The sequence below is a fragment of the Rathayibacter sp. SD072 genome, assembly GCF_017355185.1.
Classification (GTDB): Bacteria; Actinomycetota; Actinomycetes; order Actinomycetales; family Microbacteriaceae; genus Rathayibacter.
Map to the genome: position 1 here is coordinate 1 of NZ_JADILJ010000014.1, position 54,622 is coordinate 54,622.

Consider the following 54,622-nt stretch of genomic DNA (forward strand, 5'->3'; position numbering starts at 1 on the left):
CTCGTCCTCGACGGTGCCGTTGACGATCCAGGCCGCGAACTTCTCCTTCACCAGCGTGTTGATGTCGGTGAGCGCGTAGGAGACGCGGTCGAGCTCGTCGTTCGAGAGCAGCACCGGCGGGTAGGCGTCGTTCGCCTTGAACGGGAGGTAGTACTCGTTCACGAGGTCCTGGCGCTCCTTCGCGCGCGGCTCGGGAGCCACGACCGTCGCGAAGTCCTCCTCGGTGGTGATCTTCGGGCCGCCGGGGGCGACCTTCTGGCGGCGCTCGCCCTCGGCCTCTCCGGGCGCGGCGGGGATCTGCACGAGCATCCCGGAGGCGTCCTTCTCGAGCGTCGTGCCGATCGGGCCCCAGCTGGTCTGGGCGCTCATCTCGGGGTCGAAGAGGCGATCGGCCCAGCGCATGGTGGCGGCGGGGTACTCGTTGGAGCGGGTGATGGCCATCGCCCCGCGGTTGATCTCCTGGTTGCTGGTGACGCTGGCGCGCTTCTCGCCGTCGACGCCCTCGAGCACTCCGAGCACGGCGTAGTCGCCGAGGCGGTCCTCGCCGATCATCTCCTTCGCCTCCCACCAGAAGAACGAGCCGAGGATCTCGGTGTCGGCCTTGCCCTTCGAGAGGTACGCGACGTCGTCCTGCGAGAACGACTCCGGGTCGATCAGGCCGTCGGCGTACCAGTCGGCGAGGGCCTCGACGCCCTGCTTGTAGCCGTCGGTGTCGGCGGTGAACCGCACCTCGCCGTCGACGACGATGCGGTGGTCGTTGTTCTCGGGTTGTCCGCCGAGCGCCGCGATCAGGTCGTGGGGGTTGGCGCAGAAGGAGTCGGTGCGGAACGACAGCGGCAGCTCGTCGGCCTTTCCGTTCCCGTTCGGGTCCTGCGTCTTGAACGACTCGAGGGCCGCGCGGTACTCCTCGATCGTGGTCGGCATCGGGATGCCGAGCTTCTCGAGCCAGGCCGTGTTGATGAAGAGGAAGTTCGGGTACTGCAGGATCCCGAGCTCCTCGACCGAGGGCAGCGTGTAGATGTGCCCGTCCGAGGCGGTCAGTGCCGCGCGGATGTCGGGCCGCTCGTCGAGGATCCCCGAGAGCGTCGGCGCGTGCTCCTCGATCAGGTCCTCGAGCGGCAGGAGGGTGCCGTTCTCGCCGTACTGCACGATCTCGGCGTCGGTGAGACCGGAGTTGAAGAGCACGTTCGGCACGTCGTCGCTGGCGAGGAGGAGGTTCTTCTTCTCGGCGTAGACCTGCTCGGGCAGGTTCTTCCACTCGATCGCGATGTTGGTGTCCGCCTCCCACTGCTGCACGAGCTGCATGGTCGAGTACTCGGGGGCGAGCGCCGACTTCGTGCCGCCGAAGGTCAGCGACAGCTTCTCGTCGACGATCGGCAGGCCGGTCTCGTGGAAGCCGGCCTCGGCGGAGCGGTCCTCGACCGGGTCGGAGCCGCCGCCGCCCGTGCAGCCGGCGAGCAGGAGGCTCCCGGACAGGCCGAGGGCGGTGAGGGTGAGGAAACTGCGGTGTCTCATCGGTGTGATCTCTCTCGTGTGAGGGTGCGACGGGGTCGCGGGAGGGTGCTGCGGGGCAGCAGGAGGGAACGGCGGAGCCGCGGGTGGTGCAGGAGGGAGGGGTCAGCTCTTCACGGCGCCGAGGAGGGCGCCCTTGGTGAAGTGCTTCTGCATGAAGGGCAGCACGATCAGGAGGGGGATCGTCGAGACGACGATCATTCCGTACTTGATCAGCTCGCCCAGGCGCTGCGCCGCGGCGTAGGAGTCCATCGCTCCGGAGCCGCCGGCGGACGTGACCTCGGACTGGATGAGCACGTTGCGCAGCACCAGCTGGAGCGGGTACTTGCTCTCGTCGTCGAGGTAGATGAGGGCGTCGAAGAAGGCGTTCCAGTTGGCCACGAGGTGGATCATGATCATCAGGAAGATCAGCGGCTTCGACAGCGGCAGGACGATGCTGAAGAAGAAGCGGAAGTCGCTGGCGCCGTCCATCTGCGCCGCGTCCCGGAGCTCCCCGGGCACGTTGTTCTCGAAGAACGAGCGGGCGATGATCAGGTTCCAGACGCCGACCGCTCCGGGCAGCACCACCGCCCAGATGCTGTCGAGCAGTCCCAGATCGCGCACCACGAGGTAGCGGGCGATGAGGCCCCCGTCGATGAACATCGTCACGATGAACAGCAGGAGGAAGAAGGTCCTCCCGTAGAGGTCCTTCCGCGACAGCGCGTACGCGGCGCAGAGGATCGTCGCGACGCTGATGGCGGTGCCGACGACCGTGTAGAGGACCGAGTTGCCGAAGCCCTGCCAGATCGCCCCGTCCGAGAAGATCCGCGCGTAGCCCTCGAGCGTGAAGCCCTCCGGCCAGAGCCAGACGTTGCCGTTGAGGATCTGCGACGGCTCGCTGAACGAGGCGATGACGATGAAGTACATCGGGTAGACGATCGCGACGATCGCCAGCAGCAGCACCGTGATGGCGACGGTGGTGAAGACGGGGTCCGCGATACGTCCGCGGGTCGGAGGGGCGGGCTGCCTGCGCGAGGACGGTGCAGTCCGTGGGCGGACGGCGGGCTCGGGGCGGAGGGTCTGGGTCATGTCGTCGTCACCACAGGCTCGATTGGCCCGCCCGGCGGGCGACCTGGTTGAAGGTCGCCAGGAGGACGAGGTTGATCAGGGAGTTGAACAGGCCGATCGCGGCCGAGTAGCTGAACTGCGCTTGCTGCAGGCCCGCCTTGTAGACGTAGGTCTGGATGACCTCGGAGGTCGGCAGGTTGAGGTCGGTCTGCATGAGCAGCACCTTCTCGAAGCCGAGGTTGAAGAGGTTGCCGATGGCGAGGATGAACAGGATCGTGATCACCGGCAGGATCCCGGGGATGTCGATGTGCCGGATCCGCTGCCACTTGCTCGCTCCGTCGACGCGGGCGGCCTCGTGGAGCGCCGGATCGATCGCGGTGAGCGCGGCGAGGTAGACGATCATCGAGAAGCCGGCGTTCTGCCAGATGTCGGAGCCGATGTAGAGCGGACGGAACCACTCCGGTGACCCCATGAAGAACACCGGCTCGCCACCGAGCGCCACGATCGCGCTGTTCACGATGCCGGAGCGCGGCGAGAACAGCAGGTGGATCATCCCGACCACGACCACGACCGAGATGAACGACGGCGAGTAGAGCACGGTCTGCGTGAACTTCTTGAACCGCTCGCTCTGCAGCTGGTTCACGATCAGCGCCAGCACGATCGGCACCGGGAACGCGATCAGCAGGCCGAGCGCGTTCACCGTGAGGGTGTTCTCGATGAGCCGCCCGAACTGGAACGACGTCACGAAGCGCGTGAAGTTGTCCAGGCCCACCCACGGGCTGCCCGAGAAGCCCAGCGACGGGTTGTAGTCGCGGAAGGCGATCTGCGCGCCGTACATCGGCCAGTACTTGAAGAGCAGCACGAAGACGACGGCGGGAGCCAGTAGTACGTATAACTGCCAGGACCGCAGGGCTCGTCGGAGATGCGAGCCGAGGCGCTGCCTCGGACTCAGGAGGCGCCGGGGTCGGGCGACCCGGGCGGGGGACTGCGTTGCCGTCATGCGCGCACCTTTGCACTCGCCACCGATCCGCGGAGGACCGGTGAGCATTCGAGGGGATGGGGTCGGGGCTCTTCGCGGTTCTCCGCGAGGAGGAGGGAGACGGCCTCCCGGGCCATGCGCTCGTAGGGCAGCGCCATGGTCGTCAGGCCGGGGTCGAGGTAGGGGGCGACCGTGTCCTGGTCGTCGAAGCCGACGATCGAGACGTCGTGGGGCACCCGCAGTCCGCGGGCCTCGAGGGTGCGGTAGGCGCCCCAGGCCGTCCGGTCGTTGCCGCAGAAGATCGCGGTGGGGGCGTCGTGCTCGTCGAGCAGCTCGGCGGTGAGCGCGAGCCCGTCCTCGACGACGCCCGTTCCGTACCGGACGAGCCGGGGGTCGGCGGGGAGTCCGGCGTCCTCGAGCGCGCGACGGTAGCCCTCGCGTCGGCCGATTCCGGCGGGGAGCGTGCTCTCGGGCGGCTGGATGTCGATGTAGCCGATCCGCTCGTGACCCGCCTCGATCAGCTGCCGGGTGGCGACGTAGCCGCCGTCCACCTCGTCCGGGAACACGCTCGAGAAGCGACCGCCCAGCGACTGCGCGTTGGCGACGACCGTCGGGACGCCGGCGAGGGCCTCGGGGACCTCCAGGACCTGGTGGTACATCGAGGCGTAGATGACGCCGAGGACCCGGTACGACAGCATCATGTCGATCGCGGACGCCTCGAGCGCCTGCTCCCCGAAGGTGTCGACGCTGAGGATGATGTGCCCGCTCTCCCAGGCCTGCATCTGCGCGCCCTTGAGCAGGCGCCCGGCGAACGGCGAGCTGGCGACCTCGTCCGAGACGAAGCCGACGATGCCGGACTGCCCGCTGCGCAGGGACTTCGCGAAGGCGTTCGTACGGTAGTCGAGGGCGGCGACCGCCTCCATCACCCGGGTGCGGGTGGCCTCGGTCACACGGTTGCCGGGAGCGTTGTTGAGCACGAGGGACACGGTCGCCTGCGACACGCCGGCCCGTTCCGCCACCTGCCGCATCGTCGCCGTGCGTCGAGCCATGTCCACCTCCTCGTGGTCCCCGTTATTCGTATAACTGGACGGTACACACGACTCCGGCAGTCGTCAAGAACGGAGTTGCGGCGAGATTCTCCGAGACCGCGGCTACCCTTCAGGCACGGTGCCGACCGCCGTGCGCGTCCCGCCGACATCGTCCGCACGAGCCGTCCGGTCCGGGAGGAGCGACCCATGGGCGAGCGAGCGAGCGGGATCCTGCTGCGCGGCGGCGTCCTGCTCTCCGTCGCCGTCGTGGTGCTCGGGATCCTCGTCTTCGCCGCTCGCTTCGAACCCTGGTCGATCCTCACGACGAACGGGGCGCTCGGTGGGGTCACGCTCGTGCTGGGCAGCTGGGTGCCGACCTGGCTGCAGATCGAGCTGGCCCTCACGGGAGCCGCGGTCCTCGCCACCCTCGTCGGCTTCTTCCTGCTGCCCGAGGAGGCTCCGCCGCCCGAGCAGGAGCCGAGGTCGTTCCTCGCCGGGGCGGTGGGGTTCGTCCTCCGCGTCCTCGGGTTCCTCGCGCTGGTGATCGCGGTGCCGCTGACGCTCCTCGTGACCCTGCTCCAGTCCGACTCGTACCGGGTGCTGCCCGGCTCCGACTCGGCGGGCTGCCGGTACGTCGAGCGCGACTTCGCGGGATACGGCACGGACGTGGGCGCGGTGCCGCCGGGGTCGCTGGTCGTGGAGTGGCCGCCGTACACCTCCGGGTGCACGGGCGTCCCGGACGACGGAGTCGCCGGGGTCCGGGGCTCTGCGCCCGGCTGAGGGGCCGGTCCGCGTCCACTCGTGGAATCTGTGCCAGGTGAGTGGACGCCATCCGGGGTCCAGGTGGTGCCGAGGGCCTGTTCCCCGTCGTCTCGTGAAGCCGGGTGCCGTGAGTCGACGCGGCCCCGGGGCCTGCGAGGAGCCGGGACCCCGTTCCGCGTCCACTCGCCCGTCCGCTCCCGACCCCGCCGGAGCAGCGCGCCCGCCCTTGTCGTCGCCTCAGCGGGCGCGCCGCAGCAGGCCGACGCCCGTCACGACCTGCCACGCCGTGATCGCGTAGACGGCGATCCGCTCCCAGACCCCGTCGGGCAGGAGGTCGATGCTCGCCGAGCCGGAGTCGACCCGGAGCAGGACGAGCCCCGCGAGCCCGAGGACGCCGAGCGCGATGCTCGTGACGGCGTACCGCGGCGCGCTCCGTCGGGCCGTGACGCCCGCGAGGATCGACGCGGCGTTGCCACCGATGATCGCGAGCGCGGCGCCGAGGACGTGCAGCCCGCCGATCCCGCTCGCGGCGCTCGCCGCGCTCCCGTGCACCACGCCGATCAGAGCGCTGCCCACGGCGAAGGCGACCGCCGCACCGAGGAATGCGGGGCGGGCACGGCCGGGGAGCGCGGCGAGCATCGCGGCGGCGAGGTAGAGCAGGCCCTGCAGCACGAAGGCCGCGTTCATCACGACGCTCAGCGGCGAGTCGATCGTGCGGCCCTGGTAGACCTCCACGTCCGGTACCCCGAGGTCGCTGATGTAGTTCGCCGCATAGCTGTAGCCGGGGAACGCGGCCGCGGCGATCGCCTCGCCGCCGACGTAGACGGTCGCGCCGAGGAGGAACAGGACGCCGGCCGCGCGCCGAGGAGTCACAGCAGGTCCCGCAGCGCCTCGAAGGTGCGGTCGGGGTCCTCGAGGTGCAGGTCGTGGTGCAGTCCGGGGAGGCGACGGACGCTCCAGCCGAGCCGCTCCAGCGCGGCGACGAGGGCGTCCGAGATCACCGAGGGCGACTCGTCCGACAGCACGAGAGTGGACGGCACCGCCGGCGCTGCGGCGGCCAGCGGATGGAAGGCGACGTCTCGGAACACCCCGACCGCCATCCTCCGATCGAACTGCGCCCCGGCCTGCTCGACGAGGGCCCGGGCGTCCGTGCCGAGGGGAGTCGGCGCCCCGCTGCGGCGCGCTCGGAGCACCTGCGCCACTCCGAGGCTCAGCAGCGGCACGAGCCAGAACAGTCGCCCGGCGAGGCCGGTGGTCGGCAGCGCGAGCTGGAATCCGGGGTCGAGGTAGACGGCGCGGGCCGGAGCCAGGCGCTCGACGGCGCGGACGAGGACCGGCCCGCCGAGCGAGTGCCCGACGATGCAGTGGAGCCCGGCGGGGAGGCTCTCGACCAGATCGTCGGCCATCGACTCGAGCCCGTACGACGCGGCGCGGTCGCTAGCGCCGTGCCCGCGAAGGTCGACCGTGGTGACCGTGCACCGGCCGTCCGCGAGCATCCGGTCGATCAGCGGCTGCCACGTCGCTCCGCTCGCGCCGAGCCCGTGCACGAGCCCCACCGTGATCGGCCCGGAGCCGGACGTCCTCGTCGTCAACCGCATGGGCTCATCCTCCTCCGTCCCCGCGGGAGTGGAGCGCGAGGGGACCAGCCTCAGTGCGACCCGGCGGTGAGGTCGTGCACCTCCTCGCCCGGCACCTGCGGGGCCGAGAGGCGGCGGAGAGCCGGCCTCCGCCGCCTCGTGCGACCGTCCCGCGCGCTGGATCCCGACGGCGCCGCGCGCGAGCAGGGCGCCGCGGCTCAGGCGGCCCGTCGAGCCGCGAGAGTGCGGCCGTGGTGCCCCGCACGCTCCTCGGCGACGGCTCGGAGCTCCTCCGCGATGTCCGTGAACCGGTCCAGGCTCGGATTCACTCCGACGAGGGTGAACTCGCGGGTGACGACCTCGAGGTCGAGCTCCCAGACGTCCTCGAGGATCCGGCGCATCCATCCGGTCGCGTGATCCCATCCCTCGCGGGGAGTCCCGGCGGCGTAGTTGCCGCCCTGCACGGTGACGAGCACGGCCGGCCTGCCGGCGATCGAGGGGGTCTGCCCGGGAGCCATGCGCGGGTCGGTGAGCACGAGGTCGACGTACGTCTTGAAGTGCTGCGAGACGCCGAAGTTGTACAGCGGCACCGCGAAGAGGAGCGCCTCGGCTCCCTCCAGCTCATCGGTCAGTGCGGCAGCCAGCGCTGCAGCCTCGTTCTGCGCGGAGCTCCGGGACTCGGGAGGCGTCATCGATCCCGCCACCGCGTCGGCCCACGAGGTCGACGGGAGGGGGTCGGAGCCGAGGTGGCGACGGACGATCGCGGCATCGGGGTGCGCGGCTCGCCATTCGCTCTCGACGATGTCTCCGAGAGCGCGGCTCGTCGATCCCTCGATGCGGATGCTGGCGTCCAGACGGAACAGGGACATTCTTCTCCTTCGCAGAACTCCGCTCGTGCGATCCGAGCGTGTCCGGGCTGTCTCCCTGCCGGTGGCAGGGCGGTGAACCGCTGTGGTTACCGTCAGTAACTGTGTACGCTCTGATCCCGTTACCGCAATCGAGCCCCTGTTACCCCGCGGTGACCGAAGGAGGAGCGATGTCCCACGGTGATCGAGACCGGGCCCTCCAGGAACGCCTCAGCGAGTCCATGCCCTCCATGCACCAGCTCTGCTCGGGGGAGTCGCCGGAGCTGTTCCGCTCGCTGATGTCGCGCATCGGCGACAAGTGGACCCTCCTGGTCATCGGCGTCCTCGGGAGCGATCGCCTGCGCTTCACCGAGATCGCCGACACGATCCCGGGGATCTCCCGCCGGATGCTCACGGTCACTCTGCGCGCCCTCGAGCGCGACGGACTCGTCTCGCGCACCGTGTACGCGCAGGTTCCGCCCCGTGTCGAGTACGAGGTCACCGATCTCGGACGCTCCTTGCAGACCGTCGCGTTCGCCGTCGGCGACTGGGTCGGGGAGCATCAGCAGACGATCGTCGAGAACAGGCGCGGCTTCGATGCCGCCGCCGACCCCGCGGGGCGGCAGGCGGACGAGCCGGTCTCGGCGGCGCAGGGGCACTGAGCGACGGAGGAGGCGCGTCCCGCTGGATCCGTCGACGTCACGCGGGCGGTGTGCTCCCGTCCGCCCAGCCCTCCAGCTCGACGACCAGCGCCATGCAGCGCAGGCGGGCGGGGGAGAAGTCGTAGGGCATCCTCCCGACGGCCTCGACCGCGCTCATCGAGCCCGCGCTCATCGAGTCCGCGCCCTCGGCTCCGTCGGGATGCGCCGCGTCCCACTCGTCGAAGAGCGCCTCGTCGTCCCGGTCCTGGCCGGAGGCCTCGATCACGGCCCGCAGCACCTGCTCGAAGGCGTGCCGCTCGGCGGCGACCTGCGCCACGCGGGGGTCGTCGACGGCGACCGTGTCATCGAGTGCCTCCTCGGCGGCGTCGACGCGGTCCGACTCCTCCCGGAGACCCGGATGGGTGGCGAGGGCGAGGAAGCGCCCGGCCTGGACGGCGGCCCCGAGCGGGCCGAAGATCCGCTCGGTGACCAGCAGGGTGTCGAGGTCCGCCTGCCGGATCGAGCCCTCGGGCACGCTCTCGAGGCGGCGGATCACGAGGTCCGAGAGCAGTCCCGCCCGGCTGCCGCTGCCCCGCATGCTCTGCACGGCGGCCCTCTGCCGCTGCAGCTCCGCCTCCTGCGCGGCGAGACTGCGCTCGAGCCGCTCCAGCACCGCTCGACCCCCCTCGGCCGGCGCCGCGTCGGCGAAGGCGTCGCGGATGTCGTCCAGGGCGATCCCCGCCTCGGCCATCCGCCGGATCCACAGCAGCCGGATCATCTGCTCGTAGCCGTACCGGCGACGGCCGTCCGCGCCCCGCTCGGGCTCCGGGAGCAGCCCCAGCTCGTGGTAGTGCCGGATGGCCCGTGGAGTGGTGCCGACGAACGCGGCGGCGTCGCCGATCATGACCTGACGCGGCGGGATGAGGGACGGATGCATGGGGGCCTTCCTCGGGCGGATGTGAGTCCAGCGCACCACATGACGCTGCGGAAGGAGCAAGCCCGCCTCGCCGCGGCCTGCGATCGGCCGGTCGCGTTCACAACGAAGGAAGGATGCCCGACGCCGCCCGTGGACACGCGTCCCCGACGCTCGCCCGCGGCATCCTTCCTTCGTTGTGAACAGCGTCAGACGGCCGTCATCCGCGACCCGTCCGCAGCGCTCTGCTCCACCGCGTCGAGCACCCGCTGCACCTGCAGGGCGTCGGCGAACGACGGAGTCGGCGCGCGACCCTCCGCGATCGCCGTCACCAGGTCGACGACCTGGTGGGTGAAGACGTGCTCGTAGCCCAGGCCGTGGCCGGTCGGCCACCAGTGGCCGACGTAGGGGTGCGACGGATCCGTCACCTGGATGCGGCGGAAGCCCTGCGCGTCGTCGGGGTCGGTGCCGTCGAAGAACTCGAGCTCGTTCATCCGCTCGAAGTCGAAGGCGATCGAGCCGCGCTCGCCGTTGATCTCGATGCGGTTGGCGTTGCGGCGGCCCAGCGCCAGGCGCGTCGCCTCGAAGACGCCGAGCGCGCCGCCGCTGAGGTTCGCCGTGAACGCCACCGCGTCGTCGACGGTGACCGGGCCGCGCTCCGCGTCGGCGTCCGCGCGACCGCCCAGCCCCGACTGCGTCGCCAGCACCGGCCGCTCCGTCACGAAGGTGCGCAGCACGGCCGAGACGGAGTCGATGCTCTGCCTGGTCAGCCACTGCGCCGTGTCGATGCTGTGCGCCGCGATGTCGCCGAGCGTGCCCGAGCCCGCCTTCGAGCGGTCGAGCCGCCAGGTCAGCGGCGCCTCGGAGTCGCTCAGCCAGTCCTGCAGGTACTGCGCCCGCACGTGGCGGATCTCGCCGAGGCGCCCGTCCTCGACGAAGCGCTTCGCCAGCGCGAGCGCCGGGGTGCGCCGGTAGCTGAAGCCGCAGGTCGCGGTGCCGCTCGCAACGGCCGCGGCCGCGGTCATCCGCTCGGCCTCCTCGACGGAGCGCGCGAGCGGCTTCTCGCAGAGCACGTGCTTGCCGGCCTCGAGAGCGGCGATCGCGATCTCGGCGTGCTGGTCGCCCGGGGTGACGATGTCGACCAGGTCGATGTCGTCGCGCGCGATGACCGCGCGCCAGTCGGTCGACCACTCGTCGGCGCCGAACTCGGCGGCCGCCGCGCGCGCCCGGCCCTCGTCGCGCCCCGCGACCACGACGAGGCGCGGCTCGAGGGCGAGCGGGAAGAAGCGGTGCGCCGTGCGCCACGCGTGGGCGTGCGCGCGCCCCATGAAGGCGTGGCCGATCAGGGCGACGCGCAGCTCCTTCGTCACGACCGCACCCCCTCGAGCAGGTCGCCCGCGGGCGTCTGCAGCGGCACCGGCTCCGGCCGCTCGACCGGACTCGCGATCGGCACGACGACCCCCTCCGCGCTCGAGCGCAGGATCGCGTCCATCACCTCGAGCACGTGCAGGGCGAGGCGTCCGGAGGCGCGCTCGGGGCGGCCGTGCCGCAGAGCGTCGGCGAGATCGGCCAGCCCCACGCCGCGGCCCGTGCCGATGACTCCGGCCGAGTCCTCCAGCGCCGTCCACTCGGGCTCGTCACGCAGCGACACCTCGACCGGGTCCGAGAAGTGGTTCGGATCGGGCACCGCGAGAGTGCCGGTGGTGCCGTAGACCTCGAAGAGCGGACTGCGGGTGCGCCAGACCTCGAAGCTCACGGTGAGCGTGGTGGTCGCTCCGCTCGCGTGCTCGAGCAGGGCGCTGATGTGGGTGTCGACCGCGACCGGCAGCGGCGTGCCGGCGAGCGGGCCCGACTCGACCGAGCGGGCGCGGTCCGAGCGCGTCGCGACTCCCGAGACCCGGGTGACCGCGCCGAAGAAGTGCACCAGCGAGCTCAGGTAGTACGGGCCCATGTCGAGCAGCGGTCCGCCGCCCGGCTGGTAGTAGAAGGCGGGGGCCGGGTGCCAGCGCTCGTGCCCCGGTGCCGACCAGTGCACCTGAGCGGCGATCGGCGTGCCGATGAGACCGGAGTCGAGAGCCCGGCGCGCGGTCTGGATCCCGGTGCCGAGCACCGTGTCCGGCGCGCTGGCGACCCGCAGGCCGAGGCGCTCCGCGAGATCGAGCAGCGGAGCCGCCTCCACCGCGTCCAGGCCCAGCGGCTTCTCGGCGAACACGTGCTTGCCGGCCTCGAGCGCCCGGGTGCCGATCTCGACGTGCGCCGCCGGGATCGTGAGGTTGAGCACGCAGTCGACCTCGGGGTCGGCGAGCAGCTCGTCGACGCTCAGGGCGCGGACGCCGTGCTCGGCCGCGACGGCGCGCGCCCGGTCGAGGTCGAGATCGGCCACCGCGACCAGGCGCAGCTGCGGGAAGGTCGGCAGGTTCGCGAGGTACTGCTCGCTGATCTTGCCGACGCCGATGATGCCGACCGTCAGCGCGACGCCCACAGCAGGCCCCTCTCGATGATCGTGCGGACGTTCGGGTCCTCGAGCACCTCGACGCGGTGCCCCGGCGTCGAGACGAAGATCCGCCCGGCGCCCCACTGGCGGGTCCAGATCGCGGGCGAGGTGATCGGACGGGTCCACGGGTCCCACTCCCGCACCTCCTGGGTCGTCGTGGCGAGCACGTCGAGGTAGTCGTCGTGCAGCACCCAGTACTGCTCGGTGACCAGGTCGAAGTCCGAGAGCCCCTGCGTGATCGGGTGCTCGGCCGCCGCCTCGGTCAGCGTGATGCGGTGCGGGCGGTAGTTGTCGGCCTGCTCGCCGGTCAGCTCGCTCGGGTGCTTGCCCGGGTGCGCGGCGAACTGCCCGCCGATCAGCTGCAGGTAGTCGGCGCTGCTCCGGAACGAGTCGGCGATGCCGCCGTGCCAGCCGGCGAGGCCCGTGCCCGCCTCGACCGCGGCGCGCAGCCCTGCGACCTCGGCGGCCTCGATCGTGCTCATGGTCATCGACTGCACGATCAGGTCGACGGTGGGCAGGTAGTCGGCGTCGGCGTAGACGGCGGTCGACTCCTCGATCCGCACGTCGAAGCCGTGGGCCTCGAGGTGCGGGACGAAGAGCTCGGTCGCCTCGACGGGCTGGTGCCCGTCCCATCCGCCGCGCACGATCAGCGCGCTCCTGCGGGATCGATCGGAGGTCATGGGTGTCCTTTCGTGGAGGGTCATCGACCGGCCAGGCTTCCGCCGATGCCGCCGACGCTGAAGTGCTTGTTGAGGAAGACGAACAGGATGATCGGCGGGAGCATCATGACGACGGCCACCGCCATCACCGGGCCCCAGTCCGTCGCATTCTGCTGGAAGAAGCTCTGCAGACCCACCGGCAGCGTGTAGTTGCTGTCGGCGCGGAGGAACACGACCGCGATCAGGTAGTCGTTCCAGGCGAGCAGGAACGAGAAGATCGCCGTCGAGAGCAGCCCCGGGAGGGAGTTGCGCAGCACGATCCGGGTGAACGAGCCGAACAGGCTCGCTCCGTCGATCCAGGCGGCCTCCTCGAGTGCGATGGGGATGGAGTCGTAGTAGGCCGCCATCATCCAGATCGCCACCGACATCGTGCCGCCGACGTAGACGACGGTGACGCCCGCGAGCGTGTCGACGAGGCCGAGGTTCGCGAAGAGGATGAACAGCGGGATGATCGCGGTCACGACCGGCAGCGACTGCACGACGAAGAGCAGCAGCGAGTAGCCCGAGACGAGGCGGTTGCGCGCTCGGCTGAGCACGTAGCCGGCCGGAGCCGCCACGGCGACCGAGACGACCACCGTCACGAGGGTGATCACCAGGCTGTTGGCCAGCCAGGTCGCGACGCTGGAGCGGCTGAACACGAGCTCGAAGTTCTCGAGCGTGAACGAGGCGGTGGACGTCGAGCCGAGCGACGGCTGCGTCGACAGCACGAACACGGCGGCGATCGGAGCGAGGACCAGCAGCGTGAGCACGAGCATCACGGTGAAGCGGAGCCAGCGGCCCCGGTCCTCGCGGTCGCGGTGCGGGCGGCGGCCCCGGTCCGGGCGGCTCTGCGGCGAGCGGCCCTGCGCGGGCGAGGGGCGGGCGGCCAGGGCGGTCATTCGACGTCCACCTTCCGGATCTGGCGGTACAGGACGACCGAGACGACGACGAGCACGGCCGTCATCAAGAACGCGATGGCGACGCCCGGTCCGGTCTGGAAGTTCTGGAAGACCATCTGGTAGGCGAGCACCACGAGCGAGGTCGTCGCGTTCACCGGTCCGCCCCCGGTCAGGAGGAAGATCGTCGGGAAGTCGTTGACGCAGAAGATCGTCATCAGGATCCACGAGATGTACGTGGTGCGGGCTATCAGCGGCATCGTGATCAGCCGGAACGACTGCCAGGGCGTCGCTCCGTCGACCTTCGCCGCCTCGTAGACGTTGGTGTCGACCGCGGCGAGGGCGGACGAGATCATCATCATCATGAACGGGAAGCTCACCCACACCTTGAACACGCAGACCGTGATCTGGGCCAGGGTCGGGTCGGCGAGGAAGAGCACGTCGCCGAAGCCGAGGGCCTTCGCGAGCACGGGCAGCGGGCTCTGTGGAGTGGCGACGAGCCAGTTCCAGGACGTCGCCGACACCACGACCGGCACGATCCACGGCATCAGCAGCAGCACCTTGAACAGCCCGCCGGCCGGGATCCGCGTGCGCAGCAGCAGGGCGAGCCCGAGCCCGACCAGCCAACTGCCGAAGACGCCCACCAGCGTGAAGGTCACCGTGAAGCCGACGGCCTGGGCGAACGCGGGCGACGTGAGCACGTCGATGTAGTTCTTCCCGCCGACGAACGGTCCCGCGTCGATCAGGCTGCCGTCGCGCAGCGACTGCACGAACGCGTAGACCACCGGGTAGACGTTGATCAGCACCAGGAGGAAGACCGAGGGCAGCGCGAACGCGAGCAGCGTCAGCGTGCGGGCGGTGAGCACGGGTCGGCGCCGGGAGCCGGCGGGCGCGGGGGTGCGGCGGGGTCCGCCTCCCGACACGCCCACTCCGCGCCGCGCGTTCGCCAGGCCGCCGGCCCGCGCCGCCTCGGCGGACGGGCCGCCGACGAGGACGGGGGTCGACTCGCTCACGACGTCAGCGTCTTCTGCAGCGCGGTCAGCGCCTCCGTGGGGGAGGAGGAGCCGGACAGCAGCGCCTGCGCGAAGTCGGTCATGGGCTTGGTGCTGTCGACCAGCGTGACGTCGGCGAAGAGCGCGTCGTTGCCGGGCGCGGCCCACGTCCGGCTGATCGGCTGCCAGACGTCGATGGCCTTGGAGGCGTTGGCGTCGGCGCGGAACTCGGGGGTCTCGGCGATCGACTTCAGCACCGGCAGTCCGATGCCCGTCCCCTCGGTCCAGAGCGGGGCCATGTTCTGGTAGTAGTACGTCAGGAACGCCTCCGAGCCCTCCTGGCTGGGGGTGTTCGTGTACATCATGATGTTGTTCGGGAAGTAGAGCGCCCCCTTCGTGCCGGCGGCGCTCACGAGCGGATCGCCGACCACGACGTCCTCGAGCAGGTCTCCGCCCAGCTGGTAGGCGAGGCCCGATCCCTCGAAGCCCATGGCGTTCTTGCGCGCCTTCCACTGCGAGTACATGTTGGTCGTCGAGTAGCCCGCGGCGCCCGGATCGATGTAGCCCTTGGCGAGCATCTCGGCCACGAACTCCATCGCCTCGATGTTGGCGGGGGTGGCCGCGTTGGGCTTGCGCTCCTCGTCGAAGAGGCCGCCGCCGTTGTTGATCATGAGGCCGACGAGCATCTGCGCGCCGTTGCTCTGCGGGCCGGCCGAGATCGCGAATCCGTAGACGTCGTTCTTCTTCAGCGCCTCGCACGCGTCGAGGTAGGACTGCCAGTCGGTCGGCGGCTCGACACCGGCCTCCTCGAGCAGGGACTTGGAGTGCCAGAGCACGCGCATGTCGAGGTTGTAGGGGACGGCCGCGTAGCCGTCGGGCGTCTTCATCGTGTCGAGCACGCCCGGGAGGAAGTCGTCGTAGAGGCCGTTGCCCTTCCAGCTCTCGAGCAGGTCGTCGGCGTAGGCGATGGCGCCCTGCTCGGCGAACTGGAACGCCTGGGTGCCGCTGCCGCTGCTGACGGCGGGACCGGTCTTCGAGGCGATCGCCGAGGCGAAGGTGGCGGTGAAGTTCGACCACTGCACGGCCTGGTAGCGGACCGCGGGCAGGCCGTCGGCGGGCGTGTACGACGTGGCGATCTTCGTGTCGAGCGGCGTGTACTCGGAGCCTCCCCACGGCATGTTCCAGAAGTCGAGGGTGGAGCCGCCGCCGCTTCCTTCGGGGGAGCTGCAGGCGGCGAGGCCCGCGACCGCGGCGGCGGCGCCGAGGCCGCCGAGCAGGGTTCTGCGGGAGAGGAAGGAGGAGGGGGTGTTCGGGGTCACGGGCTGACCTCTCTGCGATGGCGTCGCGTTCGACAGTGAACAAGTTGCGCAATCCCTGGAGCGTCTCCGTTGATCGCATGCCCATAGTGCGGGGCCAATTTTGCTTCCGCAAGAACATATTAGCCGGAAGTTGCGCAAGTGCACGCTGCTACGGTGTGGGCATGACGAGCAGCGGAGCCGTGGCGCGGAAGCCGACGATGGCCCAGATCGCCGAGGCGGCCGGCACCAGCGTCCCCACGGTCTCGAAGGTGCTCAACGGCGGAACGGACGTCTCGGACGCGACCCGCAGCCGCGTGATGGAGGCCGCGCACCGCCTCGGCTACCGGCGCGTCTCCAAGCTGCGTGCCGGGGGCGAGACCCGGCACGCCCCGCGCATCATCGACGTCGTCGTCGGGCACCTCGACGGCACCTGGATCAGCCGAGTGCTGGCCGGCATCGAGGAGACGGCGGCCGCCTCCGGAGTCGATCTCGTGCTCACCGTGGCCCGCCGCGACAGCGACTGGATCAGCAGGCTCCTGCGCCGCCCGTCCCTCGGCGCGATCGTGGTGCTCGTCGACACCACCTCGGCGCAGCTGAACCTGCTGACCACCGCCGACATCCCGGTCGTCGTGGTCGACCCGATCAGCCGCCCGCCGCTGGAGGTCGCGAGCATCGGAGCGACCAACTGGAACGGCGGCAGGATGGCCGCCGAGCACCTCCTCGCCCTCGGCCACCGCCGCTTCGCGATCATCGGCGGCACCCGCACCCACCTCTACAGCAGCGCCCGCATCGACGGCTTCACCAGCGCCCTGCGCGAGGCGGGCCTCGACGTGCCGCGCGACCGGATCCTGCACTGCGACTGGGACCGCCGCCGGGCCAGCGCCGCCGCGGCGACCCTCCTGGCCGCGTCCTCGCGCCCCTCCGCGGTGTTCGCCTGCTCCGACATCATGGGCCTCGGCGTGTACGACGCGGCCCAGGAGCTCGGCCTGGGGATCCCCGAGGACCTCAGCGTGGTCGGCTTCGACGACGTGCGCGAGTCGGCCTGGGCCGCTCCACCGATGACCACCGTGCACCAGCCGATCGCCGACATGGGCGCCGCGGCGTTCCGGATGCTCCTGCAGGCGCACCAGTCGGCCGTGCCTCTGTCGCCGAGCACCCGCGCGACGCGCATCGAGCTCGAGACGCGTCTGATCGAGCGGGCGTCGACCCGGCGGGTGTGACGGGGCGCGACCGGACGTGATCCGGGGTCTGCGCGGGCTCCGTGGCCCGTTCCGCGCCGACTCGCGGGCGCCGGGCTCGTCCAGTGGTCGCGATCCGGGCTCTGCGGAAGCTCCGTGGCCCGTTCCGCGTCCAGTCGCGATCGACGGGTTCGTCCACTGGACGCGACCCGGGCTGTGGGCGGGCTCGGGGGCCGGTTCCGCGTCCAGTCGCGATCGGCGGGTTCGTCCAGTGGACGCGACCCGGGCTCTGCGCGGCCTCGGGGTCCGTTTCGCGTCGACTGGCGGTCGGCGGGCGTGACGAGTGGTCGCGTTCCGGAGTGTGCGCGCCTCCGAAGCCCGTCCTGCTCCGCTCCGGAGGAATCAGCTCGTGGCGCGGGCGGGCCTCGCGTGCTCCCCGTGGGCGTGGTCCGCCGAGGCGAGGCGGTGGTGGCGGGGCGAGGAGTCGACCGAGTGCTCGGCCTGGGAGATCGCGTCGGTCACCAGCTGCCGGGCGTGCTCGTCGACGAGCCGGTAGAAGACGCGGGTGCCGTCGTGGCGGGTGGTGACCATGCGGGCCAGGCGGAGCTTCGCGAGGTGCTGCGACACGGCGGTCGGCGACTTGTCGACCAGCGCCGCGAGCTCGGTGACCGAGCGCTCGCCGTCGCGCAGCGCGAGGATGATGCGCACGCGGGTGGCGTCGGCGAGCATCGCGAACACCTCGACGGCGAGTTCGACGTACTGGCTGTCGTGGTCGGCCGGGGTGCGGTCTTCGTCCATGCGCCGATCCTTTCACGGGCGTCGCGTCGGAGCGGGTCGGGGCACTCAAAACCTGCACGCCTGCGCAGGTATAGGGTGAAGGCGTCCGATGTCAGGAGTCCTCCGTGCTGTCCGTCCTGCGCTCCCGCGCCTACCGCTCGCTGTTCGCCGCGCAGGCGATCGCGCTGATCGGCACCGGCCTGCTGACCGTCGCGCTGGGCCTCCTCGCCTACGACCTGGCCGGCGCGCAGGCGGGAGCGGTCCTCGGCACGGCGCTGACGATCAAGATGGTCGCCTACGTCGGGGTCGCTCCCGTGATCGCGGCGCTCGTGCACCGGCTGCCGAAGAAGGTCGTCCTCGTCGGCGCCGACCTGATCCGCGCCGCCGTCGCCCTGTCGCTGCCGTTCCTGACGGACGTGTGGCAGATCTACATCCTCGTGTTCGTCCTCCAGGCCGCGTCCGCGACGTTCACGCCCGCGTTCCAGTCGCTCATCCCGGTGGTGCTCCGGGATGAGCGCGAGTACACGAAGGCGCTCTCCCTCTCGCGTCTCGCCTACGACCTCGAGGCGCTGGTCAGCCCGATCCTCGCGGCGGTCCTGCTGACGGTGATCAGCTCCAGCAGCCTCTTCCTGGGCACCGTCATCGGATTCCTCTGCTCCGCGATCCTCGTCCTGACCACACCGCTCCCCAGCCGCCCCGAGGTCGCCGCCCCCGGGAACCTGTGGCAGCGCACCACCGCGGGGGTGCGCGTGTTCGCCCGCACCCCGTCGCTGCGCTTCCTGATGGGACTGAACCTGACCGTCGGCGCCGCGACCGCCCTCGTGCTGGTCGACACCGTCGTCTACGCCCGCGACGTGTTCGCGCTCGACGACTCCAGCCTCGCGCTCGCGCTCGCCTGCTACGGCGGCGGCTCCCTCCTCGTCGCTCTCAACGTCCCGCGGCTGATCGAGCGGTACGGCGATCGGAGGGTCATGCTCGGCGGCAGCGACTTCGCGCTCACCGGCCTCACCCTTGCCGTCGCGATGACCCTCCTGTCCGCGATGTGGGCGGGCGCCTGGTGGCTGCTGCTGGCGACCTGGGCGGTCCTCGGCGCGGGGAACTCGCTGATCGGCACTCCGTCGTCGCGGCTGCTGATGCGGGCGGCGACGGAGCAGAACCGCAGCGCGGTCTACACCGCGCAGTTCTCCCTCTCCCACGCCTGCTTCCTGATCACCTACCCGCTCGCCGGATGGATCGGCGCCGTCAGCCTGACCGCCGCCGCGGTCGCGCTCCTGGCTCTCGCCCTGGTCGGCGCCGTCCTCGCCCGCCGCTCCTGGCCCGCCCGGCTGCCGACGGAGCAGGCCGCCGCGCTGCAGCCGACCCCTGCGCGGAGCAGGCCGTGACCGCCGTCGCGCAGACCAGCGCGGCGCGCAGGCTGCGAGCAGCACTGGTCCTGGGAGTCGCGATCCTCGTCGGCATCCTGATCGGACTCCTGATCACGGGCGGACCGTGGTCGCCCCGCCCCGTCGGCGGATCCAGCGCCGAGGCCGGCTTCGCCCGCGACATGCAGACCCACCACCTGCAGGGCGCCGAGATGGCGTTGCTGATCCGCGACCGGACCCAGGATGAGGAGGTGCGGTACCTGGCGACCGATCTGCTCCTCACCCAGCAGCAGCAGTCCGGGCAGCTGTTCGGCTGGCTCACCGGCTGGGGCCTCCCGCAGGCCTCCACCGGAGAGGCCGTGGAATGGATGACCGCACCCCTGGAGGGCGGCGGTCACGACCAGATGCCCGACCACGGCACGAGCGCGGGCGGATCGGTGCTCATGCCGGGGCTGGTGACGCCCGCGCAGATCGCCGAGCTCACCGCCGCGACCGGAGCCGACGCCGACGCGCTGTTCTTGGAGCTGATGATCACCCACCACGAGGGCGCCCTGACGATGTCGGAGGCCGTACTCGAGCGCGGGGAGGACCCGATGGTCCTCACCTTCGCCGACGTGATCTCCACCTCGCAGCGGCGTGAGATCGCGCAGATGCGCGACATGCTCGCCGCCCGCCGCTCCTGACTTGTCCTGCTGTCGGTCCTGCGAGGAGCGGGTGCGGCGTCACCGCCAGGCGCTGCGGCGCAGCAGTCGGAGCCCGTTCAGCGCGACGATCACCGTGGAGCCCTCGTGGCCGGCGACCGCCAGCGGCAGGGGGAGCGTCGCGATCAGATCCCAGGTCACCAGGACGGTGATGAAGGTGCCCGCGATGATCAGATTCGCGACCACGTAGCGGTGCGCGCGGCGCGAGAGGGCGATCACCTTCGGGATCACGGTCAGATCGTCCCGGATGATCACCGCGTCGGCGGTGTCCAAGGCGAGGTCGGATCCGTGGCGGCCCATCGCGACGCCCGTGCTCGCCGAGGCGAGGGCGGGCGCGTCGTTGACGCCGTCGCCGACGAGCAGGACCGGGATGCCGCGCTCCTCGAGCTCGCGCACCGTCGCGGCCTTGTCGGCGGGCAGCAGCCGTGCGCGCACCTCGGCGATGCCGGTGCGGCCGGCGATGTCCGCGGCCGTGCGCTCGTTGTCCCCGGTCAGCAGATGCACGGGCTCGCTCGTCAGTGCGGCGGTCTGCGCGACGGCGCTCGCCGCGTCCGGGCGCAGGGCGTCCTCGAGCGTCACCGTGCCCACCGTCGCCCCGTCGACGACGACGTCCACGACCGTCCCCAGGATCTCCGGGTGCTCCGCCGACTGCACGACGCGCACCGGAACTCCGTCGACGACGCCCTCGACGCCCCGGCCGGGCAGCGCCCGGAAGTCCGCGGCGGGGGGGACGCCCGGTCCGGCCGCGCGGACGAGCGCCCGCCCGAGAGGATGCTCGCTGTGCTGCTCGACGGCGGCGGCCCACCGCAGCACCTCCGCCTCCGAGACGCCGGGGGTGGGCGAGACGCGGCGCACGACGGGCGCGCCCTCGGTGAGGGTGCCCGTCTTGTCGAACGCGACGAGCCGGGTGCGGCCGAGGCGCTCCATGACGGTCGCCGACTTCACGAGCACGCCGTGACGGCCCGCGTTCGCGATCGCGGCGAGCAGCGGAGGCATCGTCGACAGCACCACCGCGCAGGGGGAGGCGACGATCATGAAGGTGATCGCCCGCAGCAGCGCGTCGCGGAAGTCGTCGCCCAGCGCCAGCGGCAGTGCGAAGACGAGCAGCGTCGCCGCGACCACGCCGAGGGAGTAGCGCTGCTCCACCTTCTCGATGAACATCTGCCGCGACGACTTCGTCTCGGACGCCTCCGCCACCAGCGTCACCACGCGGGCGATCACGGAGTCGCCCGCCGCGCGCTCGATCCGGACCGAGAGGGCGCCCGTGCCGTTCACGGTTCCCGACAGCACCGGATCACCGGGACGCCGGCGCACCGGTACCGATTCTCCGGTCATGGCGGCCTGGTCGACCTCGCTGACCCCGTCGACCACGACACCGTCGCCGCCGATTCGCTCGCCCGGGCGCACGAGGATCAGGTCGCCGACGACGAGCTGAGCGGTGGGGACGGTCTCGACGTCGTCGCCGTCGTCCGTCCGGAGCAGCCGGGTCGCCCGCTCCGGCGCGAGCGTGAGCAGGCTCGACACCGAGTCGGCCGTGCGCTGGGTCACGAGGGCCTCGAGCGCGCCGCTGGTCGCGAAGATCACGATGAGCAGCGCCCCGTCGAACACCTGGCCGATGGAGGCGGCGGCGAGCGCGGCGACGATCATCAGCAGATCGACGTCGAGCACCTTCTCGCGGAGCGCGGTGAGGCCGGCCCACGCCGGCTCCCATCCGCCCGCGATGTAGCAGGCGAGGTACAGCGTCCACCACACCGGCGCCGGGAGCCCTGCCAGCTGCAGCGGCCAGGCGACGAGGAACAGCAGCAGCGCGAGGGCCGCCCAGCGCACCTCCGGGAGTCGCGCGCCGGTGACGAGGATCGACGGCGGCTTCGCGAGCACGCGACCGCCCTCGCGCACCCGGGCCTCAGTGACCGCGCTCATGCGGGGACCTCCGCGCGGCGGTGGTGGTGCGTGCCGGCCGGAGCGTGCTCGACCTGGAGGACGGCGCCGCGCACGGGCCGCACCCGGGTCGGGTAGGGGAGCAGTGCGGACACCGCGCCGGCCGGCCCCGCGTGGACGCTCCGAGACGAGCAGGCCCCTGTCCGCGTATCTACATACATGCGCAGATTCTCGCACGGAGTCACGGCGACGGGCAGTGTCGCCGGGGGCACGGCAAGGGCCCCGCGAGTGGGGGGACTCGAGCGGGGCCCAGGGCCCGCGAGGGGAACGCGATGCCGTCCATGAGTGTATGCGCAGGAAGCGGGGCTCGGCGAGGAGGACGGCCGTCACGCCCCCTCTGCGAGTCGTCGCGTTCCGGGCTTCAGGCGCGAGTCGGAGCCCGATCCGCGTCCTCTCGCGGGCGGCGGCGACGAGGGAGGGACGCGTTCCGGGGTCTGCAGGGGAGTCGGACCCCGTTCCGCATCGGATCGCAGAGGGCCACCCGTGCGCGGCGGTGTCACCCGTCCGCGCTCCGCGCCCTCAGACGAGGATCGCCAGTGCCGTCGAGGCGATCCCGAGCACGACACCCGCAGCGACGAGGATCAGCCCGGTGAACCGCAGGGCCCGCACCGCGTCGCTCCAGCGGTGCACGCGGATCCGCTCCGGATCCTCCTCGCGGTAGTACACCTCGCGCTGATCGGACTCGAGCGGAGCGAGAGGATCGTCGGCGACGAGGGGTCGCGACCGCACCTCGCCGGCGCGCGACACCCAATGCAGGGCGCGGGGCGGTCCCTCCTCGAGGTACGCGGTCGTCGGCCACCAGCGGCCGTCGACCAGCAGCGCGACGAAGGCCGCGAGCAGGAACAGCACGCCGAGGGGGAGCGCGACGAGGGAGAGCGCCTCGAGGATCGTCTCCAGCATGCGCCGCCTCTCCGTCCCGGTCCGATCTCGAGGGTACCGAGGGCGCGGGGGTCCTGGCCGGGAAGTCGTCGGCCCGGCCGTCAGTGCTGGTGCTCGTCCTCCCAGCGGGGGAACGGGTCGTCGAGGGAGTCCCAGAGCGCGGGCCCGGCGAGGAGCTCGTCCGAGGTGAGCAGGCAGCCGTGCAGCACGCGGTCCAGCTCGCCGACGTCGAGGTCGCAGCCGAAGAACACGAGCTCCTGCCCGAGGGGCGCGTCGGCGTCCCAGCTGCGGATCGACGTCGGATCGAGGGCCAGGACGTCGCCGGCGATCGACCAGGACGCCACGCGGTCGGCGCGGCTCGCCAAGCGCGCGAGACCGCGCGAGCGGAGGATCCGCCCGACCCGCGAGGCGACGAAGTCGGAGGAGACGGCGGCGTTCAGCCGCTCGGGGTGGAAGGGCAGGGGCTCGCGGAAGACGTGGGTGGTCACCGATCCCGTCTCCGTCGCAGCGACGCCGCGGAGCGCGCGCTGCCAGCCGAGGTCCGACGCCAGGCGGTGCGCACGCTGCGGCGTGAGGTTCGCGCGCCGCCGGCGGTACTGGTCGAGCTCGTCGACCCGGAGGACGTCGGCCCCCGGCGACAGCGCCGCGAGGAGGTCGCGGGCCTGCGCGGCTGCGTCTCCGTTCGTTCCGCGGTCGTCGGTGAGGACCACGAGGGTCGCGAACTCGAGCCTGCCCGCGAGCGTCTCGGCCGCGTCCCACTCGTGCGGGCTCTGCGGAGCGCGCTCGCCGGAGGGGGTGCCGAGCAGCACTCGGGACACCTCCGCGACCGAGGTGACCGCGACCACGTCGAGGACGCCGATCCGGGTGTCGCCCGGGTGCCTCCTCCGCAGGAGGTGCTCGAGGACGAGGGCGACCTCCATCGGGTCGGCCGCCGGGTCGAGTGCGACGACCGTCACTCCGCTCTCGCCGTCATCGGCCTGTCGAGCGAGCTCGGCGGCGAGCCCGACGGCGAACTCGCCGCTGTCGGACTCCGGGACATCGAGCACGAAGCTCTCGACGGCCGCCGCGCCGGACAGCCGTTTCGCGATCCTCGCGCTGTCGCGGGTGTCGGAGGCGCTGACCAGCGTCACGGCGAGAGCGGGCGGGCGGTGCGTCGGGAACGAGGACTCCATGGTCCGCTACTCTAACGAGAATCGTTATCAATAGGACAGGAGTACTCGTGAAGGTCCGCAACTCACTGAAGTCGATGAAGGGCATGCCGGGATCGCAGATCGTGCGCCGCCGCGGTCGGGTCTTCGTCATCAACAAGCTGAACCCGCGATTCAAGGCCCGCCAGGGCTGAGGCCGGGAACGACGAAGGGCGCCGTCCCGGTCGGACGGCGCCCTTCGTGCAGGACGGCTCAGTGCTCGTCGTAGTGCCCGGCGTGAGCGGCGTGCTTGTGACCGTCGTGCACGAAGTCGACGTGGTCGTCGTGCGGGACGCTCTCGTGACCGCAGGAGTCGCCGTGCTCGTGGTCCGCGGCGGAGTGCTCGGCCTCGGCCTCGTGCTCGTCGTAGTGGTCGCCGTGCAGGGCGTGGTGGTGGGTGCCGTGCGCGTAGTCGACGTGATCGTCGTGCTGAACGGCCTGGTGGCCGCAGGAGTCGCCGTGCCGGTGCTCGGTGACGGCGTGCTCGGCGTGGATCTCGGTGGTGCTCATGGTGCGGCCTCTCGTGCTGTCGATGACGGGGGCGACGCCGGGTCGGGGCACGGCGTCTCCGATCACCTCACCAGATGCATAAACGAATTGCAATACATCTGCACAGTTGAGACCGATGATCATGATCGTCTCGGTGGGCGGGTCTCGATGCGCCGCTGCGCGGCTACTCGACCAGCAGGGGTCCCGCTGTGCGGCTACTCGACCAGTAGGGGTCCCCCTGTGCGTGCTACTCGACGAGCAGGGGTCGCCCCTGCGGGGCTGCTCGACCCGCGAGGGGGCACACCTTGCTGATCGAGTAGCCCGCGCAGCGGGCGTATCGAGATCCCTCCCGAACCGAGGGTCCTCAACCCTCCAGGGCGTGCCGGACGGCGTCGTCGACGATGTGCGTGACGTGCGTGTCGGCGACGGAGTAGTGCGCCTCCCGACCGATCCGCTCGACCGCGACGAGCCCCGCCGACCGCAGGGTGCGCAGGTGCTGCGACACCAGTGGCTGCGAGAGCCCGGTCCGCTCGGCGAGGCCCCCCACCGTCGACCGCTCCCTCTCCAGCTCGCGCAGCAGGCGCAGACGGGAGGCCGAGGACAGCACCTTGAACAGCTCGGCGGCCGGCTCCAGATCCTCTGCCATGTGCTCATACAAGCAGACGTGCAGGGGTCGCGCGGATCCTCACTCAGTGGGCTCGAGCACCCCGTCCACCAGCCGCACCACGCGGTCTGCGAGGGCGATCACGGCCGGATCGTGCGAGACGCACGCCACCGCGACTCCGCGCTCGGCCTCCGCGCGCAGGATCGCGCGGATCCGCTCGGCGCTCGCCGCGTCCAGCCCGGTCGTCGGCTCGTCGAGCAGGAGCAGGTCGGCGCCCCGGGCCAGGCCCTGCGCGAGCAGCGTCCGCTGCCGCTGGCCACCGGAGAGCACGGCGAACGGCTCGGCGGCGAGCGGAGTGATCCCGAGCCGCTCCATCGCGGCGACGACCGCGGCGCGCGACTCCGCTCCGATCGGCCGCCATCGGCCGGCACGGCCCCAGACGCCGATGGTCACGACGTCGCGTACGGTGACGGGCAGGCGGTCCGGGACGGCGGTGCGCTGGGGGACGAAGGCGATCGCGGAGGGGGCGCTGCGGGTGCCCCTGGAAGGTGCTCGGGTGCCGGCGACGACCTCCAGCAGCGTCGTCTTCCCCGCTCCGTTCGGCCCGGCGATCACGGTGAGGGAGCCGACCGGCAGATCGAGATCGAGGCTCGCCAGCGCCGTGCGCTCGCCGAAGTCGACGCCGATCCCTCGGAGGCTCACGAGGGCGACGGGGTGCAGAACGCTGGGGGACACCTGCTCGACGGTAGCAGGTTGATAACCGTTCTCATTATCAGCTACGGTCGGGCACCATGCCTTCCTTCCTCCTCGGGATCCTCGAGCCGTTCGCGCTCGACTTCCTCCAGCGCGCCCTCCTCGGAGGAGCGCTGGTCGCCGTCCTGTGCGGCGTCGTGGGGACCTGGGTGGTCCTCCGCGGGATGGCGTTCCTGGGCGAGGCGCTCGCCCACGGCATGCTCCCCGGCGTGGCCCTGGCGACCGTGCTCGGAGCGCCCGTACTGGTCGGCGGGGCGGCGAGTGCGGTGGCGATGAGCCTCGGCATCGCGGCCCTGCAGCGGCGGGGCCGGCTGTCGTACGACACGAGCATCGGCATGCTCTTCGTCTCGATGCTCGCGCTGGGCGTCATCATCATCAGCCACTCGGGCAGCTTCGCCACCGACGCCACGTCGATCCTGTTCGGCGACATCCTCGCCATCGCGCCCCTCGACATCACGCTCCTCGCCGTGGCGACCGGAGCGGGTCTCCTCGTCGCCGCGGTCTTCCACCGCTCGCTGGTGGCGCTCGCGCTGGATCACCGGATCGCGTCCGTCCTCGGACTCGGGCCGCGCTCGGCCCAGGCCGCGCTCGTCGGGCTCGTGACGCTGGCGGTGGTCGCGTCGTACCAGGCCGTCGGCTCACTCCTGGTCGTGGGCCTGCTCCTGGCGCCCGCGGTCGCCGCGGGGCACTGGACCACCCGCATCCCGACCCGGATGGTGCTCGCCGCCGTACTCGGCGTGCTCTCCGTCCTCGTCGGCCTCCTCGTCTCGTGGTACGCGGCGACGGCCGCGGGAGCGTCGGTCGCCGCGACGGCGATCGCGGTCTCGGGGCTGTCCTGGGCGCTCCGCGCGGCCACCGTGCCGCTGCGCTCCCGCCCCCTCGCGATCCACGCCTGACCGACCGCCCTCATCGTCTCCTCTCGAAAGGACCCCGTGCGCTCCCGCTCCACCCTCCTCCTCGGCGCCCTCGCCCTGGGCCTCGCGGCCTGCTCGACCGACGCCGCCGCTCCGCCCGCCGACGCCTCCGGTGACGGGCACGGCGCGGTCTCCGGAGCCGCCGAGCTCTCGGAGCCGCGCCTCGGCCTCACCTGGATCGACCCGGCAGGAGCCGTCTCGCACCTCGATCTGCTCGACGAGACCGTCGCCGAGCTCGGCGCCATCGGCGAGCCCACGGCGATGACGACCGACGGGCGCTACCTCTTCGCGCAGACCGCGGACCGCGTCGAGATCGTCGACAGCGGCGTCTGGACCTGGGATCACGTCGACCACTTCCACTACTACCGCGCCGACCCGCGGATCCTCGGCACGGTCGAGGGGGAGGGGGAGGCGGTCGTCGCCACGACGAACCTCTCGACCTCCGGCGGCACCGGTCTCTTCTTCCCCGACTCGGGCGAGGCCGTGCTGCTCGACACCGAGGCGCTGTCGACGGGGGAGATCAGGGAGTCGTTCCGCCTCGACGCCGAGCAGGGCGCCGGGATGGTCGTGCCGGTCGGATCCTTCGCTCTGGTCACCGAGGGCGGCGGGACCGTCGCCGGGTACACCGCCGACGGCGAGCCCACCGGTCTCGTCGAGGACTGCCCGCAGCCGGCGGGGACGATCACCACCCGCGTCGGCGCCGTCGTCGGCTGCGCGGACGGCGCTCTGCTCGCCACCGTCGAGGGCGAGGAGCTGAACATCGAGCGGATCCCGTATCCCGCCGGAGCCACCGCGCCCGCCGCCACGAGCTTCGCGAACCGCGAGGGCCGGCCCACCGTCGCCGGACTCGCCGGCACCGAGGGGATCTGGCTGCTCGACACCCGGGCGCGCTCGTGGACCCTGCTCCCGGCTCCGTCGCCCCTCGTGCAGGCGACCGCGGTCGACGACGAGGACGACCACGTGCTCGCGCTCGCCGAGGACGGCCGCCTGCTCGTGCTCGACGGGGCGGACGGAGCGGTGCTGTCGCAGACGGAGCCGCTCGTCGCGGAGTCGCTCGCCGCGGGTCTCGCACCGGCCCTCGTCGCCGACCAGCAGCGCGCCTACCTCAGCGCACCCGCCGAGAAGGCGCTGCACGAGATCGACTACGCGGACGGCGCCCGCCTCGCGCGCTCGTTCGGCACGGCGACCGAGCCTGCCTTCACCGCCGAGACGGGACGATGACCGTGCGACGACTCCGCCTCTCCGTCGCCGCCGCGGTCCTGCTCGCCCTGTCGGGCTGCTCCGCCGCGGCCGACGACCGCCCCCTGGTGATCGTCTCGACCAACATCCTCGGCGACGTCGTCGAGCGGCTCGTCGGCGACGAGGCCGAGGTCGTGACGCTGATGAAGCCGGACGCCGACCCGCACTCCTTCGAGATCTCGGCGCAGGAGGCCGCGCGGCTGCGCTCGGCCGACCTCGTCGTCTCGAACGGCCTGGGCCTGGAGGAGGGACTGCAGCAGCACCTCGACGCCGCGGCCGACGAGGACGTCGCGGCCTTCGTCGCCGGCGACGCGATCGAGGTGCTCGACTACCGCTCCGGCGACGCCGAGGGCAGCCCCGACTCGCACTTCTGGACCGATCCCGCGCGCATGATCGACGTCGTCGACGCGCTCGAGCCCGTGCTGGCAGCTCTCGACGGAGCGGACCCCGCGGCGATCGAGCGGAGCACCGCCGGGTACCGCACCGAGCTCGAGGCGCTCGATGCCGAGATGACGGCGGCGTTCGCGGCGATCCCCGACACGCGCCGTGCGCTCGTCACCAACCACCACGTCTTCGGCTACCTCGCCGACCGCTTCGACTTCGCCGTCGTCGGCGCGGTAATCCCCGGAGGCACGACCCTCGCCGCCCCGTCCGCCTCCGACCTCGCCGATCTGGTCGAGGCCGTCGAGGACACCGGCGTCCCCACGATCTTCGCGGAGTCCTCGTCTCCCGACCGCCTCGTCCAGGCGCTCGCGAGCGAAGCCGATATCCGCGTCGAGGTGGTCGAGCTGTTCACGGAGTCCCTCACCGGTCCCGAGGGCGGCGCCCCCGACTACCTCGCCATGATGCGCGTCAACACGCAGCGCATCGCCGCCGGACTCTCGCCCTGAGCGTCCACGACCACCACCAGGAGAACGACATCACCATGCGCACCTTCCGACGCGCCGGCCTCGGCCTGCTCGCCCTCGGCACGATCGCGACCCTCGCGGCCTGCTCCTCGAGCGGAGCCCCCGCGGCCGACCCGACCGCCGACTCCACTCCGACCGCCTCGGCCACCCGCGTCGCCGTCGCCTACGAGGGCGGCATCCTCGTCCTCGACGGAGAGACGCTCGAGACCGTGGCCGACCTGGACTCCGAGGAGTTCACCCGGCTCAACCCGGCCGGCGACGGCCGGCACGTCATGGTCACCATGAGCGAGGGCTTCCAACTCCTCGACACCGCCGCGGGCGCCGACGGCGAGCCCGAGCTCACCGACGTCGTCTTCCCGGCCGACACCCCCGGCCACGTCGTCCGCCACGGCGGCAAGACGATCCTCTACGCCGACGGCACGAGCGACACCACGATCATCGAGACCGCCGACCTGGCCTCCTCCGAGGGCGTGCCCGAGGTCGAGACCATCGCGGGCGTCGAGGCGCACCACGGTGTGTCGATCGTCCTCGAGGACGGCACCTTCCTCACCACGGTCGGCACCGCCGACGGACGCACCGGCATCGAGGTGCGCGACGCCTCCGGCGCCGTGGTGGCCACGAACGACCAGTGCCCCGGCGTGCACGGCGAGGGCACGGCCGAGGGCGAGGCCGTCGTCTTCGGCTGCGAGAACGGCGCCCTCGTCTACGACGACGGCGCGATCACCAAGCTCGAGGCGCCCGACCAGCCCTACGGCCGCATGGGCAACGCGTGGGTCAGCGAGACCAGCCCGATCGTCGTCGGCGACTATAAGGACGACCAGGACGCCGAGGGCTACCTCCTGCACCGCCTCGCCCTGATCGACACCGAGGCGAAGTCCCTCGAGGTCGTCGACCTCCCCGAGGGTGTCGAGTACACCTTCCGCGGCGTCGCCCGTGGACCGGAGGACCTCGCCTACCTGATCGGCTCCGACGGAGCGGTCCACGTCGTCGACCCCGGGACCGGTGGGATCACCGACTCGTACCCGGTGGTCGACGCGTGGGAGAGCCCGGTCGAGTGGCAGGACCCGCACCCCGCCATCACGGTCGCGGGCGACGTCGCGTACGTCACCGATCCGGCGGCGGACTCCATCCACGCGGTCGACCTGACCACCGGGGAGATCGTCTCCAGCGCCGAGCTGGGCGTCACTCCGAACGAGATCGCCGTCGCCGCGAGCTGACGCACGGTCGAGGCGGAGGGCGCGGGGCATCGGGCTCCGCGCCCTCCGTCGTCCCCGGGCGGAGTCGCCGCCGGCCGTGAGCGGACGCGATCCGGGGTCTGCTCGGGCGGCGGGCCCCGGGTCGGGTCCACTCGCGGTCGGCGGATCGCGAGTGGGCGCGTTCTGGGCTCTGCGCGTGCGCGGAAGCCCGTTTCGCGTCCATTCGTGGGTAGTGGATCTCGCGAGTGGGCGCGTTCCGGGCTCTGCTTGCACGCTGGACCCCGTACCGCGTCGACTCGCGGGTGCGCGTGCAGGCCGGAGTGCCGACCGGCTGCGGCGGAGGCACCGGCGGGCGCCCCCGCCCCGTGACAGCGCTCTCCGGAACCCCCTGGCGCCGCCGCCCGCGATGTGAGGGGATGGACGCCGGTGCACGTCGACGTCCCCCGCCTCCCGTGGCCGGACCGCGCACCTCCCTCAACGAAAGGTCGGGTCAGCCGTGCCGCTCAGCGTTCTGTTCATCGGAGGAACGGGCATCATCAGCTCGGAGGGCGTCCGCCGCGCTCTCGAGACGGGGCTTGAGGTGACCGTGCTCAACCGCGGGCGCACCGCGCTCCGTCCGCTCCCGGAGGGGGTCCGCACCCTCACCGCCGACATCCGCGATCCCGGCAGCGTGCGCGAGGCGCTCGGCGACGAGCACTTCGACGCCGTGGTCGAGTTCGCGGCCTTCACCCCCGAGCACGTGCAGCAGGACATCGACCTGTTCACCGGCCGCACCGCCCAGTACGTGTTCATCAGCTCGGCCTCGGCGTACCAGAAGCCCCCGGCGCGGCTGCCGGTGACGGAGTCGACTCCGCTGCGGAACCCCTACTGGTCGTACTCGCAGGACAAGATCGCCTGCGAGGACCTGCTCGTCACCGAGTACCGGCGCACCGGCTTCCCCGTGACGATCGTGCGGCCCTCGCACACCTACGACCGCACGGCGCTGCCGGTCGACGGAGGCTGGACCGTGATCGACCGGATGCGGCGCGGCCTCGAGGTGGTCGTCCCGGGCGACGGCACCTCGCTCTGGACCCTGACCCACAGCCGCGACGTCGCGGTCGGACTCGTCGGCCTGCTCGGTGCGACGGCGGCGATCGGCGAGGCGTTCCACATCACGGGCGACGAGACGCCCACGTGGGACCGCATCCACCGGGACCTCGCGGCGGCGGCCGGGACCGAGGCGCGGATCGTGCACGTCCCGTCCGACGCGATCGCTGCGGCCGATCCCGAGCTCGGCGCCGGGATCATCGGCGACAAGGCGCACTCCATGGTCTTCGACAACGCGAAGATCCGCGCTCTCGTGCCCGCGTACTCGCCCTCCGTCCGCTTCAGCGACGGCGCCCGCGAGATCGTCGAGTGGTACGACGCCGACGCGTCCCGCCGGGTCGTCGACGAGCGGATGAACACCCTGTTCGACACGCTGATCGAGCGGCACCGGCCCCGCCCGCTCTAGGGCGGTTCCCTGACGGGGGCGCTGCGGCGCGTGCGGCGCCCCCGTCAGGGGGGCCTGAGCCTCCTCCCGCCGAAGCGCGGACACGATGTCTGCCAGAGTCGGAGGGCATTCCCCGGCGGGCAGCGGCCGGGGTCCCAGCGGAGAGGCGCCGACACGTGACGCAGAGTGCCCCGATCGATCGAGCCGCGGTGCGGGAGCGCATCCGGCTCGCGGCCCTCGACGATCTCAGGATCGTCGGCACCGGGCCCGAGGAGCGGTTCGATCGCGTGACGCGGATGGCGAAGGAGCTGTTCGGAGTGCCGATCGCCGAGATCAACTTCATCGATCAGGACCATCAGTTCACGAAGTCGCCGCAGCGTCCGGGCGGCTCGCGCCTCACTCCGCGGGCGGACTCGTTCTGCGACGTGGTCGTCCAGCAGCCGGACATCGTCGTGGTCCAGGACGCGCTCGAGGACCCGGTCTTCGCCCGCCGCGGGTCGGTCACCGGCCCGCCGCACGTGCGCTTCTACGCCGGCCGCCCGCTGAGCGTCGCCGAGGGCGCCCGCGTGGGCACCATCTGCCTCGTCGACACGGAGCCGCGCGATCTCAGCGTCGAGGACCAGGACCTGCTGGACGAGCTCGGCCTGTGGGTCGAGCGCGAGCTGATCCACTTCCGCGCCGTCGACCGCGCCGCCTGGACGCAGCAGCAGATGCTGCCCGCTCCGCTCGAGCACGGCGACGGGTTCTCCTTCTCCGGATTCACGCGGCCGCACTCCGACGTCGCCGGCGACTACTTCGCCGTCTCGGCGACCGAGGGGCGCGTCGACGCGACCCTCGCGGACGTCATGGGGAAGGGCTACTCCGCCGCTCTCGTCGCAGCGGCCGTCCGGTCCGCCTTCCAGGCGCGACCCGGCTGGGAGCCGGAGGCGGCCGTGGCGGCGGTCAACGAGCAGCTGCTCGCCGATCTCTCGGCCACGGGCACCTTCGCCACTCTGTTCCACGCGAGCGTCGACACGGCGACCGGCGAGATCCGCTACGCCGACGCCGGTCACGGCCTCACCGCGGTCCTGCGCGCCGACGGCTCCGTCGAGCGGCTGACCTCCTCCGACTTCCCGATCGGCATCGGCGAGGGCATCTGCTGGGAGGCCCGCACGACGACGCTGCTGCCCGGCGAGGTCCTCGTCTCGTGCTCCGACGGGGCACTCGACCTCTACGACGGCACGCTGTCGGCGCTGGACGACCTGGCGGACCTCGTCCGCCGCTGCGCCGACGACGGCGCCCTCTTCACCGAGCTCTCGGACCTCATCGCCGAGATCTCCCCCGACGACGACGTCACGGTGCTGGTCGTCCGCCGCGACCAGGAGAACGGAGCAGGACGCTGATGCTGTCCCTCACCTACGTGAGCACCGCGACCGCGGAGCTCGACGAGTCGGCCCTCGCCGCGCTGCTGCGGCAGAGCCGCGAGAACAACGAGCGCTGCGGGCTCACCGGCATGCTCCTCTTCAAGTCCGGCCGCTTCATGCAGGTCCTCGAGGGCGACGAGGAGCAGGTGCGCGAGCGGTACCGGGTCATCGAGGCCGACGAGCGGCACACCGATGTGCAGCGGCTCCTGAGCGAGACGATCGAGGCCCGGCGGTTCCCGCAGTGGTCGATGGGCTTCCCGACGCCCGAGGACGCCGAACTGCGCGCCGCTCCCGGGTACGACGACTTCTTCGCGACGCCGCTGCGGCGCCGCACCCGGTGGGAGGAGCCGTCGCGCGCGCAGCTGCTCCTGGACTGGTTCCGCCACCGGGCGTGACTCGCGGCGCTTCCGGGTGCCCCTGTTCCTCCCGTCGATCCGTCGTGAACGGCCGGCCGCAGCGGAGTCGCACCGCGATACGCGACGGATGAGCGCGGCCTCTCGACCGTTCGTGACCGATCGGCGCGGCCTCGCGACGGTTCGTGCCGGATCGGCGCGGCCGCACCGCCGTTCGTGGCGGATCGGCACGGATCGGCGCGGATCAGGACTCGATCGGCTCCGCGTTGCGCTCGTCGGCGAGGTTCAGCCCGCCCGCGCTGTTCGCCGCGAGGACCAGGTGCTCGATCCAGTCCCGGTTGATGCTCGGGGAGCGGCTGCTCGCGTACTCGAAGTGGATCGGCACGCCGTTGTCCATCCACAGCGCGTGCCGGCCCTCGATCGACTCGAGCTCCGGTCGCCACGAGACGAAGAACGCCTCGCTGCGCCGCAGCTTGACGCCGATCACGACCTGCAGGTGGAAGAGGGCGCGGTCCTCGAGGGTGAACGACTCGGTGCCGTAGTGCAGGTGGCCCATGATCTCTCCTGTGCGGCCGTGATGCGGCGGCCTCGGCACACCCTAGGGGCGCGACGGCCTGCGCCGCACGCGCGCCGGAAACACGGCGAGAGAGCGCGACCACGCACGCCGGAGCGGCTCAGTCCGCGTCGTCGTCGGATCGGGACCCGGTGCTCCCCGCGCGCTTCGACCACTCCGTCCCCAGGGCGACGAACGTGAGGGCGATGACCGCGAACGGCAGCGCGGTCAGCCAGTTGTCCAGCGTGATGCCGAGGGCGACCGCGAGCCCGAGGAAGGCGACCGCGACGCCGAGGTAGGTCTGCTTCTCCCCGGTCGATGAGCTCATCCTCCGACGGTAGCCCGGGGTCGGGGGCGGCACCTCCGTCGGGCGGCGGATCCCGCGCAGAGTCCTCGGCCGAACGGCGGAGGGGTGCCGATCGAGCGCGGATCGGACCGCCGACCCGGCCCCGGACCGCGCCTCGGGATCGGACCCCCGACCAGCCTCGGTCAGCCCCGGATCAGGACCAGGACCAGGAGGCGAGCACCGACTCGGCGAGGTCCTCGCGGTCGTCGTCCTCGACCGTGGGGCTGAAGGAGAAGGTCACGACGTAGGTCTGCTCGTTCTGCGTCAGGTAGTACTGCTCGATGCTGTAGGACGCACCCTGCGCGGTCAGGGCGGCGCTGAGGTGCGCCGACTCCGCCCCGGCGACCTGGACGCGGTCGCGGACCTCGACGTCGGTCGCTCCGGCGCCCTCGAGCTCGTCGGCTCCGGCTCCCTCGACCTGCTCCGGAGTGACGGCGCCGGCCGGGCTGAGGACGACGTTGACGTTGTCCGAGAAGCCGTCGGTGTCGGTGAGGTCGGCGGCGAGTGTGTCGGCGCCGATCGTCGACGGATCGGTGTCGGGCACGTCCCAGCCCTCGGGCACCGAGTAGAGGTAGCCGTCGCCCGCGATCTCGACACCGGCGGCCGGGGCGGCGTCGAGCTCGTCGACGTCGGAGCCGGAGTCCGACCCTCCCGTCGAGGTGCAGCCGGTCAGGAGGAGGGCGAGGGCGACGGTCGCGCCGAGGCGCTGGGAGCGGGACATTCCTCCACCGTAGGGCGGCGGATGCGGGCCGCGAGGCCGGACCGGTCCTGCCTGCGAGACCCCGTGCGGGGGGTGAGCCGCACTCGCGCGACCACCGGTCGGACCCGCCGCCGGCTCGGGCTCAGTTCAGCCGCTCCGACAGGTGGACGACCACCTCGTCGCCCAGCTCCTTGCCGAGCTTCTTCCGCAGGCCCGCGCTGATCGACAGCATGTGGCCCCCGGATCCGGTGGGCAGCAGTCCCGCGGTGAGCGGCAGGGCGTCGACCGTGGCCACGACGCGCACGGCCTTGCCCGTGCCGAGCAGGGCGACCGAGTCGGGGATCTCGACGCACGACCACAGGTCGCCCTTCACCGTCACTCCGATCGGGGCCGTGAAGGTGAGGTCGAGGGGGCCGGGGCCGGTGCTCACGGGACTCCTGCTTCGTCGGGGCGGATTCTGATCGGGAGCCTACCGAGCGGCTCCCGATCGCGCTCAGCCTCGAGCCCGTGTCGCCGCCGCCACCGGGAAGGTCACGCCGGTGAGCTCCTCCGAGACCGTCCACAGGCGCTGCTGCACAGCCAGGTCGTGGGAGTCGGGGCTGGAGGAGACGGGGACGGGGAAGCCGCGGACCTCGCCGCGGCCGCCCGGTCCGAAGTACTGGCCGCCGAGGACGCCCGGGTCGGTGGCGGCGCGCAGCGTCGGCAGGGCGCCCCGCGCCGCGGGCTGGGTGAGCACCGGAGCGAGCGCGCTGATCGGGAGGCGCAGCGCGGCAGGCGTGTGCCGGGCGAGCTCGGTGTTCGACACTCCGGGGTGCGCTGCCGCCGCGATCGTGCCGCCGAGCGGGGCGAGCCGACGCTGCAGCTCGTAGGTGAACATCAGGTTGGCGAGCTTGGCCTGGCCGTACGCGGCGACGCCGCTGTACGAGCGCTCCCACTGCAGGTCGTCGAAGTGGATCGCGGCGCGGATGCGGTGTCCCACGCTGCTGACGGTGACGACGCGGGAGCCGTGGACGGGCAGCAGGTTCTCGAGCAGGAGCCCGGTGAGCGCGAAGTGACCGAGGTGATTGGTGCCGAACTGCAGCTCGAAGCCGTCGCTCGTCGTCCGCTTCGGCGTGTACATGACTCCGGCGTTGTTGAGGAGGAGGTCGATGCGCGGGTGAGCCGCGCGCAGGTCGTCCGCCGCCGCCCGGATCGAGGCGAGGGACGTCAGGTCGAGCGCCTGCACCCGCACGTCTCCGGTGATGCGGGAGGCCGCCGCCGCGCCCTTCTCGACGTCGCGGACGGCCAGGATCACCGTCGCTCCGCGCTCGGCGAGCATCCGGGCGGTCTCGAAGCCCAGTCCGGTGTTGGCGCCGGTGACGACCGCCACCCGCCCGCTCTGGTCGGGGATCTGCTGCTCGGTCCAGTCGTGACTCATGTCGCTCCTCCAGTACTGCCGGTCTCTTGTTCTTCCGACCGTAAGAGACCGCCGGTCCGCTGTCAAGGGACCGGTGGTCTGCAATTAGACTCGCGGGGTGACTTTCCAGCGTGCGCGGAGCGAGGAGCAGCGGCGGATCCGCCGCGAGGCGATCCTCGAGACCGCGGCCGCGATGCTCGACGAGATGCCCGTGGCCGCGGTGAGCCTCAACGAGCTCAGCCGCCGGGTGGGCCTCGCGAAGTCGAACGTGCTCCGCTACTTCGAGTCGCGCGAGGCCGTGCTGCTCGAACTGCTCGACGGCTTCCTCGGGCAGTGGCTCGTCGCGCTCGAGCAGGAGCTGGCCACGGGCATCGCCGCCGACGACGCACCCGAGTCCCGCGCTCGCGCCCTGGCCGCGATCCTCAGCGGCTCGCTCGCCGACCGGGTGGTGCTCTGCGACCTCTTCGGCGCGCAGGGCGGTGTGCTCGAGCACAACGTGTCGATCGAGGCGGTGAAGCGGCACAAGCGCTCCTCCCGGGAGAGGCTCGCGACCCTGACCGGGCTCGTCCTCCGCCACGTGCCCGAGCTCGGCGACGGCGCGGAGGCGTTCTGCCTGCTGGCCCTGGTCACGGCCGGCGCCCTGTCGTCCTACGTCCCACCGGCGCCGGTCCTGGTCGCCGCGTACGCCGACGAGCCCGAGCTCGGCGTGCTGCACCTCGATCTGCGCACCGCGCTCGAGACGGCGTTCACCGCCTCCCTGGTCGGGGTGCTTCCGCGCGCGTGAGCGCCGGGTCCGATCTCCCGGAGGGCGGGGCGTCCGGGTCTTGCCCCTCCGGGCGGGTCGGACGAGGATCGAGCACGCCACGAGGAAGGGGTGCGCCGTGTCGGAGTCGGTACCGCACGAGGCGCTGCACAAGGACGGCAGCATCCGGGGCCGCGGCTGGATGCTCGACGACGAGCTGCACGGGCACTGGGAGTGGTTCCGCCTCGACGGCACGCTGATGCGCAGCGGCGCCTTCGACCGGGGCCGGCAGGTCGGCGTCTGGACGACGTACGACCGCTCCGGGGCCCCGCACAAGGAGACGCGCTTCGGCGAGTGAGGGCCCTCGTGGCCCGGTGCGCGAGGATCGGGGGATGGTTGCGCAGCGAGGACTCCCCGACGGACGTGCCGACGGAGTGTGGTGCCGATTGGGGGAGCCGCGCACGACGGCGCGGATCGCGCTCGCTGGAGCCGACTGGCTCTGCCTCGATGGGCACCACGGCGCGTTCGACGACGCGGCCGTCGTCGCGACGATGCAGGCGCTCGCCGCGCTTCCCGACCGCCCGCCGGTCGCCGTCCGCGTCGCGGGGCTCTCGGACACCCTGATCGGCCGGGCGCTCGACTCCGGCGCCGACGTCGTGATCGTGCCGATGGTCGAGACGGCGGACGACGCCCGCGCGGCCGCCGCCGCCGCGCACTACCCGCCGGCCGGGCGCCGCAGCTGGGGGCCGATGGCCGAGCTCTGGGGCGGGGAGGTCCCCTCGACGGCCGACGCGCGAGCGGAGCTGTGGGTCATGATCGAGACCCGCGCGGGCCTGGGGGAGGTCGAGCGGATCCTCGCGGTGCCGGGGGTCGCGGGCGTCTTCGTGGGGCCGTTCGACCTCGCGATCGGGCTCGGAGTGGAGCTCGACGGCCTCCTCGCCGCCGACGCCCCCGGGGATCCGCTGCCGACGATCGTCGCCGCCGCCCGCCGCGCGGGGAGGAGCACCGGTGCGTTCGCGGGGGATCCGGTGCGTGCGGAGCGGCTCCGCTCGCTCGGATTCGACCGGGTCGCGGTCGCCACGGACCTCTCACTCATCGCCCGGGGCGCCGCCGCGGTGCTCGGAACCGGGGCCTCGGACCCCTCCGCCTACTGAGGCCACCGCTGGAGCGACCACCGCAGACCGGTGAAGGCCGCGCCCGCCACCACGACGTGGACCAGCACGAGGGCGATCGCGTCGGGCTCGACGAACTCGACCGTCCACCCCGACGGTGCCCACGGCATGCCGCCGAGCAGGGTGCGCGTGACGGTGAGCTGCGTCGCGTGGAACGCGATCGCGACGAGCAGCGGCCCCTCGACCGGCAGCCGCCGGGCCGCGACGAGCGCCAGCCCGAACAGCACCAGCTGCAGCACGTAGGCGATCGGATCGCTCCCCGACGGGATCGGTGACGGCGCAGCGGCCGTCCCTCCCACCAGTGTCGTCACGGCCCACTCCACCGGGCCGATCACGAGCACGAGCAGCGGGAAGAGGGCGGTCGTGGCCGCGGTCGCCACGACGAGCCCCCACCCGTCGCGGAGGTCCGTCCACATCGAGCCGCGCAGCGCGAGCTCTTCGGGCAGGGCCTCGTACAGCGTGATCACCAGGCCGTTCAGCAGCAGGAATCCGGCGAAGGCGAGCGGATCGACGGCCTCGACGCGGATCCAGCCGGCCACTGCCGCGGGCAGCCAGACCGCGAGACCCGATGCGACGCCCACTGCGGCACCGAGCGCGAGCGGGCGGAGCGCGTGCCGGGACAGCCCGAGTCCCATGAGGCTCCGACGGTCGCTCCGACGGTCGCTCCGGCGCCGCAGCAGCACGATCGCGGGCACCACGAGGGCCGACGTCAGCACCGCCTGGATCGACACCACGGCGAGGCGCGGGAGGCCGAGGGCCTGGTGGAGCGCGGTGGCGGTGCCGATCGCGGCGCCGAGTCCGGCTCCGAGAATCAGCCAGGCGAGGAGCGCCCGGAGGAGCGACCGCGTCCGCGACGTGGATCGGCGGTGGGGGGCGGTGCGGATGGTGTCCGTGCGGGCCGTGCTCGTCCGGCCGGTGCTCGCGCGGGCGGTTCTCATGCGGCGGCCCGCTCGTGACGGGTCCCGCTGGGCGCCCGTCTCGGCCAGACCGTGTAGCCGACCGCCGTGATCAGCTCGATCGCCACCACGAGCAGCAGGATCGGGAACACGCCGTCGAGCGCCTCCGTCCGAGCCGGGTCGTCCGCGATCCAGCGCAGGAGCAGCACGGCGCCGGCGGCGATCGCGGCGGCGAGCGTGGTGCGGAGGAGGTCCTTCCAGCACGACACGGCGTACTCGGCGCCGACGAGCTTCCGGGGTGCGGGGCCTCCGGCGAAGCGATGGGCGAAGCGGACGTCGGCGGCGCGGACGAGCGCGTGGCCGTAGGCGATCGAGAAGCCGAGGTAGAGGGCCGCGAGCGAGTGCGCGAAGGAGGCCGTCGCTCCGCTCCGCAGGTCGATCGCCGTCGCGGTCAGCAGCACCAGGTCGACGACCGGTGTCAGGGCGAGCAGTGCGGCGCCGGTGCGGCGCCACCGCAGGACGTAGCGCGCGAGGAGCCCGAGAGCGATGACCACCCAGAAGCCGATCTCGCAGGCGATGACGACGGCCAGGATCATGATTCCCCCTCTTCGAATAGCACAGGTGTGCTACTCCGGAGAAGCTAGCACACCCGTGCTAATCTCGGGTCATGGCCCTCGATCGCGACGCCCGGAAGGCTCGGCTGGCCGAGGCCGTCTGGCGCGTGGTGCGCGAGCGCGGCATCGGCGCGCTGTCGGTCCGCACTGTCGCGGAGGAGGCGGGCGTGGTCGTCGGCTCGCTCCGGCACGTGTTCCCGACCCGCACGGAGCTGGTCGCGTTCTCGGCCGAGCTGATGGTGAGCCGCGCCACCGAGCGGATCCTCGCCACGCCCCGCACGGGCGACGCGCTCGCCGACGCGGTCGCCCTGCTGCGCCACCTCCTGCCGCTCGAGCCGGACAGCCGCGCGGAGCTCGAAGTGAACATCGCGCTGATCGCCGAGACGCCGGCGCTGCCCGAGCTGCGCGGCATCCGCGATCGCGCCCACCGCGAGCTCGCCGAGATGTGCGTGCTGCTCTGCGAATCGGTCGCGGGGCGCCCGCGCGACGCCGACCTGCTCGACGCGGCCCGCCGCCTGCACGCGCTGGTCGACGGGCTCGCGGTGCACCTCCTGCTGCGCGAGGGCGAGGGCGAGTGGGCGGTCGGGGTGCTGCGCGGGGAGCTGGAGCGGCTGCGCTGAGCGGCGCCGCCGCTCGTCCGCTCGCCGCGATTCCTCAGTAGTTGCGGTAAGCGCGCGCGTTCACCGCAACTTCCGGAGGAGCGCGTCGAGGGCCCCGCCCCGCTTCCTCAGTAGTTGCGGTGACCGCGTGCGTTTCCCCGCGACTTCTGGAGAGTCGCGGGAACGCCTCTTTCGTCGGGGTGCCCACCAGCGGTCCGGGAGGGGCGCGACGACGGCCGCCTGCGGCCTACGCTGACCGGATGGACGGACCACTCCCGGGCGGCAACATGAACGACGTCGAGCGCCGCGGCGACACCGTCCTGCGCAACGCCGGACCCTGGACGCCGACCGTGCACCGCTACCTCCGCTACCTCGCCGCCGCCGGGATCGACTGGGCGCCGCAGCCGCTCGGGATCGAGGGCGGGCGTGAGCGGCTCTCGTTCGTCGAGGGGGACGTGCCGCTCTACCCGCTGCCAGCGTGGGTCTGGAGCGACTCCGTCCTGGAGGAGGGGGCGCGGCGACTGCGCGAGCTGCACGACGCGAGCACCGGCTTCGGCCTGGACGGCACCGTCTGGCAGGCACCGGCGAAGGTGCCGGCGGAGGTGATCTGCCACAACGACTTCGCGCCGCACAACCTCGCCTTCCACGACGGTGCCCTGGTCGGCGCCATCGACTTCGACATGTGCTCGCCGGGTCCGCGGCTCTGGGACCTCGCCTACTTCGCGACCCGCGCTGTGCCGCTGACGGCGGTCACTCCGAAGGGGGCGCCCGGGATGGACGACGCCCGGCGCCGCGTCGAGCTCCTCCTGGTCCGCTACGGCTCGGACGCGACGTTGGCGGACGTCCTGCGCGTCGCGGTCATCCGCCTCCACGACCTGGCCGAGCTGTCGATCGGCAAGGCCGAGGAGCTCGGGAAGCCGCACCTCCTCGAGGAGGCGGCGGAGTACTCCGCCGACGCGCGGTTCCTCCGCGGCCTGCTGGACGCCGAGGCGCGCTCCACCTCGGCGTGAGCGGCTACCGGCCCGCCACGCTTCCTCAGTAGTTGCGGTGACCGCTCGCGCTTCCCGCAACTTGCGGAGGAGTGCGCCGGGAGGTCAGTCACGCTCCCGCACTAGTTGCGGTGACCGCTCGCGCTTCCCGCAACTTCTGCAGAAGCGAGGAGGCCGCCCCGCGCCCCGCCTCAGCCCACGTGCACCGCGGGTCGCCGCACCGGGTCCGGCTCGGCGCGCCGCAGCACCTCCCGCGTCACCGGCGCCACCTCGCCCGCCCCCGTGATCAGGAAGCGGAACATGTTCGACAGCGGGCTGCCCTCGGTCCACTCGAAGTAGATCTCGGGGATGACGCCCGTCTCGGACCGGATCTCGAGCAGCACCGCGGCCAGCGTGTTCGGCACGTTGCCGCTGCTTACCTGCAGCACGCGGAAGCCGTGCCGCACGACTCCGCGCACCTCGAGGTCCTCCTCGAAGTTGGACGAGTCGGCCCGGTGCACCTCGAGGAACAGCACGGGCGAGCGGGCCGGGATGTTGCTGTCGCGGCGCTCCTCGCTGAGCTTCGTGCGGTACTCCTGCTCCGAATCCTCGTCGGGCTCGTGCGAGACGATGCGGATCACTCCGTAGTCGTCGGCGTCGGAGCGGACGAAGGCCAGCGCCTGGTCGTCGAGCACGACCGAGGTCGCGCGCAGCTGGAACGACCGCTGCACCCGCGAGATCAACGAGACGACGACGATGCCGACGATGAAGACCGCCGCGATCCGGACTCCGTCGGGCCGCTCGATCACGTTGACGACCGTCGTGTAGACGAAGACGAGCGCGATCAGCGCGAAGCCGATCGTGCGCTTGCGCTGCTTCTGCCGCCGGGCGGAGAGGAACACGGCGACCGACGCCGACGTGATCAGCACGAGCACTCCGGTCGCGTAGGCGCCGCCCTGCGCGTTCACGTCGGCCTCGAACAGGATCGTGACGAGGAACGCGATCGCGGTGAACACCAGCACCAGAGGGCGCACGGCCGCGGCCCACTGCGGAGCCATGCCGTAGCGCGGGAGGTAGCGCGGCACGATGTTGAGCAGCCCGGCCATCGCCGACGCGCCCGCGAACCACAGGATGCAGATGGTGCTGACGTCGTAGACCGTGCCGAAGCCGTCGCCGAGGTACTCGTGGGCGAGGTAGGCGAGTGCGCGCCCGTTGGCCTCGCCGCCGGCCTGGAACTGCGCCTGCGGGATCAGCAGCGTCGTCACGATGCTCGACGTGATGAGGAAGCTCGACATGATGATCGCCGCGGTCATCAGGAGGCGCTTGGCCCCGCGGATCCGCCCGGCCGGATTCGCGGGGGTGTCGCCGGGTGCGCCCGTGATCTGCGGCATCACCGCGACTCCGGTCTCGAAGCCCGAGAGCCCCAGTGCGAGCTTGGGGAACACGATCAGCGCGATCCCCACCATGACCAGCGGATTCCCGTGCTGCGTCGTCAGCGCGCTCCACCAGTCCGAGATCACGACCGGGTTCTCGGCCACGTGCCCGAAGGACACCGCGATCACCACGAGGTTCAGGAGGAGGAACACGGCCACCAGGACGACCGCGATGCCGATCGCCTCCTTGAAGCCCTTGAGGAACACGACGCCCAGCAGGGCGACGAGTCCGAGGGTCAGCGGCACCTCGGCCCCCTCGAACCAGGCCGGCGCGAACGGGTTCTCGACGGCGTGCGCGGTCGCATCCGCCGCCGAGAGGGTGATCGTGATCATGAAGTCGGTGGCCGCGAATCCGAGCAGCACCAGCACGAAGAGCTTGCCGCCCCACCAGGGCAGCAGCCGCTCCAGCATCGCGATCGAGCCCTCGCCGCGGAAGCTCTCGCGCGCGACGCGGCGGTAGACCGGCAGCGCGCCGAACAGCGTCAGCAGCACGAGCACGATCGTGGCGAGCGGCGAGAGCAGCCCCGCGGCGACGGCCGCGATCGCCGGCTGGTAGCCGAGGGTCGAGAAGTAGTCGACGCCCGTGAGGCACATCACCCGCCACCACGAGTGGGTCTTCTCGACGGTGGTCGCGTGCGGGCCCTGGTGCGCTCCGGAGTCCTCGGACAGGCCAGTCAGCATCCAGGCGCGGACGGCGCCGCGCTTCGCGGGCGGAGGAGGAGTGGCGGCGGCACGCGCCGGGGAGGAGGCCACCTCCCGTTTCTACGCCCCGCGAAGGTGCCGCCCGGACCGTTCCGGGAAATCACCCGTGAGGATTCCGTATGGATTTCCCTGTGAGGGCGCTTCCGCCCCCGCGCGGCCCGCAGAACGAAGGCCGGGAGGCGGAGATCGACGCAGACCCTCGAGTCCGCGTCGCTCGGCCTCCGCCCTGCCGGTGTCACCAGTCCACGAGCGCGTCGAGGTCCTCCGCGACGAAGATGCAGAACGGATGCCCTGCCGGATCCGCGAAGACGTACAGCGCCTCCTCCGGGTCGCCGCTCTGGTCGTCGATCACCTCGGCGCCCAGCGCCACGGCCCGCTCGCGCTGCTCCTCGAGCTCGGCGGCGTCCGCCACCATCAGGTCGAGGTGCAGCTGCTGAGGATGCTCGCCCTCGGGCCAGGTCGCCCGCTGCAGCCGGTCGATCCGCTGGAACGTGAGCCGCACCCCCTCGGGCGTGCGCAGCGCGACCCACTCCGCGCGGTCGTCCGATCCGTCGGCCGGCGGCTCGTCGCCGGGCCGGTAGCGGCCGCCGAGGAGGGCGGCGTAGAACGCGGCGAGACCTCGCGCGTCCTCGGTGTCGAGCACGATCTGCCGCAGTCGGAGAGCCATGGCGGCAGGCTACGCCGCGGCCGATCGGGGCGACAGGGTCAGCCGCGCCGGGACCAGGCCGCCCAGTCGCGCGACCAGGGTGCCGAGATCCCGCGCTCCTCGAGGCGGACGAGCTGCTCGGGTTCGGCGGGCGTCCAGCCGCTCGACTCGCCGGCACCGTCGGCGAGCACGAGGCGGGAGCCGATCCGGAGCTCCTCGCCGTCGACGACGCTCTCGGACAGACCGCCCGCTACGACGCCGAGCACGAAGCCCTCGAGGTCCTCCACCAGGCGCACCACGTCGTCGTCGCAGGCGTCGCACCCGCAGTGGGGGAACGCGTCCTGCGTCAGCGCTCCGGCGCGCAGGAGGACGCCGGGGAAGTCGGTGAGGACGAACGTCAGGGGAGAGGCATCGGGTGAGGCGGGCAGGACGGTCACGGCGCGCGCCTCCCGGCCGATCGCGGCTCCCTCCCGCGCGGCCGCGGCGGGGTCGTCCTCGGCCGTGGCGTCGTACGTCGTGACGAGGTGCGCGATGAGCGCGTGCGCGACGGCGTGGAGCGGGGCGAACCGCTCGGGATGGGCGGTGACGGAGTACGTCCCGTCGGGCGGGGATCCCTCCCACCGACGGCCGTAGGGGATCACGGTTCCGCTTCCGTCGGTGAGGACCCGCTGCTCGACGGCCGGGCGGACGTACTCGTTCATGCAGGAGACGGTACGGGCGCTCGGGGGCCGCGGCGAGCCTCACCCCGCGCTCAGCCCGGCGACGAGCGAGGACGCGCCGATCGCCCGGTCCGGCGGATGCTCGTGAACCGGTCCGCAGGAGTCCCCTCCGCTCAGCGGGTCCAGTCGGGCTCGGGGCTCTGCTTCTGCAGCTGGGCCGCCCGCGCCCGGGTCAGGTGGACGGAGTCGCGCACGCGCGTGGGCATCGGGACGAGGTGCTCACCGGGCTCGTGCCCCTCGTCGAGGAGGAGGCGGACGGCCAGGGCGCCCATCTCCTCGAACGGTGCCGCGGCGGTGGTGAGCATGGGATGCAGGTAGACGGCGATGTCGTCGTCGTCGAAGGACACGACGGCGACGTCGCGGCCGACCGTGAGGCCCGCCTCCGCAAGGGCGCGGTAGGCGCCGAACGAGAGCCGGTCGTTGAGGCAGATCAGCGCGTGCGGAGTGACTCCCGCGGCGAGCAGGTCGCGCACCGCCTCGTAGCCGGCCTTGACCGACCACGGCCGGCACGGCAGCTGCGCGATCGGGCGCACGTCGTGCGCGCGCAGGGAGTCCCAGATGCCGTCGAGGCGGCGGCGCACCGCGAGGGTGAGCCACTCGTCGTCGGGCTGGTCGACCGAGCGGCCGACGACGACGACGCCCTCCGTGTGTCCGGCGTCGAGCAGCAGATCGACGATGTCCCGGGCTCCGGCGTGCTCGTCGGGGAGCACGCAGTCCGGCGCCTCCTCCGAGACGGCGTTCAGCATCACCACCGGCGTGCCGCCCACACGGGACGTCAGCCGGAGGGTGTGCGGCCGGGTCGCGGCGTAGATGATCCCGTCGACCTGGCGGTCGGTCAACGCGTCGACGGCGTCGTCGAGGGCGTCCGCCTCGCCCTCGGTCTCGGCGATGAACAGCACGTGGTCCTGCCTCTTCGCCTCGCGGAGGGCGCCCCGGATGAGCCCGCTCGCGAGGCGGTCGACGGTGACCTGCTCCGAGATGAAGCCGATGATGCGGGACTTCCGGGTGCTCAGCGATCGGGCGGTCAGGTTCGGGCGGTAGCCGAGCTCCTCGGCCGCGGCCCTCACACGGTGGGCGGCGTCCTCGGACAGCCGCGTCCCCTGGCGGTCGTTGAGCACGAGGGAGACGGCGGTCGTCGACACGCCTGCTCTCCGTGCGACGTCCGCCATCGTGACTCGCTGCCGGGCCATGGGCCCCCCTCTCGCCGGCCTCCATCGTAGCTTCGGTCTGCTAAACCGCTTGACTCCTGTTGCTAAACCGCATAACTTCACTGATCAAGCGGTTTAGCAACGTCGCTCAGCGGAGAGGAAGCCCATGCGCCCCACGATCACGGCCGAGACGGCCGGACCATGCTGACCCTCGAGCGCTCCTGGGTCTGGGACTTCTGGCTGGCGGACGACGGCGAGAGCTACCACGCCTTCTTCCTGCACGCACCGACGTCCCTCGGGGACGAGCTGCGCCGACACCGCGCGGCGCGCATCGGACACGCCGTGTCGGCGGACCTCGTCTCGTGGACCGTGCTCGAGGAGACGCCGTTCGGCCCGGGGCCCGAGGGCTCCTTCGATGCGTCGGCCACCTGGACGGGCAGCGTCGTGCGGGGCGACGACGGACTCTGGCGCATGTTCTACACGGGCTCGCGCTTCCTCGACGCCGAGCCCGCGATGGCGAACATCGAGACCGTCGGCGTCGCCGTCTCGTCCGATCTCCTCACCTGGGAGAAGCAGCCGGGCCCGGTCGTCTCGGCGGACCCGCGCTGGTACGAGACCTGGGGGACCTCCGGGTGGAAGGAGGAGGCCTGGCGCGACCCGTGGGTCTTCCGCGACCCGGACGGCCGCGGCTGGCACATGCTCGTCACCGCGCGCTCCACCGACGGCGCACTCGAGGACCGCGGGGTGATCGGGCACGCCGTGTCGACCGATCTGGCGACCTGGGAGGTCCGCCAGCCCCTGTCCCGTCCCGGCGCGGGCTTCGCGCACCTCGAGGTTCCGCAGGTCGAGCTCGTCGACGGCCGCTGGCTGCTGCTGTTCTCGTCGACGAACGACTCGATGACCCGCGAGCACGCACTCTCGCACCCGGGAGCCGGGACCTGGGCGGTCGCGGTCGAGGACCCGACGCGCAGCCTCGACGTCTCGGCGGCGCTGCCCCTGACGACCGACTCCCTCTACTCGGGACGGATCGTCCGCGACCGCGACGGGAACTGGACGCTGCTCGCGTTCCACAACTCCGACGAGAGCGGTGCTTTCGTCGGGGGGATCTCGGACCCGATCGCGATCGACGTCGTCGACGGTCGTGCAGTCCTCCGCCACGACGTCCCTGCCGCCTAGCGGCCCCACGACTCACCGGGACCCGCAGGCGAGCCCCGGTTCCTTCCCCACCCAGCCTGCGACAGGCATCCGACGATGGATGCGATCACGAGGAGAATCATGAGAATCACACGCACAGCACGACGAGGTGCACTGGCCGCGGTGGCGGTGGCCACCGCCATCGCGACGATGACCGGCTGCTCGGCGGCCGGCGGCGGCGGCACCGAGGCCGGCGCCGGCGACGGCACCGGCGAGATCGAGGTCTGGGCCCACCAGGGCCAGGACAGCGAGAACGCGGCGCTCCAGGCCGCGGTCGACGGGTTCAACGAGTCGCAGAGCGACGTCACCGCGAACCTCCGACTGATCTCGGGCGACACCTACACGACCACGGTGACCAGCACGCCGAAGGACCAGCTCCCCGACATCCTCGAGATCGACGGGCCGACGCTGGCGAGCTTCGTCTACAACGGCAAGATCACGCCGATCAGCGACTTCGTCGACCAGGCCACCATCGACAACGCCACTCCCGGCTCGGTCGCAGAGGGCACTTCGGACGACGAGCTCTACGCGTTGGCGATGTACGACTCCGCGATGGGCCTCTACGGCAACAAGACCCTTCTCGAGGCCTCGGGCGTCAGCGTCCCGACCTCGTTCGACGAGGCGTGGACCGGGGAGCAGTTCTCGGCGGCGCTGAAGACGCTCGCCGAGGCCAACCCCTCCGGCACCTCGATCGAGCTGAACGAGGCGAGCCTGTCGGGCGAGTGGGGCACCTACGGCTTCGCTCCGCTGATCCAGTCCGCCGGCGGCAATCTCATCGAGGACGGCAAGGCTGCGGGTGCTCTCGACTCGGATGCCAGCGTCGAGGCGCTCACCGAGTTCGCCTCCTGGAAGGACTACTCCGACCCCAACGCCGACGGCAACGCGTTCGTCGACGGGCGGGTGGCGGTCGCCTGGGGCGGTCACTGGAACTACCCCGCCTTCTCCGAGGCGCTCGGTGAGAACCTCGTCGCGCTGCCGCTGCCGGATCTCGGCGAGGGCTCCAAGGCCGGAGCCGGCTCCTGGACCTGGGGCATCGGCTCCGGAACCGAGAACGGCGACGCCGCCGGGTCGTTCCTCGACTACTTGCTGAACGACGAGAACGTCACCGCGATGACCACGGCCAACGGCGCCCCGCCGGCGACGGTCTCGGCGCTGGCCGCCGATGCGCTCTACCAGGAGGGCGGCGGACTCGCCCTCTGGGGTCAGCAGCTGACCGACGCCTGCGCAGCGGATGCGGTCACCGCGGACTGCATCGCCGTCTACCGCCCCGTCACCGCGGGCTACCCGACGATCAGCTCCAAGTTCGCCGGCGCCCTCGCCGCCGTCTGGGGCGGCGCGGACCCGCAGAAGTCCCTGAGCGACGCGGCCGCCGCGATCGACCAGAACTTCGCCGACAACGACGACTACAAGTAGTCGATCGGGTGCGGGCGCCTGCTGGGCGCCCGCACCTCCCCTCCCTCTTCCGACCGTCCGGCACCGACGCCGATGAACGAAGGAACGTCTCCGTGGCCTCACCCGTATCGACGCCGATGCGCCCCGTCCCCCTCGCCAGGAGGCGAGCCCGCGTCCGCTGGAAGGACACCCGCGACGGCGTCCTGATGTCCGCCCCGGCGGTCCTCGGGCTCCTCGCCTTCGTCGCGGTCCCCTTCGTCGCCGCGATCGTCCTCTCGCTCTACAACGTGCAGGTCGAGCAGAGCCGCCCGGCGAAGTTCTGGGGCCTCACCAACTACGTCCGGCTCTTCACCGATCCGGTGATCTCCGGGCCCTTCCTGCGGTCGCTGGTCAACAACCTGGTCTTCGCGATCGTGGTGATCCCCGTGCAGACGGGTCTCGCGCTGCTGCTCGCGGTCCTGCTGAACCGCAAGCTCGCCGGCGTCCGCTTCTTCCGGACCTTCTTCTTCATGCCGGTCGTCTTCCCGATGGCCCTCGTCGCCGTGATCTGGCGCCTCATCCTCGACCGCAGCTCCGACGGACTGCTGAACTCCTCCGTCACCTTCCTCACCGGCGGGCTCGTGCCCGCTCACGACTGGCTCGGGTCCTCCGCCACGGCTCTGGGCTCCGTCATCCTGCTCTCGATCTGGCAGGGCGTGGGCTTCCAGATGGTGATCCTCCTCGCCGCGCTGCAGGAGATCCCGGAGGAGCGCTACGAGGCGGCCCGGCTGGACCGGGCGAGCGGCTGGCAGCAGTTCGTGCACGTCACCGTCCCCGGCATCCGCAACACGCTGATCTTCGTCACCCTGCTGACGACGATCCTCGCGTTCCGCGTCTACGACCAGGTGTTCATCCTGATCCGCACCGCCGGCGCGAACGAGGAGGGCACCCAGACCCTGCTCTACAACGCCACCCAGGCGATCTACGGCGAGAGCAACCTCGGACGCGCGTCCGCGATCTCCGTCGTCCTCTTCCTGATCATCGTCGTCATCACCCTGATCCAGCGTCGGGTCCTCCGCCAAGGGAGCGAGAGTTGAGCACTGCATCCGGCCGCCGGACGGCCCGCACCATCCGCGACTACGCCGTCATGATCGTCGCCGCGGCACTCATGTTCGCGCCGATCTACTACCTCCTGATCGGCAGCCTCAAGCCGTCCTCGCAGGTCCTCGACGGCTTCGCCGGCTTCCTGCCGACGAACCTCTCCTTCGACAACTACGCCAGCGTCTTCGCCGCGCTGAGCTCTGACGCCACCGGCCACTTCTGGCAGTTCTTCGCCAACTCGTTCGTGATCTCGTTCGTCGTCGTCGTCGCCGGCCTCGTCGTCAACTCCCTCGCCGGCTACGCCTTCGCCCGCCTCGAGTGGATCGGCCGCGACAAGGTGTTCCTGCTGATCGTCCTGCTCGTGATCGTCCCGTTCGAATCGGTCGCGATCCCGCTGATGTCCCTGCTGCAGGGCCAGCGCGACACCCTCGTCGTGCAGATGATCCCGTTCATCGCGAACGCGTTCTCGGTGTTCCTCTTCTACACGTTCTTCCTCAACGTCCCGAGGAGCATGGAGGAGGCTGCGCGCCTGGACGGCCTCGGATCGTGGGGCACGTTCCTGCGCATCGTCGTGCCGAACTCGAAGCCCGTGTTCGCGACGGTCGCGATCCTCACCTTCCTCTCCTCGTGGGGCCAGTACCTCTGGCCCTCCCTCGTCACCTCCGACCCGGCCGCGCGACCGCTGCCGCTGGAGATGAGCGTGTTCTCGGCGCAGGTGCCGCCCGACTGGGGACAGACCTTCGCGTTCGGCACGCTGCTCGTGCTGCCGGTGCTGATCGTCTTCCTGATCTTCCAGCGCTACTTCGTCCAGTCGGTCGCCGGCTCCGCCGTCAAGGGATGACCGGGCCCCCCGGCTGAACGGGCTCCCGCGGCGGGCGCTCGTCCTCCCGGTGCGCCGAGGACGGGGGTCGCCCTCGTCACCGCTGGTCGGCGACGAGGGCGACCAGCGCCGTCACCAGCTCCTCCGGCGTCGTCCGCCACATCTGCGGCGAGAGGTGCCCGCTCGCGTGCATGCTCGCGACGCCGTGGGCGCTGGTCAGCAGCATCGCTCCGAAGAGGTCGGCGCGCTCGTCGCCGACGACGCTCCCGACGATGCGGAGGAACTCGGCCTGGGCCCGTCCGGCGGCCTCGATCGCCGAGGTGGGATCCCCGGAGGGCAGCGTGAACATCATGCGGAACACCTCGGGCTCGTGCTGGCCGACGGCGAGGAGCGCCTCGAGGGCCGAGTGGAGGAGCGCCGCCCCGCCGCCCGGACCGGCCGGAGCGAGGGCCTCCAGATCGGCGGTGATCCTGTCCCAGCTCTCGGCGCCGACCGCGGCCAGGAGGCTCTCCTTGTCGGCGAAGTGGCGGTACGCCGCTCCGCGGGAGACCTCGGCCCGCGCGCCCACCTCGCGAAGAGTGACGTTCTGCGGTCCGCCCTCGACGAGGAGCTCGCGGGCGGCATCGAGCAGGGCGCGACGGGTCGCAGCGGCGCTTTCGAGACGACTGACCATTCCGCCATTCTACAGTTGACAACGTCAACCGAGGTGCTACCTTGTTGAGATGACATCGTCACCTGAATCAGAGCTCATCATCGTCACCGGCGCCTCCACCGGAATGGGGGCGGCGACCGTCCGCGAACTGGCCGCTCGCGGCCACCACGTCCTCGCCGGCGTCCGCCGCGAGGCCGACGGGGAGGAGCTGGCATCTGCGCGGATCCGCCCCGTGATCCTCGACATCACCGTGCCCGAGCAGATCGCCGACCTCGCGAGCCTCGTCGAGGCGGACGGCCGCCCCCTCCGCGCCCTGATCAACAACGCGGGCATCGCCGTCAACGCCCCGGTCGAGGTGCTCCCGATGGCGGAGTGGCGTCGGCAGTTCGACGTGAACTTCTTCGGGCACATCGAGGTGACCCAGGCGCTGCTGCCGGCGCTGCTGCGCAGCCGCGGACGCGTCGTCATGATGAGCTCCCTCGGCGGTCGGCTCGCGCAGCCGACCTACGGCGCCTACTCCGGGTCGAAGTTCGCCCTCGAGGCGGTCAGCGATGCGCTCCGCCGAGAGGTCGCGCCGCACGGCGTCACCGTGGCGATCGTCGAGCCCGGAGCGGTCAGGACCGAGATGGTCGGCCGCGGAGGCGTCACGGCGCGCCAGCTGGCCGGCGGGATGACCCCGGACCAGGAGCGGCGGTACGGCGGCCTGATGCACGCGATCCTCGCCCAGTCCGAGGGATTCCTCCGCACCGGTCGCGACGCCTCCCAGGCGGCTCGCGTCATCGCCGCCGCGGCCACGGACGCCAGGCCGAAGACGCGCTACACGATCGGTCGCGACGCCGCGGTGCTCACGCGCCTGGCCCGGATCCTGCCGGACCGCCTCCTCGACCGCGTGCTCGCAGCCGCACTGCGGCCGAACCTCCCCGCTCAGTCCTAGACCTCACCCCCCACTCACCCTCACAGGAAAGAAGGAACCCGTGCCGTCCCTCTCCCAGTCCGTCGTCCTCGTCACCGGAGCGAACGGCGGCATCGGCTCGGCGTACGTGCACGCGGCGCTCGCCCGAGGCGCCGCGAAGGTCTACGCCTCCGCGCGCACGCCTCGCGAGTGGGACGACGACCGCGTCGTCCCACTCACCCTCGACGTCACCGACCCGGCCTCCCTCGCCGCCGCGGTCGCCGCGGCCTCCGACGTCACGGTGCTGATCAACAACGCGGGCGGGCTGCCGGCCACGGCGAGCATCCTCGAAGTCGTCGAGGAGGATCTGCGGCGGACGATGGAGATCAACTTCTTCGCTCCGCTGATGGTCGCGCGGGCGTTCGCCCCGATGCTGGCGGTCGCTCCGGACGCGGTGCTGATCGACATGCACTCGGTCGCGAGCTGGTACGCGTTCGGCGGCCCGTACAGCGCGTCGAAGGCGGCGCTCTGGTCCGCCACGAACTCCCTGCGCCTCGAGCTCGCCCCTCGCGGGGTCCTGGTCACGGGCGTCCACGTCGGCTACGTCGACACGGCGATGGCGGCCCACAGCGACGACCCCAAGATGTCGCCCGCCGACCTCGTCCGCGCGGTGCTCGACGGCGTCGAGAACGGCGCCTTCGAGATCGTGGCCGACGAGCTCAGCGCCCAGGTCAAGGCGGGCCTGGCCGCTCCGATCGAGGTGCTCTACCCGGAGGTGCTGCGCGGCTAGCCGACGGAGGCGCTCGGAGCGAGCGCCGTCGTCGCCGCGCTGAGCGCCGTGATCCGCGCCCAGTCCTGGTCGTCGATCGCCGACTGCGGAGTGAGCCAGCTCCCTCCGACGCACGCCACGTTCGGCAGCGCGAGGTAGTCGGCGGCGTTCCCGACCGAGATCCCGCCCGTGGGGCAGAAGGTCGCGTGCGGGATGGGGCCGCCGAGGGCGGCGAGGTAGGCCGGTCCGCCGGCGGGACCCGCCGGGAAGAACTTGAGCTCGGTCGCGCCCTCCTCCAGGGCCGTCATCACCTCGCCCACGGTCGAGACCCCGGGCAGCACCGGGACGCCGAGCGAGCGGAAGTGGCGGTGCAGCGACCGAGTGAGCCCCGGGCTCACGAGGAACTGCGCGCCCGCCGCCACCGCGGCGTCGGCCTGGTCGGCCGAGAGGACCGTGCCGGCGCCGAGGAGCATGTCGGGCACGTCCGCCGCGATCAGAGCCAGCGACTCGAGGGCGGAAGGGGTGCGGAGGGTGAGCTCGATCAGACCCACTCCGCCCGCGAGCAGCGCCCGCGCGACGGGGACGGCGTCCTCGGGGTCCAGGAGGGTGACGACGGGGATGACGGGGGACACCCGCATCACGTCCAGTTCTGTGGTCATGCGGTGATCTCTTCTCTGATGCCTCGGGCGCCGTGCCGATCGAGGATCCGGTACCAGTCGGTGAGCAGGGCGGTGAGGACGGGGTTCTCGGCGAGGTCGGGTCCGAAGACCTTCCGGTAGCGCAGCAGCGCCGGGACGACCGCCGTCGACGAGCGGTCGTCGGGCAGGAGCGCTCTGAGCTCCGCCGCCCAGGGGTCGGCGATCTCGGTGGCGGTCGCCACGTGGTGGAGCCATGCGGCGACGCCGAGGGCCGCCCAGCGCGGTTCGCGACCGGCGGCGAGCGACGCCCGGACGGTGCTCAGCAGCCGCAGCGGGACCTTCTGCGATCCGTCGGACGCGACCTTGGCCGTCGTGTGCCCGAGAGCGGGGTTCGCGAAGCGCCGCAGCACCGACTCCGAGTAGTCCGGGCCGTCGAGCCCGGTCGGGAGGGCGATGGTCGGCAGCGCGTCGTCGGCCATCATGCTCTGCGCGGCTCGGCGGAAGGCGGGGTCGTCGACCGTCTCGGCGATCGTCGTCAGACCGGCGGCGAGCCCGAGGTAGGCGAGGAGCGAGTGACTGGCGTTGAGCAGTCGCAGCTTGGCCGACTCCCACGGCTCGACGTCGCTCGTGAGGAGCGCGCCGGCCGACTCCCAGGCGGGGCGGTCGGCGGCGAAGTCGTTCTCGAGCACCCACTGGCCGAACGGCTCGGCGACCACGCCGCCCTCGTCGCGGAGGCCCGTCCCCTGCTCGATCGCGTCGAGATCGGCTGCGGTCGTGGCGGGGACCATCCGGTCGACCATCGTGCTCGGGAATCGCACGTTGTCCGCGATCCACTCGTGCAGCGGCGCCGACTCGACGGACGGGAGCGCCGCGGCGAAGTCGAGGACGAGGGCGCGCGTGAGGGCGCCGTTCGCCGGCAGGTTGTCGCAGGACACGACCGAGACGGGTCCGACGTCGTCGAGGAGCCGCGCCTGCAGCCCGCGGGCGATCTGCCCCACGGCGGTGACCGGCGGGAGTCCCGAGAGGTCGGCGCGCACGTCCGGGTCGTCGGTGTCGAGCCCGCCCGTCTCGGGGCGGATCCGATAGCCCTTCTCGGTCACGGTCAGCGTGACGACCGCCGTCCTCGGATCGGCGATGCGGTCGACGACCGCCGCGGAGTCGCTCCGACCGGCGAGGACGCCGGTGACGGAGGAGACGATCCGAGGGGGCCGGGACCCCTCGCCGCGCTCGACGACCGTGTAGAGCCCGTCCTGCGGTGACAGCTGGCGCACGACGGTGTCGGAGGTCTGCGTCACTCCGGTGATCCCCCACCGCGTGTCCCCGGTCCGGAGCGCGGCGTCCTCGGTGAAGACCGCGGTGTGGGCGCGGGCGAAGGCACCGAGGCCCAGGTGGACGATCCCCGGTTCGATCCGCTCGCGCGGGATCGAGGGGCGCAGGCCCGCGGCGGACAGGGCCGCGAGGGAGAGGCGCGTCATGCCCTCGCCCCCGCGTGCGCCCTGGTCTGCTCGAGGGTCGGTA

At 72.0% G+C, this 54,622-nt stretch carries 60 protein-coding genes (1 of these 60 cut by a window edge); 24 read left to right on the forward strand and 36 right to left on the reverse strand.

The genetic code is table 11. The annotated features are described in order from the left end of the window. The 4 genes from IOC53_RS07550 to IOC53_RS07565 all read right to left on the reverse strand — a co-directional run. The coding region (locus tag IOC53_RS07550) for an extracellular solute-binding protein (protein WP_207404063.1) at positions 1–1,515 on the reverse strand (1,515 nt) is incomplete at its 3' end. Between the two features lie 102 nt (positions 1,516–1,617). Beyond that, positions 1,618–2,580 (reverse strand): carbohydrate ABC transporter permease, encoded by a 963-nt coding sequence (locus tag IOC53_RS07555; protein WP_207404065.1) that lies wholly within the window; start codon positions 2,578–2,580, stop codon positions 1,618–1,620. Positions 2,581–2,587: 7 nt separating this feature from the next. Further along, a complete protein-coding gene (locus IOC53_RS07560; protein ID WP_207404067.1) occupies positions 2,588–3,559 on the reverse strand; it encodes a sugar ABC transporter permease in 972 nt (323 codons plus the stop codon). Continuing rightward, the gene (locus tag IOC53_RS07565) at positions 3,556–4,587 is read right to left on the reverse strand and encodes a LacI family DNA-binding transcriptional regulator (protein WP_207404069.1); all 1,032 of its coding nucleotides are present in this window, start codon (positions 4,585–4,587) and stop codon (positions 3,556–3,558) included. Before IOC53_RS07565 ends, IOC53_RS07560 begins: the two co-directional genes overlap by 4 nt. Positions 4,588–4,773: 186 nt before the next feature. Here IOC53_RS07565 and IOC53_RS07570 point away from each other — a divergent pair, with 186 nt between their 5' ends. Then, positions 4,774–5,346 carry a hypothetical protein gene (locus IOC53_RS07570; protein WP_207404077.1) on the forward strand — a complete coding sequence of 191 codons (573 nt, stop codon included), beginning with the start codon at positions 4,774–4,776 and terminating at the stop codon, positions 5,344–5,346. 219 nt (positions 5,347–5,565) lie between these two features. Here IOC53_RS07570 and IOC53_RS07575 read toward each other — a convergent pair whose 3' ends face one another. From IOC53_RS07575 to IOC53_RS07585, 3 genes are all read right to left on the reverse strand, one after another. Next, positions 5,566–6,201: a DUF998 domain-containing protein gene (locus IOC53_RS07575; RefSeq protein WP_207404079.1), complete on the reverse strand. Its 636-nt coding sequence runs from the start codon at positions 6,199–6,201 to the stop codon at positions 5,566–5,568. Further along, positions 6,198–6,926 (reverse strand): alpha/beta fold hydrolase, encoded by a 729-nt coding sequence (locus tag IOC53_RS07580; RefSeq protein WP_207404081.1) that lies wholly within the window; start codon positions 6,924–6,926, stop codon positions 6,198–6,200. Before IOC53_RS07580 ends, IOC53_RS07575 begins: the two co-directional genes overlap by 4 nt. A 197-nt stretch (positions 6,927–7,123) precedes the next feature. Further along, positions 7,124–7,774, reverse strand: a complete 651-nt coding sequence (locus IOC53_RS07585) for an FMN-dependent NADH-azoreductase (protein ID WP_207404090.1) — start codon at positions 7,772–7,774, stop codon at positions 7,124–7,126. A gap of 218 nt (positions 7,775–7,992) precedes the next feature. On the opposite strand from IOC53_RS07585, the gene IOC53_RS07590 reads away from it, so the two are divergent. After that, on the forward strand, positions 7,993–8,412 hold the full coding sequence (locus tag IOC53_RS07590; RefSeq protein WP_207404092.1) for a helix-turn-helix domain-containing protein: 420 nt from the start codon (positions 7,993–7,995) through the stop codon (positions 8,410–8,412). 37 nt (positions 8,413–8,449) lie between these two features. Here the strand turns inward: IOC53_RS07590 and IOC53_RS07595 are convergent, their stop codons facing one another. The 7 genes from IOC53_RS07595 to IOC53_RS07620 form a co-directional block, all read right to left on the reverse strand. Continuing rightward, entirely contained in the window at positions 8,450–9,328 is an 879-nt protein-coding gene (locus tag IOC53_RS07595) for a MerR family transcriptional regulator (protein WP_207404094.1), read from the reverse strand. Positions 9,329–9,513: 185 nt separating this feature from the next. Beyond that, on the reverse strand, positions 9,514–10,674 hold the full coding sequence (locus tag IOC53_RS07600) for a Gfo/Idh/MocA family protein (protein ID WP_207404096.1): 1,161 nt from the start codon (positions 10,672–10,674) through the stop codon (positions 9,514–9,516). Further along, entirely contained in the window at positions 10,671–11,786 is a 1,116-nt protein-coding gene (locus tag IOC53_RS18880) for a Gfo/Idh/MocA family oxidoreductase (RefSeq protein ID WP_307786104.1), read from the reverse strand. Before IOC53_RS18880 ends, IOC53_RS07600 begins: the two co-directional genes overlap by 4 nt. After that, the gene (locus tag IOC53_RS18885; protein ID WP_242683067.1) at positions 11,771–12,478 is read right to left on the reverse strand and encodes a ThuA domain-containing protein; all 708 of its coding nucleotides are present in this window, start codon (positions 12,476–12,478) and stop codon (positions 11,771–11,773) included. Before IOC53_RS18885 ends, IOC53_RS18880 begins: the two co-directional genes overlap by 16 nt. A 20-nt stretch (positions 12,479–12,498) precedes the next feature. Next, the gene (locus IOC53_RS07610) at positions 12,499–13,395 is read right to left on the reverse strand and encodes a carbohydrate ABC transporter permease (RefSeq protein WP_207404100.1); all 897 of its coding nucleotides are present in this window, start codon (positions 13,393–13,395) and stop codon (positions 12,499–12,501) included. Then, positions 13,392–14,234 carry a carbohydrate ABC transporter permease gene (locus IOC53_RS07615; protein ID WP_374070466.1) on the reverse strand — a complete coding sequence of 281 codons (843 nt, stop codon included), beginning with the start codon at positions 14,232–14,234 and terminating at the stop codon, positions 13,392–13,394. The genes IOC53_RS07610 and IOC53_RS07615 overlap by 4 nt, the downstream gene beginning before the upstream one ends. A 167-nt stretch (positions 14,235–14,401) precedes the next feature. Continuing rightward, the gene (locus IOC53_RS07620; RefSeq protein ID WP_207404107.1) at positions 14,402–15,703 is read right to left on the reverse strand and encodes an ABC transporter substrate-binding protein; all 1,302 of its coding nucleotides are present in this window, start codon (positions 15,701–15,703) and stop codon (positions 14,402–14,404) included. A 161-nt stretch (positions 15,704–15,864) separates the two neighbouring features. Between IOC53_RS07620 and IOC53_RS07625 the strand changes: the two genes are divergently transcribed. Next, positions 15,865–16,902: a LacI family DNA-binding transcriptional regulator gene (locus IOC53_RS07625; RefSeq protein ID WP_207404109.1), complete on the forward strand. Its 1,038-nt coding sequence runs from the start codon at positions 15,865–15,867 to the stop codon at positions 16,900–16,902. A gap of 360 nt (positions 16,903–17,262) precedes the next feature. On the opposite strand, the gene IOC53_RS07630 is transcribed toward IOC53_RS07625, so the two are convergent. Then, the gene (locus IOC53_RS07630; protein WP_207404111.1) at positions 17,263–17,658 is read right to left on the reverse strand and encodes a metalloregulator ArsR/SmtB family transcription factor; all 396 of its coding nucleotides are present in this window, start codon (positions 17,656–17,658) and stop codon (positions 17,263–17,265) included. A 104-nt stretch (positions 17,659–17,762) separates the two neighbouring features. Between IOC53_RS07630 and IOC53_RS07635 the strand changes: the two genes are divergently transcribed. Together IOC53_RS07635 and IOC53_RS07640 are read left to right on the forward strand one after the other, a co-directional pair. Next, on the forward strand, positions 17,763–19,019 hold the full coding sequence (locus IOC53_RS07635) for an MFS transporter (RefSeq protein ID WP_207404113.1): 1,257 nt from the start codon (positions 17,763–17,765) through the stop codon (positions 19,017–19,019). Next, complete coding sequence (locus IOC53_RS07640; protein ID WP_207404376.1) at positions 19,016–19,681, forward strand: DUF305 domain-containing protein; 666 nt, start codon at positions 19,016–19,018, stop codon at positions 19,679–19,681. Before IOC53_RS07635 ends, IOC53_RS07640 begins: the two co-directional genes overlap by 4 nt. A 39-nt stretch (positions 19,682–19,720) precedes the next feature. Here the strand turns inward: IOC53_RS07640 and IOC53_RS07645 are convergent, their stop codons facing one another. The 3 genes from IOC53_RS07645 to IOC53_RS07655 form a co-directional block, all read right to left on the reverse strand. Continuing rightward, on the reverse strand, positions 19,721–21,619 hold the full coding sequence (locus tag IOC53_RS07645; RefSeq protein ID WP_207404115.1) for a heavy metal translocating P-type ATPase: 1,899 nt from the start codon (positions 21,617–21,619) through the stop codon (positions 19,721–19,723). Between the two features lie 537 nt (positions 21,620–22,156). Next, complete coding sequence (locus IOC53_RS07650) at positions 22,157–22,537, reverse strand: hypothetical protein (protein WP_207404117.1); 381 nt, start codon at positions 22,535–22,537, stop codon at positions 22,157–22,159. Between the two features lie 80 nt (positions 22,538–22,617). Continuing rightward, positions 22,618–23,688 carry a GTP-binding protein gene (locus IOC53_RS07655; protein ID WP_207404125.1) on the reverse strand — a complete coding sequence of 357 codons (1,071 nt, stop codon included), beginning with the start codon at positions 23,686–23,688 and terminating at the stop codon, positions 22,618–22,620. Positions 23,689–23,735: 47 nt separating this feature from the next. Between IOC53_RS07655 and ykgO the strand changes: the two genes are divergently transcribed. Next, complete coding sequence (gene ykgO, locus IOC53_RS07660; protein ID WP_207404127.1) at positions 23,736–23,858, forward strand: type B 50S ribosomal protein L36; 123 nt, start codon at positions 23,736–23,738, stop codon at positions 23,856–23,858. Between the two features lie 58 nt (positions 23,859–23,916). On the opposite strand, the gene IOC53_RS07665 is transcribed toward ykgO, so the two are convergent. The 3 genes from IOC53_RS07665 to aztA all read right to left on the reverse strand — a co-directional run bounded on the left by IOC53_RS07665 (position 23,917) and on the right by aztA (position 25,531). Next, complete coding sequence (locus IOC53_RS07665) at positions 23,917–24,213, reverse strand: hypothetical protein (protein WP_207404129.1); 297 nt, start codon at positions 24,211–24,213, stop codon at positions 23,917–23,919. Positions 24,214–24,556: 343 nt separating this feature from the next. Next, a complete protein-coding gene (locus IOC53_RS07670; protein WP_207404131.1) occupies positions 24,557–24,838 on the reverse strand; it encodes a helix-turn-helix transcriptional regulator in 282 nt (93 codons plus the stop codon). Positions 24,839–24,877: 39 nt separating this feature from the next. Next, a complete protein-coding gene (gene aztA / locus IOC53_RS07675) occupies positions 24,878–25,531 on the reverse strand; it encodes a zinc ABC transporter ATP-binding protein AztA (protein ID WP_307786105.1) in 654 nt (217 codons plus the stop codon). A gap of 56 nt (positions 25,532–25,587) precedes the next feature. On the opposite strand from aztA, the gene aztB reads away from it, so the two are divergent. The 7 genes from aztB (at position 25,588) to IOC53_RS07710 (ending at position 33,075) form a co-directional block, all read left to right on the forward strand. Beyond that, positions 25,588–26,445 (forward strand): zinc ABC transporter permease AztB, encoded by an 858-nt coding sequence (aztB, locus tag IOC53_RS07680; RefSeq protein ID WP_207404133.1) that lies wholly within the window; start codon positions 25,588–25,590, stop codon positions 26,443–26,445. 36 nt (positions 26,446–26,481) lie between these two features. Next, positions 26,482–27,684, forward strand: a complete 1,203-nt coding sequence (locus IOC53_RS07685; RefSeq protein ID WP_207404135.1) for an ABC transporter — start codon at positions 26,482–26,484, stop codon at positions 27,682–27,684. After that, positions 27,681–28,592 carry a zinc ABC transporter substrate-binding protein AztC gene (gene aztC / locus IOC53_RS07690; RefSeq protein WP_207404137.1) on the forward strand — a complete coding sequence of 304 codons (912 nt, stop codon included), beginning with the start codon at positions 27,681–27,683 and terminating at the stop codon, positions 28,590–28,592. The genes IOC53_RS07685 and aztC overlap by 4 nt, the downstream gene beginning before the upstream one ends. A 35-nt stretch (positions 28,593–28,627) precedes the next feature. After that, positions 28,628–29,827 (forward strand): zinc metallochaperone AztD, encoded by a 1,200-nt coding sequence (gene aztD / locus IOC53_RS07695; RefSeq protein ID WP_207404140.1) that lies wholly within the window; start codon positions 28,628–28,630, stop codon positions 29,825–29,827. A gap of 475 nt (positions 29,828–30,302) precedes the next feature. Next, the gene (locus IOC53_RS07700; protein WP_207404142.1) at positions 30,303–31,298 is read left to right on the forward strand and encodes an SDR family oxidoreductase; all 996 of its coding nucleotides are present in this window, start codon (positions 30,303–30,305) and stop codon (positions 31,296–31,298) included. A 155-nt stretch (positions 31,299–31,453) separates the two neighbouring features. Next, positions 31,454–32,659, forward strand: a complete 1,206-nt coding sequence (locus IOC53_RS07705; RefSeq protein ID WP_207404151.1) for a PP2C family protein-serine/threonine phosphatase — start codon at positions 31,454–31,456, stop codon at positions 32,657–32,659. Beyond that, positions 32,659–33,075, forward strand: a complete 417-nt coding sequence (locus IOC53_RS07710) for a BLUF domain-containing protein (protein WP_207404153.1) — start codon at positions 32,659–32,661, stop codon at positions 33,073–33,075. The genes IOC53_RS07705 and IOC53_RS07710 overlap by 1 nt, the downstream gene beginning before the upstream one ends. A 202-nt stretch (positions 33,076–33,277) precedes the next feature. Here IOC53_RS07710 and IOC53_RS07715 read toward each other — a convergent pair whose 3' ends face one another. From IOC53_RS07715 to IOC53_RS07735, 5 genes are all read right to left on the reverse strand, one after another. Next, positions 33,278–33,589, reverse strand: a complete 312-nt coding sequence (locus tag IOC53_RS07715; protein ID WP_207404155.1) for a hypothetical protein — start codon at positions 33,587–33,589, stop codon at positions 33,278–33,280. A 118-nt stretch (positions 33,590–33,707) separates the two neighbouring features. Then, entirely contained in the window at positions 33,708–33,914 is a 207-nt protein-coding gene (locus IOC53_RS07720; RefSeq protein ID WP_207404157.1) for a hypothetical protein, read from the reverse strand. 172 nt (positions 33,915–34,086) lie between these two features. Continuing rightward, positions 34,087–34,653, reverse strand: a complete 567-nt coding sequence (locus IOC53_RS07725; protein ID WP_207404159.1) for a hypothetical protein — start codon at positions 34,651–34,653, stop codon at positions 34,087–34,089. A 121-nt stretch (positions 34,654–34,774) separates the two neighbouring features. Next, positions 34,775–35,062, reverse strand: coding sequence for a DUF1905 domain-containing protein (locus IOC53_RS07730; RefSeq protein WP_207404161.1), 288 nt, complete (start codon positions 35,060–35,062; stop codon positions 34,775–34,777). Between the two features lie 63 nt (positions 35,063–35,125). Beyond that, the gene (locus tag IOC53_RS07735) at positions 35,126–36,049 is read right to left on the reverse strand and encodes an SDR family NAD(P)-dependent oxidoreductase (RefSeq protein WP_207404163.1); all 924 of its coding nucleotides are present in this window, start codon (positions 36,047–36,049) and stop codon (positions 35,126–35,128) included. 97 nt (positions 36,050–36,146) lie between these two features. Between IOC53_RS07735 and IOC53_RS19445 the strand changes: the two genes are divergently transcribed. The 3 genes from IOC53_RS19445 to IOC53_RS07750 all read left to right on the forward strand — a co-directional run bounded on the left by IOC53_RS19445 (position 36,147) and on the right by IOC53_RS07750 (position 37,924). Further along, positions 36,147–36,812, forward strand: a complete 666-nt coding sequence (locus IOC53_RS19445) for a TetR/AcrR family transcriptional regulator (protein WP_207404165.1) — start codon at positions 36,147–36,149, stop codon at positions 36,810–36,812. A gap of 97 nt (positions 36,813–36,909) precedes the next feature. Beyond that, on the forward strand, positions 36,910–37,128 hold the full coding sequence (locus IOC53_RS07745; RefSeq protein WP_207404181.1) for a toxin-antitoxin system YwqK family antitoxin: 219 nt from the start codon (positions 36,910–36,912) through the stop codon (positions 37,126–37,128). A 34-nt stretch (positions 37,129–37,162) separates the two neighbouring features. Then, positions 37,163–37,924 (forward strand): HpcH/HpaI aldolase/citrate lyase family protein, encoded by a 762-nt coding sequence (locus tag IOC53_RS07750; RefSeq protein WP_207404183.1) that lies wholly within the window; start codon positions 37,163–37,165, stop codon positions 37,922–37,924. Here the strand turns inward: IOC53_RS07750 and IOC53_RS07755 are convergent. After that, positions 37,918–38,880: a type II CAAX prenyl endopeptidase Rce1 family protein gene (locus IOC53_RS07755; RefSeq protein ID WP_207404193.1), complete on the reverse strand. Its 963-nt coding sequence runs from the start codon at positions 38,878–38,880 to the stop codon at positions 37,918–37,920. The genes IOC53_RS07750 and IOC53_RS07755 overlap by 7 nt on opposite strands. Beyond that, positions 38,877–39,434, reverse strand: a complete 558-nt coding sequence (locus IOC53_RS07760) for a hypothetical protein (protein ID WP_207404202.1) — start codon at positions 39,432–39,434, stop codon at positions 38,877–38,879. Before IOC53_RS07760 ends, IOC53_RS07755 begins: the two co-directional genes overlap by 4 nt. A 71-nt stretch (positions 39,435–39,505) precedes the next feature. On the opposite strand from IOC53_RS07760, the gene IOC53_RS07765 reads away from it, so the two are divergent. Both IOC53_RS07765 and IOC53_RS07770 read left to right on the forward strand, forming a co-directional pair. Next, on the forward strand, positions 39,506–40,072 hold the full coding sequence (locus tag IOC53_RS07765; protein ID WP_207404211.1) for a TetR/AcrR family transcriptional regulator: 567 nt from the start codon (positions 39,506–39,508) through the stop codon (positions 40,070–40,072). A 239-nt stretch (positions 40,073–40,311) separates the two neighbouring features. Continuing rightward, the gene (locus IOC53_RS07770) at positions 40,312–41,061 is read left to right on the forward strand and encodes a phosphotransferase (RefSeq protein WP_207404220.1); all 750 of its coding nucleotides are present in this window, start codon (positions 40,312–40,314) and stop codon (positions 41,059–41,061) included. A 170-nt stretch (positions 41,062–41,231) separates the two neighbouring features. Here the strand turns inward: IOC53_RS07770 and IOC53_RS07775 are convergent, their stop codons facing one another. The 4 genes from IOC53_RS07775 to IOC53_RS07790 form a co-directional block, all read right to left on the reverse strand. Continuing rightward, entirely contained in the window at positions 41,232–43,133 is a 1,902-nt protein-coding gene (locus IOC53_RS07775; RefSeq protein WP_242683084.1) for an amino acid transporter, read from the reverse strand. Between the two features lie 256 nt (positions 43,134–43,389). After that, positions 43,390–43,821: a VOC family protein gene (locus IOC53_RS07780; protein WP_207404224.1), complete on the reverse strand. Its 432-nt coding sequence runs from the start codon at positions 43,819–43,821 to the stop codon at positions 43,390–43,392. Positions 43,822–43,859: 38 nt separating this feature from the next. Then, a complete protein-coding gene (locus tag IOC53_RS07785; RefSeq protein ID WP_207404226.1) occupies positions 43,860–44,501 on the reverse strand; it encodes a DUF6226 family protein in 642 nt (213 codons plus the stop codon). Positions 44,502–44,632: 131 nt separating this feature from the next. Continuing rightward, positions 44,633–45,709 (reverse strand): LacI family DNA-binding transcriptional regulator, encoded by a 1,077-nt coding sequence (locus IOC53_RS07790; protein WP_207404228.1) that lies wholly within the window; start codon positions 45,707–45,709, stop codon positions 44,633–44,635. Positions 45,710–45,868: 159 nt separating this feature from the next. On the opposite strand from IOC53_RS07790, the gene IOC53_RS07795 reads away from it, so the two are divergent. The 4 genes from IOC53_RS07795 to IOC53_RS07810 all read left to right on the forward strand — a co-directional run bounded on the left by IOC53_RS07795 (position 45,869) and on the right by IOC53_RS07810 (position 50,174). Further along, positions 45,869–46,843, forward strand: a complete 975-nt coding sequence (locus tag IOC53_RS07795) for a glycosyl hydrolase family 32 (protein WP_207404230.1) — start codon at positions 45,869–45,871, stop codon at positions 46,841–46,843. A 99-nt stretch (positions 46,844–46,942) separates the two neighbouring features. Then, positions 46,943–48,274: an extracellular solute-binding protein gene (locus IOC53_RS07800; protein ID WP_207404233.1), complete on the forward strand. Its 1,332-nt coding sequence runs from the start codon at positions 46,943–46,945 to the stop codon at positions 48,272–48,274. Positions 48,275–48,366: 92 nt separating this feature from the next. Then, positions 48,367–49,329, forward strand: coding sequence for a carbohydrate ABC transporter permease (locus tag IOC53_RS07805; RefSeq protein ID WP_235576970.1), 963 nt, complete (start codon positions 48,367–48,369; stop codon positions 49,327–49,329). After that, complete coding sequence (locus IOC53_RS07810; RefSeq protein WP_242683068.1) at positions 49,326–50,174, forward strand: carbohydrate ABC transporter permease; 849 nt, start codon at positions 49,326–49,328, stop codon at positions 50,172–50,174. The genes IOC53_RS07805 and IOC53_RS07810 overlap by 4 nt, the downstream gene beginning before the upstream one ends. 76 nt (positions 50,175–50,250) lie before the next feature. Here IOC53_RS07810 and IOC53_RS07815 read toward each other — a convergent pair whose 3' ends face one another. Beyond that, a complete protein-coding gene (locus tag IOC53_RS07815) occupies positions 50,251–50,826 on the reverse strand; it encodes a TetR/AcrR family transcriptional regulator (protein ID WP_207404237.1) in 576 nt (191 codons plus the stop codon). A gap of 49 nt (positions 50,827–50,875) precedes the next feature. Between IOC53_RS07815 and IOC53_RS07820 the strand changes: the two genes are divergently transcribed. Together IOC53_RS07820 and IOC53_RS07825 are read left to right on the forward strand one after the other, a co-directional pair. Continuing rightward, positions 50,876–51,739 carry an SDR family NAD(P)-dependent oxidoreductase gene (locus tag IOC53_RS07820; RefSeq protein WP_207404249.1) on the forward strand — a complete coding sequence of 288 codons (864 nt, stop codon included), beginning with the start codon at positions 50,876–50,878 and terminating at the stop codon, positions 51,737–51,739. Positions 51,740–51,779: 40 nt separating this feature from the next. Beyond that, a complete protein-coding gene (locus tag IOC53_RS07825; protein ID WP_207404253.1) occupies positions 51,780–52,487 on the forward strand; it encodes an SDR family oxidoreductase in 708 nt (235 codons plus the stop codon). Here IOC53_RS07825 and eda read toward each other — a convergent pair. The 3 genes in view from eda to IOC53_RS07840 are tightly spaced (each overlapping or abutting the next) and all read right to left on the reverse strand, a layout consistent with a single transcriptional unit that may run on beyond the window. Next, a complete protein-coding gene (eda, locus tag IOC53_RS07830) occupies positions 52,484–53,125 on the reverse strand; it encodes a bifunctional 4-hydroxy-2-oxoglutarate aldolase/2-dehydro-3-deoxy-phosphogluconate aldolase (RefSeq protein ID WP_207404257.1) in 642 nt (213 codons plus the stop codon). The genes IOC53_RS07825 and eda overlap by 4 nt on opposite strands. Then, positions 53,122–54,579 (reverse strand): mannitol dehydrogenase family protein, encoded by a 1,458-nt coding sequence (locus IOC53_RS07835; protein ID WP_207404261.1) that lies wholly within the window; start codon positions 54,577–54,579, stop codon positions 53,122–53,124. The genes eda and IOC53_RS07835 overlap by 4 nt, the downstream gene beginning before the upstream one ends. Further along, positions 54,576–54,622, reverse strand: partial view of a PfkB family carbohydrate kinase gene (locus IOC53_RS07840; RefSeq protein WP_307786106.1) — the 3' portion only. It continues 898 nt past the right edge of the window; only the last 47 of its 945 coding nucleotides appear in the window; the start codon falls outside the window, past its right edge; it ends in the stop codon at positions 54,576–54,578. The genes IOC53_RS07835 and IOC53_RS07840 overlap by 4 nt, the downstream gene beginning before the upstream one ends.

Coding starts and splice junctions, on each gene's coding strand:
- IOC53_RS07555 (WP_207404065.1), bottom strand. CDS start 2,580: ATGACCCAGACCCTCCGCCCCGAGCCCGCCGTCCGCCCACGGACTGCA.
- IOC53_RS07560 (WP_207404067.1), bottom strand. CDS start 3,559: ATGACGGCAACGCAGTCCCCCGCCCGGGTCGCCCGACCCCGGCGCCTC.
- IOC53_RS07565 (WP_207404069.1), bottom strand. CDS start 4,587: ATGGCTCGACGCACGGCGACGATGCGGCAGGTGGCGGAACGGGCCGGC.
- IOC53_RS07570 (WP_207404077.1), top strand. CDS start 4,774: ATGGGCGAGCGAGCGAGCGGGATCCTGCTGCGCGGCGGCGTCCTGCTC.
- IOC53_RS07580 (WP_207404081.1), bottom strand. CDS start 6,926: ATGCGGTTGACGACGAGGACGTCCGGCTCCGGGCCGATCACGGTGGGG.
- IOC53_RS07585 (WP_207404090.1), bottom strand. CDS start 7,774: ATGTCCCTGTTCCGTCTGGACGCCAGCATCCGCATCGAGGGATCGACG.
- IOC53_RS07590 (WP_207404092.1), top strand. CDS start 7,993: ATGCCCTCCATGCACCAGCTCTGCTCGGGGGAGTCGCCGGAGCTGTTC.
- IOC53_RS07595 (WP_207404094.1), bottom strand. CDS start 9,328: ATGCATCCGTCCCTCATCCCGCCGCGTCAGGTCATGATCGGCGACGCC.
- IOC53_RS18885 (WP_242683067.1), bottom strand. CDS start 12,478: ATGACCTCCGATCGATCCCGCAGGAGCGCGCTGATCGTGCGCGGCGGA.
- IOC53_RS07610 (WP_207404100.1), bottom strand. CDS start 13,395: ATGACCGCCCTGGCCGCCCGCCCCTCGCCCGCGCAGGGCCGCTCGCCG.
- IOC53_RS07625 (WP_207404109.1), top strand. CDS start 15,865: ATGACGAGCAGCGGAGCCGTGGCGCGGAAGCCGACGATGGCCCAGATC.
- IOC53_RS07630 (WP_207404111.1), bottom strand. CDS start 17,658: ATGGACGAAGACCGCACCCCGGCCGACCACGACAGCCAGTACGTCGAA.
- IOC53_RS07645 (WP_207404115.1), bottom strand. CDS start 21,619: ATGAGCGCGGTCACTGAGGCCCGGGTGCGCGAGGGCGGTCGCGTGCTC.
- IOC53_RS07650 (WP_207404117.1), bottom strand. CDS start 22,537: ATGCTGGAGACGATCCTCGAGGCGCTCTCCCTCGTCGCGCTCCCCCTC.
- IOC53_RS07655 (WP_207404125.1), bottom strand. CDS start 23,688: ATGGAGTCCTCGTTCCCGACGCACCGCCCGCCCGCTCTCGCCGTGACG.
- IOC53_RS07665 (WP_207404129.1), bottom strand. CDS start 24,213: ATGAGCACCACCGAGATCCACGCCGAGCACGCCGTCACCGAGCACCGG.
- IOC53_RS07670 (WP_207404131.1), bottom strand. CDS start 24,838: ATGGCAGAGGATCTGGAGCCGGCCGCCGAGCTGTTCAAGGTGCTGTCC.
- aztB (WP_207404133.1), top strand. CDS start 25,588: ATGCCTTCCTTCCTCCTCGGGATCCTCGAGCCGTTCGCGCTCGACTTC.
- aztC (WP_207404137.1), top strand. CDS start 27,681: ATGACCGTGCGACGACTCCGCCTCTCCGTCGCCGCCGCGGTCCTGCTC.
- aztD (WP_207404140.1), top strand. CDS start 28,628: ATGCGCACCTTCCGACGCGCCGGCCTCGGCCTGCTCGCCCTCGGCACG.
- IOC53_RS07710 (WP_207404153.1), top strand. CDS start 32,659: ATGCTGTCCCTCACCTACGTGAGCACCGCGACCGCGGAGCTCGACGAG.
- IOC53_RS07715 (WP_207404155.1), bottom strand. CDS start 33,589: ATGGGCCACCTGCACTACGGCACCGAGTCGTTCACCCTCGAGGACCGC.
- IOC53_RS07720 (WP_207404157.1), bottom strand. CDS start 33,914: ATGAGCTCATCGACCGGGGAGAAGCAGACCTACCTCGGCGTCGCGGTC.
- IOC53_RS07725 (WP_207404159.1), bottom strand. CDS start 34,653: ATGTCCCGCTCCCAGCGCCTCGGCGCGACCGTCGCCCTCGCCCTCCTC.
- IOC53_RS07735 (WP_207404163.1), bottom strand. CDS start 36,049: ATGAGTCACGACTGGACCGAGCAGCAGATCCCCGACCAGAGCGGGCGG.
- IOC53_RS07750 (WP_207404183.1), top strand. CDS start 37,163: ATGGTTGCGCAGCGAGGACTCCCCGACGGACGTGCCGACGGAGTGTGG.
- IOC53_RS07755 (WP_207404193.1), bottom strand. CDS start 38,880: ATGAGAACCGCCCGCGCGAGCACCGGCCGGACGAGCACGGCCCGCACG.
- IOC53_RS07760 (WP_207404202.1), bottom strand. CDS start 39,434: ATGATCCTGGCCGTCGTCATCGCCTGCGAGATCGGCTTCTGGGTGGTC.
- IOC53_RS07765 (WP_207404211.1), top strand. CDS start 39,506: ATGGCCCTCGATCGCGACGCCCGGAAGGCTCGGCTGGCCGAGGCCGTC.
- IOC53_RS07770 (WP_207404220.1), top strand. CDS start 40,312: ATGGACGGACCACTCCCGGGCGGCAACATGAACGACGTCGAGCGCCGC.
- IOC53_RS07775 (WP_242683084.1), bottom strand. CDS start 43,133: ATGCTGACTGGCCTGTCCGAGGACTCCGGAGCGCACCAGGGCCCGCAC.
- IOC53_RS07780 (WP_207404224.1), bottom strand. CDS start 43,821: ATGGCTCTCCGACTGCGGCAGATCGTGCTCGACACCGAGGACGCGCGA.
- IOC53_RS07785 (WP_207404226.1), bottom strand. CDS start 44,501: ATGAACGAGTACGTCCGCCCGGCCGTCGAGCAGCGGGTCCTCACCGAC.
- IOC53_RS07790 (WP_207404228.1), bottom strand. CDS start 45,709: ATGGCCCGGCAGCGAGTCACGATGGCGGACGTCGCACGGAGAGCAGGC.
- IOC53_RS07795 (WP_207404230.1), top strand. CDS start 45,869: ATGCTGACCCTCGAGCGCTCCTGGGTCTGGGACTTCTGGCTGGCGGAC.
- IOC53_RS07800 (WP_207404233.1), top strand. CDS start 46,943: ATGAGAATCACACGCACAGCACGACGAGGTGCACTGGCCGCGGTGGCG.
- IOC53_RS07815 (WP_207404237.1), bottom strand. CDS start 50,826: ATGGTCAGTCGTCTCGAAAGCGCCGCTGCGACCCGTCGCGCCCTGCTC.
- IOC53_RS07820 (WP_207404249.1), top strand. CDS start 50,876: ATGACATCGTCACCTGAATCAGAGCTCATCATCGTCACCGGCGCCTCC.
- eda (WP_207404257.1), bottom strand. CDS start 53,125: ATGACCACAGAACTGGACGTGATGCGGGTGTCCCCCGTCATCCCCGTC.
- IOC53_RS07835 (WP_207404261.1), bottom strand. CDS start 54,579: ATGACGCGCCTCTCCCTCGCGGCCCTGTCCGCCGCGGGCCTGCGCCCC.